The organism is Streptomyces chiangmaiensis (assembly GCF_036281785.1).
Lineage (GTDB): Bacteria > Actinomycetota > Actinomycetes > Streptomycetales > Streptomycetaceae > Streptomyces > Streptomyces chiangmaiensis.
On sequence record NZ_JAYWVC010000003.1, the window covers coordinates 1 to 57,311 of the forward strand.

Annotated in this window: 48 protein-coding genes and 4 pseudogenes (1 of these 52 running past the window's edge); 23 read left to right on the forward strand and 29 right to left on the reverse strand. The window is 71.2% G+C overall.

What is annotated here, in order from left to right:
- Positions 1–245: helix-turn-helix domain-containing protein (locus VXC91_RS01630; RefSeq protein ID WP_329504517.1), on the reverse strand; the 245-nt coding region annotated here is incomplete at its 3' end.
- Between the two features lie 154 nt (positions 246–399).
- Here VXC91_RS01630 and VXC91_RS01635 point away from each other — a divergent pair.
- Entirely contained in the window at positions 400–957 is a 558-nt protein-coding gene (locus tag VXC91_RS01635) for an ATP-binding protein (RefSeq protein ID WP_329504518.1), read from the forward strand.
- A 60-nt stretch (positions 958–1,017) separates the two neighbouring features.
- Complete coding sequence (locus tag VXC91_RS01640) at positions 1,018–2,250, forward strand: MFS transporter (protein ID WP_329504519.1); 1,233 nt, start codon at positions 1,018–1,020, stop codon at positions 2,248–2,250.
- 24 nt (positions 2,251–2,274) lie between these two features.
- On the opposite strand, the pseudogene VXC91_RS01645 reads toward VXC91_RS01640, so the two are convergent.
- From VXC91_RS01645 to VXC91_RS01660, 4 genes and pseudogenes are all read right to left on the reverse strand, one after another.
- Positions 2,275–2,466: pseudogene (locus VXC91_RS01645) on the reverse strand (MFS transporter); the annotation flags it as partial.
- Between the two features lie 11 nt (positions 2,467–2,477).
- Positions 2,478–5,378 carry a glycoside hydrolase family 2 TIM barrel-domain containing protein gene (locus VXC91_RS01650; protein ID WP_329504520.1) on the reverse strand — a complete coding sequence of 967 codons (2,901 nt, stop codon included), beginning with the start codon at positions 5,376–5,378 and terminating at the stop codon, positions 2,478–2,480.
- Positions 5,379–5,410: 32 nt separating this feature from the next.
- Complete coding sequence (locus tag VXC91_RS01655) at positions 5,411–6,670, reverse strand: ROK family transcriptional regulator (protein ID WP_329504521.1); 1,260 nt, start codon at positions 6,668–6,670, stop codon at positions 5,411–5,413.
- Positions 6,671–6,786: 116 nt separating this feature from the next.
- Positions 6,787–8,034, reverse strand: a complete 1,248-nt coding sequence (locus VXC91_RS01660; RefSeq protein ID WP_329504522.1) for an FAD-binding protein — start codon at positions 8,032–8,034, stop codon at positions 6,787–6,789.
- 361 nt (positions 8,035–8,395) lie between these two features.
- On the opposite strand from VXC91_RS01660, the gene VXC91_RS01665 reads away from it, so the two are divergent.
- From VXC91_RS01665 to rsgA (VXC91_RS01675), 3 genes and pseudogenes are all read left to right on the forward strand, one after another.
- Complete coding sequence (locus VXC91_RS01665; RefSeq protein ID WP_329504523.1) at positions 8,396–9,727, forward strand: radical SAM protein; 1,332 nt, start codon at positions 8,396–8,398, stop codon at positions 9,725–9,727.
- 216 nt (positions 9,728–9,943) lie between these two features.
- Positions 9,944–11,440, forward strand: a complete 1,497-nt coding sequence (locus VXC91_RS01670; RefSeq protein WP_329504524.1) for a cellulose-binding domain-containing protein — start codon at positions 9,944–9,946, stop codon at positions 11,438–11,440.
- Between the two features lie 42 nt (positions 11,441–11,482).
- Positions 11,483–11,908 (forward strand): annotated as a pseudogene (rsgA, locus tag VXC91_RS01675) (GTPase RsgA); the annotation flags it as partial.
- A gap of 113 nt (positions 11,909–12,021) precedes the next feature.
- Here the strand turns inward: rsgA (VXC91_RS01675) and VXC91_RS01680 are convergent.
- The 6 genes from VXC91_RS01680 to VXC91_RS01705 all read right to left on the reverse strand — a co-directional run bounded on the left by VXC91_RS01680 (position 12,022) and on the right by VXC91_RS01705 (position 17,090).
- Complete coding sequence (locus tag VXC91_RS01680; protein WP_329504525.1) at positions 12,022–12,744, reverse strand: Crp/Fnr family transcriptional regulator; 723 nt, start codon at positions 12,742–12,744, stop codon at positions 12,022–12,024.
- 191 nt (positions 12,745–12,935) lie between these two features.
- Complete coding sequence (locus VXC91_RS01685) at positions 12,936–13,418, reverse strand: hypothetical protein (RefSeq protein WP_329504526.1); 483 nt, start codon at positions 13,416–13,418, stop codon at positions 12,936–12,938.
- Positions 13,419–13,534: 116 nt separating this feature from the next.
- A complete protein-coding gene (locus VXC91_RS01690) occupies positions 13,535–14,353 on the reverse strand; it encodes a class I SAM-dependent methyltransferase (protein ID WP_329504527.1) in 819 nt (272 codons plus the stop codon).
- A complete protein-coding gene (locus VXC91_RS01695) occupies positions 14,350–15,990 on the reverse strand; it encodes a radical SAM protein (RefSeq protein WP_329504528.1) in 1,641 nt (546 codons plus the stop codon). The genes VXC91_RS01690 and VXC91_RS01695 overlap by 4 nt, the downstream gene beginning before the upstream one ends.
- Positions 15,987–16,454, reverse strand: coding sequence for a MauE/DoxX family redox-associated membrane protein (locus tag VXC91_RS01700; RefSeq protein ID WP_329504529.1), 468 nt, complete (start codon positions 16,452–16,454; stop codon positions 15,987–15,989). Before VXC91_RS01700 ends, VXC91_RS01695 begins: the two co-directional genes overlap by 4 nt.
- A 66-nt stretch (positions 16,455–16,520) precedes the next feature.
- Complete coding sequence (locus tag VXC91_RS01705; RefSeq protein WP_329504531.1) at positions 16,521–17,090, reverse strand: SRPBCC family protein; 570 nt, start codon at positions 17,088–17,090, stop codon at positions 16,521–16,523.
- A 154-nt stretch (positions 17,091–17,244) separates the two neighbouring features.
- On the opposite strand from VXC91_RS01705, the gene VXC91_RS01710 reads away from it, so the two are divergent.
- The gene (locus VXC91_RS01710) at positions 17,245–17,910 is read left to right on the forward strand and encodes a CDP-alcohol phosphatidyltransferase family protein (RefSeq protein WP_329504533.1); all 666 of its coding nucleotides are present in this window, start codon (positions 17,245–17,247) and stop codon (positions 17,908–17,910) included.
- 14 nt (positions 17,911–17,924) lie between these two features.
- Here VXC91_RS01710 and VXC91_RS01715 read toward each other — a convergent pair whose 3' ends face one another.
- Both VXC91_RS01715 and VXC91_RS01720 read right to left on the reverse strand, forming a co-directional pair.
- The gene (locus VXC91_RS01715) at positions 17,925–18,098 is read right to left on the reverse strand and encodes a DUF427 domain-containing protein (protein WP_329504534.1); all 174 of its coding nucleotides are present in this window, start codon (positions 18,096–18,098) and stop codon (positions 17,925–17,927) included.
- A 35-nt stretch (positions 18,099–18,133) separates the two neighbouring features.
- A complete protein-coding gene (locus VXC91_RS01720; protein ID WP_329504535.1) occupies positions 18,134–18,721 on the reverse strand; it encodes a TetR/AcrR family transcriptional regulator in 588 nt (195 codons plus the stop codon).
- Positions 18,722–18,833: 112 nt separating this feature from the next.
- Here VXC91_RS01720 and VXC91_RS01725 point away from each other — a divergent pair, with 112 nt between their 5' ends.
- The 5 genes from VXC91_RS01725 to VXC91_RS01745 all read left to right on the forward strand — a co-directional run bounded on the left by VXC91_RS01725 (position 18,834) and on the right by VXC91_RS01745 (position 23,419).
- The gene (locus VXC91_RS01725) at positions 18,834–19,484 is read left to right on the forward strand and encodes a peroxiredoxin-like family protein (protein WP_329504536.1); all 651 of its coding nucleotides are present in this window, start codon (positions 18,834–18,836) and stop codon (positions 19,482–19,484) included.
- A gap of 206 nt (positions 19,485–19,690) precedes the next feature.
- Positions 19,691–19,867: a hypothetical protein gene (locus VXC91_RS01730; RefSeq protein WP_329504538.1), complete on the forward strand. Its 177-nt coding sequence runs from the start codon at positions 19,691–19,693 to the stop codon at positions 19,865–19,867.
- Positions 19,868–20,234: 367 nt separating this feature from the next.
- A complete protein-coding gene (rsgA, locus tag VXC91_RS01735; protein WP_329504539.1) occupies positions 20,235–21,395 on the forward strand; it encodes a ribosome small subunit-dependent GTPase A in 1,161 nt (386 codons plus the stop codon).
- Positions 21,396–21,434: 39 nt separating this feature from the next.
- Positions 21,435–22,919, forward strand: coding sequence for a bifunctional transcriptional activator/DNA repair enzyme AdaA (locus VXC91_RS01740; protein ID WP_329504541.1), 1,485 nt, complete (start codon positions 21,435–21,437; stop codon positions 22,917–22,919).
- On the forward strand, positions 22,916–23,419 hold the full coding sequence (locus tag VXC91_RS01745) for a methylated-DNA--[protein]-cysteine S-methyltransferase (protein ID WP_329504542.1): 504 nt from the start codon (positions 22,916–22,918) through the stop codon (positions 23,417–23,419). Before VXC91_RS01740 ends, VXC91_RS01745 begins: the two co-directional genes overlap by 4 nt.
- 25 nt (positions 23,420–23,444) lie before the next feature.
- On the opposite strand, the pseudogene VXC91_RS01750 reads toward VXC91_RS01745, so the two are convergent.
- Positions 23,445–23,648 (reverse strand): annotated as a pseudogene (locus tag VXC91_RS01750) (PPOX class F420-dependent oxidoreductase); the annotation flags it as partial.
- Positions 23,649–23,905: 257 nt separating this feature from the next.
- On the opposite strand from VXC91_RS01750, the gene VXC91_RS01755 reads away from it, so the two are divergent.
- Positions 23,906–25,138 (forward strand): SGNH/GDSL hydrolase family protein, encoded by a 1,233-nt coding sequence (locus VXC91_RS01755; protein WP_329504544.1) that lies wholly within the window; start codon positions 23,906–23,908, stop codon positions 25,136–25,138.
- Positions 25,139–25,145: 7 nt separating this feature from the next.
- Here VXC91_RS01755 and VXC91_RS01760 read toward each other — a convergent pair whose 3' ends face one another.
- Positions 25,146–25,283 (reverse strand): hypothetical protein, encoded by a 138-nt coding sequence (locus VXC91_RS01760; RefSeq protein WP_329504545.1) that lies wholly within the window; start codon positions 25,281–25,283, stop codon positions 25,146–25,148.
- 223 nt (positions 25,284–25,506) lie between these two features.
- Entirely contained in the window at positions 25,507–26,487 is a 981-nt protein-coding gene (locus VXC91_RS01765; protein WP_329504546.1) for a helix-turn-helix domain-containing protein, read from the reverse strand.
- A gap of 413 nt (positions 26,488–26,900) precedes the next feature.
- Between VXC91_RS01765 and VXC91_RS01770 the strand changes: the two genes are divergently transcribed.
- A complete protein-coding gene (locus tag VXC91_RS01770) occupies positions 26,901–28,526 on the forward strand; it encodes a PP2C family serine/threonine-protein phosphatase (protein ID WP_329504547.1) in 1,626 nt (541 codons plus the stop codon).
- Positions 28,527–28,580: 54 nt separating this feature from the next.
- Positions 28,581–30,323 carry a pyruvate dehydrogenase gene (locus tag VXC91_RS01775; RefSeq protein ID WP_329504548.1) on the forward strand — a complete coding sequence of 581 codons (1,743 nt, stop codon included), beginning with the start codon at positions 28,581–28,583 and terminating at the stop codon, positions 30,321–30,323.
- 88 nt (positions 30,324–30,411) lie between these two features.
- Here VXC91_RS01775 and VXC91_RS01780 read toward each other — a convergent pair whose 3' ends face one another.
- Positions 30,412–31,236 carry a hypothetical protein gene (locus VXC91_RS01780; protein WP_329504549.1) on the reverse strand — a complete coding sequence of 275 codons (825 nt, stop codon included), beginning with the start codon at positions 31,234–31,236 and terminating at the stop codon, positions 30,412–30,414.
- Between the two features lie 548 nt (positions 31,237–31,784).
- On the opposite strand from VXC91_RS01780, the gene VXC91_RS01785 reads away from it, so the two are divergent.
- Entirely contained in the window at positions 31,785–32,237 is a 453-nt protein-coding gene (locus VXC91_RS01785) for an ATP-binding protein (protein WP_408057312.1), read from the forward strand.
- 56 nt (positions 32,238–32,293) lie between these two features.
- Here VXC91_RS01785 and VXC91_RS01790 read toward each other — a convergent pair whose 3' ends face one another.
- Together VXC91_RS01790 and VXC91_RS01795 are read right to left on the reverse strand one after the other, a co-directional pair.
- Positions 32,294–33,334 (reverse strand): DUF2637 domain-containing protein, encoded by a 1,041-nt coding sequence (locus tag VXC91_RS01790; RefSeq protein ID WP_329504552.1) that lies wholly within the window; start codon positions 33,332–33,334, stop codon positions 32,294–32,296.
- A 314-nt stretch (positions 33,335–33,648) separates the two neighbouring features.
- Complete coding sequence (locus VXC91_RS01795) at positions 33,649–34,491, reverse strand: (2Fe-2S)-binding protein (RefSeq protein ID WP_329504553.1); 843 nt, start codon at positions 34,489–34,491, stop codon at positions 33,649–33,651.
- Between the two features lie 165 nt (positions 34,492–34,656).
- Here VXC91_RS01795 and VXC91_RS01800 point away from each other — a divergent pair, with 165 nt between their 5' ends.
- The gene (locus VXC91_RS01800) at positions 34,657–35,556 is read left to right on the forward strand and encodes a GntR family transcriptional regulator (RefSeq protein WP_408057313.1); all 900 of its coding nucleotides are present in this window, start codon (positions 34,657–34,659) and stop codon (positions 35,554–35,556) included.
- A 116-nt stretch (positions 35,557–35,672) separates the two neighbouring features.
- Here VXC91_RS01800 and VXC91_RS01805 read toward each other — a convergent pair whose 3' ends face one another.
- Together VXC91_RS01805 and VXC91_RS01810 are read right to left on the reverse strand one after the other, a co-directional pair.
- Positions 35,673–36,461: a hypothetical protein gene (locus tag VXC91_RS01805; RefSeq protein ID WP_329504554.1), complete on the reverse strand. Its 789-nt coding sequence runs from the start codon at positions 36,459–36,461 to the stop codon at positions 35,673–35,675.
- Positions 36,462–36,613: 152 nt separating this feature from the next.
- Positions 36,614–38,335, reverse strand: coding sequence for a PucR family transcriptional regulator (locus VXC91_RS01810; protein WP_329504556.1), 1,722 nt, complete (start codon positions 38,333–38,335; stop codon positions 36,614–36,616).
- 330 nt (positions 38,336–38,665) lie between these two features.
- Here VXC91_RS01810 and VXC91_RS01815 point away from each other — a divergent pair, with 330 nt between their 5' ends.
- From VXC91_RS01815 to VXC91_RS01825, 3 genes are read left to right on the forward strand one after another with little or no spacing between them, the layout of a single operon-like run.
- On the forward strand, positions 38,666–39,556 hold the full coding sequence (locus VXC91_RS01815) for an FAD binding domain-containing protein (protein WP_329504557.1): 891 nt from the start codon (positions 38,666–38,668) through the stop codon (positions 39,554–39,556).
- Positions 39,556–40,128 carry a (2Fe-2S)-binding protein gene (locus VXC91_RS01820; RefSeq protein ID WP_329504558.1) on the forward strand — a complete coding sequence of 191 codons (573 nt, stop codon included), beginning with the start codon at positions 39,556–39,558 and terminating at the stop codon, positions 40,126–40,128. The genes VXC91_RS01815 and VXC91_RS01820 overlap by 1 nt, the downstream gene beginning before the upstream one ends.
- A gap of 2 nt (positions 40,129–40,130) precedes the next feature.
- Complete coding sequence (locus VXC91_RS01825; protein ID WP_329504559.1) at positions 40,131–42,509, forward strand: xanthine dehydrogenase family protein molybdopterin-binding subunit; 2,379 nt, start codon at positions 40,131–40,133, stop codon at positions 42,507–42,509.
- A gap of 222 nt (positions 42,510–42,731) precedes the next feature.
- Here VXC91_RS01825 and VXC91_RS01830 read toward each other — a convergent pair whose 3' ends face one another.
- From VXC91_RS01830 to VXC91_RS01850, 5 genes are all read right to left on the reverse strand, one after another.
- Positions 42,732–43,382, reverse strand: coding sequence for a class I SAM-dependent methyltransferase (locus VXC91_RS01830; RefSeq protein WP_329504561.1), 651 nt, complete (start codon positions 43,380–43,382; stop codon positions 42,732–42,734).
- Positions 43,379–43,846, reverse strand: a complete 468-nt coding sequence (locus tag VXC91_RS01835) for an SRPBCC family protein (protein ID WP_329504563.1) — start codon at positions 43,844–43,846, stop codon at positions 43,379–43,381. The genes VXC91_RS01830 and VXC91_RS01835 overlap by 4 nt, the downstream gene beginning before the upstream one ends.
- Before the next feature lie 202 nt (positions 43,847–44,048).
- Positions 44,049–46,271: a catalase/peroxidase HPI gene (gene katG, locus VXC91_RS01840; protein WP_329504564.1), complete on the reverse strand. Its 2,223-nt coding sequence runs from the start codon at positions 46,269–46,271 to the stop codon at positions 44,049–44,051.
- A gap of 33 nt (positions 46,272–46,304) precedes the next feature.
- Positions 46,305–46,742, reverse strand: a complete 438-nt coding sequence (locus VXC91_RS01845; RefSeq protein WP_329504566.1) for a Fur family transcriptional regulator — start codon at positions 46,740–46,742, stop codon at positions 46,305–46,307.
- Between the two features lie 423 nt (positions 46,743–47,165).
- Entirely contained in the window at positions 47,166–48,326 is a 1,161-nt protein-coding gene (locus VXC91_RS01850; protein WP_329504568.1) for a magnesium and cobalt transport protein CorA, read from the reverse strand.
- Between the two features lie 169 nt (positions 48,327–48,495).
- On the opposite strand from VXC91_RS01850, the gene VXC91_RS01855 reads away from it, so the two are divergent.
- Together VXC91_RS01855 and VXC91_RS01860 are read left to right on the forward strand one after the other, a co-directional pair.
- The gene (locus VXC91_RS01855) at positions 48,496–49,050 is read left to right on the forward strand and encodes an AAA family ATPase (RefSeq protein ID WP_329504569.1); all 555 of its coding nucleotides are present in this window, start codon (positions 48,496–48,498) and stop codon (positions 49,048–49,050) included.
- 90 nt (positions 49,051–49,140) lie between these two features.
- On the forward strand, positions 49,141–50,274 hold the full coding sequence (locus VXC91_RS01860; protein WP_329504570.1) for a winged helix DNA-binding domain-containing protein: 1,134 nt from the start codon (positions 49,141–49,143) through the stop codon (positions 50,272–50,274).
- 142 nt (positions 50,275–50,416) lie between these two features.
- Here the strand turns inward: VXC91_RS01860 and VXC91_RS01865 are convergent.
- From VXC91_RS01865 to VXC91_RS01875, 3 genes and pseudogenes are all read right to left on the reverse strand, one after another.
- Positions 50,417–50,620, reverse strand: a pseudogene (locus VXC91_RS01865) (trypsin-like serine protease); the annotation flags it as partial.
- A 243-nt stretch (positions 50,621–50,863) separates the two neighbouring features.
- Positions 50,864–53,674, reverse strand: coding sequence for a helix-turn-helix transcriptional regulator (locus tag VXC91_RS01870; protein WP_329504572.1), 2,811 nt, complete (start codon positions 53,672–53,674; stop codon positions 50,864–50,866).
- A gap of 229 nt (positions 53,675–53,903) precedes the next feature.
- Complete coding sequence (locus VXC91_RS01875) at positions 53,904–54,740, reverse strand: helix-turn-helix transcriptional regulator (RefSeq protein ID WP_329504574.1); 837 nt, start codon at positions 54,738–54,740, stop codon at positions 53,904–53,906.
- A gap of 101 nt (positions 54,741–54,841) precedes the next feature.
- Between VXC91_RS01875 and VXC91_RS01880 the strand changes: the two genes are divergently transcribed.
- Both VXC91_RS01880 and VXC91_RS01885 read left to right on the forward strand, forming a co-directional pair.
- On the forward strand, positions 54,842–56,521 hold the full coding sequence (locus VXC91_RS01880; protein WP_329504576.1) for an AMP-binding protein: 1,680 nt from the start codon (positions 54,842–54,844) through the stop codon (positions 56,519–56,521).
- Positions 56,518–57,311 carry the 5' portion of an AMP-binding protein gene (locus tag VXC91_RS01885; protein ID WP_329504577.1) on the forward strand. 817 nt of this gene lie beyond the right edge of the window, so 794 of the gene's 1,611 nt are visible here — the first part of the coding sequence; the start codon lies at positions 56,518–56,520; its stop codon lies beyond the right edge, outside the window. Before VXC91_RS01880 ends, VXC91_RS01885 begins: the two co-directional genes overlap by 4 nt.

Here is a 57,311-nt window from a genome sequence, read left to right on the forward strand (position 1 = left end):
GGCTTGAGGGCACCGAATGCGTCCAGTACGTGTTCGGCCCGTTCGACGAACACCCGTGGTGGGAAGCGCCGCCCCTGCTCGATCGACGCGATCGTCGACGGCTGGTACTGCACCAGCGGCGCGTACTCCTCCTGGGTGAGTCCCGCGCGTTTGCGGAAGGCCTTGTGGACCTCCCCGAAGCCTTTCAGACTGTCGGACGGCTCGGGCTCGTTCGTGTTCGTGGTGCCGATGGTCCTGTCGGTCATGCCGGGAACTCCCGTGTGCACTGGTGCCAACCCCGCCAAGTCCCTCATGGTCACGCACCGTTACCCAGACTGTCCACGTCGTGAACTCGTACGGTGTGTACCGTACGAGTGCCGTGCCTGGTTAGACGCCCGTGACCTCGGGGAGCGTTGAGCCATGCACGCAGAACCACGGTTCCACGGGCCGGTCACGGTACGTACGTTCACTCAGCTCTTCAGCTGCACGCCGCGAGGCGCCTGGCTCGCACGGCGGCTGGTCGCCCATCGCATGGATGTGTGGGGGTTCCCGTACGACGGGGACGCGGGGGAGAACGTGACGCTGGTCGTCGCCGAACTCGCGGCCAACGCCGTGCGGCACGGACGCGTTCCCGGGCGCGACTTCCGTGTGCGGCTGGTTCTGCGCGACGGCGTCGTACGTGTCGAGGTGGCCGACGGGCGGCCGGAACGGCTGCCCGTGCTGCGGGAGCCGGGCGCCGCGGGCGGCGGATACGGGCTGCTGCTCGTCTCGGCGGTCGCCGAACGATGGGGTGTGGAGCCCCGCCCGGGCTGCGCGTACAAGGTGGTCTGGGCGGAGGTGCGGGTGTGGAGGCCGGCGGGCGCTGGGCTCGAACCGCCGCATCGGCGCGCGGCCGACGGGGCGGGCGATGGTGGCGCGGATGTGTACCGTGGCACGACGCGTGGGCAGACGCGGGGCGTCGACCGTGGTACGTCTTGATCGTTCATCCGCCCCGACGGCTCGGGGCGGCGAGGAGACGCAGGGAGCGGGGGACGGCCGGTGGGGGAGACACGATCGCAGGGGGCGAACCGGGACTTCGGGATCTTCTGGACCGCGCAGACCCTCTCGGTCCTCGGGGACTCCTTCGCCCTGATCGCGCTGCCGCTGCTGGTGCTGGAGGCGACCGGGTCCCTGGCGCGGATGGGGTTGCTGACCGCGGTCGGCGGTGCGGCGTCCGTGCTGGCCGGGGTCTTCGCCGGCGTGGTGGTCGACCGGGTGGACCGCAGGAAGCTGCTGATCGCCTGCGATGTCGTCCGCATGCTCCTGTACGGGCTGGTCCCGCTCCTGTGGCTCGCCGGGCCGCGGGTCTGGCTGCTGTATGCGGTGCTGCCGCTGTGCGAGGCGGTCGGCATGGTGTTCTCGGTCGCCTACGTCACCGTCGTGCGCGGCCTGGTCGGTGCGGACGCGATCACCGCCGCCAACGGCAGGCTGAACGCCACCGCCGCGGCGGCCGGCGTGGCCGGTCCGCTGTGCGCGGGCGTCGTGGCCGCGTGGGCGGGCCCGGCGGCGGCCGTCGCGGTGGACGCGGCGAGCTTCGGGGTGTCGGCGCTGTGCTTGTGCTTCGTGCGGTTCGGGCAGGTCACGCCGCCCGATACGGCGCCGGTCCGCAAGGGGTTGTGGCGGGACCTGCTCGCCGGGGCGTCCTTCCTGCGGCGCCACCCGGTGCTGCGCGCACTGACCGTGCTGCTGGCCCTGTTCAGCTTTCTGGAGCTGGGCCTGAACGACCTGCTCATCTACCACCTCAAGCACGACCTAGGACAGGGCGACGGCGCGGTGGGCACCGTGCTCGCCGTCGGCGCGCTCGGCACGATCACCGGCGCGCTGCTGGTGGCACGGATCCGCCGCAGGCTCGGCTTCGGCCCCACCTGGATCGGCGCGGTCACCGTCTGCGGCTGCGCGCTGGCGGGCATCGGCTGGGCCCGCGAGGTGCCGGCCGTCGCCGTCCTGACGGCGGCCTTCCTCGGCGGTGTCGGTGTCGCGGGAACCTGCTCCATGTCCCTGCGCCAGCAGGTGACCCCCGAGCATCTGCTCGGCCGGGTCACCTCCGCGTTCTGGACGATCCACTACTCGGCGGCCCCGATCGGCGCGGCCGTGGTCACCTGGGCTGCCCAGCATCACGGCACGGCGGCGGTGGGCGCGGTGGCGGGCGCGTGCTGCGTGGGCGTCGCGGCACTGGCCCTGCCCACGCCGGTGCGGGCCCGCCGGCCGGAAACGGTCACCGAGGCCGCCTGAGCCCGGCCTGCCCGGCCGTCAGCCGAGGCCGAGCCCGGCGCCCGAAGGGGACAGGCCGTACTCCTCGCACGGGCCCGGGACCGCCGGGCCGTAGAGCGCCTGGAGCATGCCGATGAGGACGAATCCCACGCAGGACGCGACCGCGGCCGGCCGGCTGAAGACGCTTCCGGGGGCGTGCCCGGGGTTCTCCTGCCGGACGGCCGCGGACGGCCTCACGACCTTGCCGGTCAACTGATCTCCGAGAACACGAAGGAGAACTCCGTGGGCTCGGCCCGCAGGAAGTACTGCGGCAGCGGGCCCGGGCCGCACGACTGCGATCCGATCCCGTGCTGCCCGTGGTCGAGGTTGACCCACACCGTCTCACCGGGCACGAGGTCCGTGAGGTGACGGGCGTCGTCGAGTTGCTCGTTCGTCCAGCGCCGCGCGCTGAACCAGAACTCCGGCTCACCCTCGATCCTGAGGCCGCCCAACTCCGCCCAGCGGACGTCGGCACGGGCGCCGTTCTCCTGCGGGCGGACGTACGGGGTCCCCAGCTCGTCCACTGTGGACTCCCAACGGCCCAGTTCGGACGCCGACCTGGTGTCCGGGTACGCCTCGCCGGGGCCGCCGCCGAACCACCGCACGCGGGCCGCGGCGCCGGACAGTCCGAACCGCACTCCGAGTCGTGGCAGCGGCACCGTCCAGTCGCCTTCGGGACTCACGGACACGGTCACTCGCAGGCGCTCGCCGTCCGACGTCCAGCGGTACACCGTGGCGAGGCCCACCTGCCGGGCCGCGGGCGCCACACGGGTCCGTACGGTCAGCGCGTCCCCGGTCAGCTCCACGGCGTCCAGGCGGTGGCGCATCCGGTGCAGACCGAGCTTGCGCCACAGCAGTCCGTAGCGGAGATCGGGCTGCCATGGCGCGCCGTCGTCGTTGTCCGTGGGCGCCCGCCACACATCCAGGCGCAGGCCGGCCACATCGACCGCTCCGACGGACATGAGCGCACCCGTGCGGGAGTCGAAGGAGGCCGGGCCGAGGGTGATCCGGCCGTCGCCGAGGCGGGGTGCCTCCCTCTGCGCGACGTGAACCGGCGGCGGTGCGGAGACGGGGAACTGACCCCATGCCACCTGGTGTCCCTTCGGGCCCCAGGCGGTGTCGGTCGCCAGCAGCGCCCGTACGGTCCACTGCGTCTCGCCACTTCCCGTGTCGGGCGGCTCGGGCAGCTTCACATCCGCGGACTCGCCCGGCGCGAGCGCGGGCACCGGCAGCATGCCCGACTCGACGGTCTCGCCGTCGACTTGGTAGGCCCATTCGAAGGCGATCGCGGAGAGGTCCGCGAAGTCGTACGCGTTGCACACCCGCACGGTCCCGTACGCGCCTTCCCCGAGGTCCCGGCCTCGCTCGAGCAGGGGGGATCCCCATCCCTCGATCCGGATCGGCTCGATCACCTTCTTGTACTCGATCAGGCCCGGTGAGGGCTTGCGGTCGGGGAAGAGCAGCCCGTCGCAGACGAAGTTCCCGTCGTGCAGCTCCTCACCGAAATCGCCCCCGTACGCGAATCCGTACCGCTCGTCCTTGATGCCGTGGTCGATCCACTCCCAGATGAAACCGCCCTGGAGCCGGTCGTACCTCTCGAAGAGCCGCTGGTAGTCGGCGATGCCGCCGGGGCCGTTGCCCATGGCGTGCCCGTACTCGCACAGGATGAAGGGCAGTTCGCGGCTTTTGAGAGTGCCGCCGTCCAGCCCGCGGCCGATCCTCTCGACCTCCTCGTGGAAGGCGTACATCCGTGAGTACATGTCCGTGTCACGGCAGTTGATGTCGCCCTCGTAGTGCACGAGACGCGAGGCGTCCCGGCCGTGGATCCACTCGGCCATCGCTGTCAGGCCACGGCCGGTCCCGGCCTCGTTGCCCAGGGACCAGATGACGACCGAGGGGTGGTTCTTGTCGCGCTCGACCATGCGGGCGGCCCGGTCGAGGAGTGCCGGGGTCCAGCGGTCGTCGTCGACCGGGTTGTCCCGCCAGGCCTGCTCCACAAAGCCGTGTGTCTCCAGATCGCACTCGTCGATCACCCAGAGTCCGTATGCGTCGCACAGCTCCAGAAAGGCGGGGTGCGGCGGGTAGTGCGAGGTGCGCACGGCGTTGATGTTGTGCCGCTTCATCAGCAGCACGTCCGCGCGCATGGTCTCCGGGTCGAGGGCGCGTCCCTTTTCCGGGTGCCACTCGTGCCGGTTGACGCCCTTGAAGAGCACGGGCGTTCCGTTCACCTTGATCAGGCCGTCCTCGAGGACGACGGTGCGGAACCCGATGCGGAGCGGCACCCGCTCGCCTTCGCTGGCCAGCACCCCGTCGTACAGTCGCGGGGTCTCCGCGGTCCACGGCTCCACGGGGACGGTCACCGACTCGCCGGTCGCGACATCGATGTCGAGGGCCGGCACCGTGACCCGGCCGTCCACGTCCGACTCGACCTTCAGCGTGCCCTCGCCGGAGGTGTGGTCGTAGGAGGCATGCACGAAGAAGTCGAGGACACAGCCCGCGGGGCGGTGCAGCAGCGTGACGTCCCGGAAGATGCCGGGCAGCCACCACTGGTCCTGGTCCTCCAGGTAGGAGGCCGCGGACCACTGGTGCACCCGGACCGCGAGCACGTTGCCGCCCGGCTTGAGCAGATGGCCGACGGCGAACTCGTGCGGCAGCCGGGAGCCCTTGAACTCGCCGAGGTCCGTCCCGTTCAGCCAGACTCGGGCGCAGGACTCGACACCGTCGAAGCGCAGCACGGCCCCGCCGTCAGAGGGCCAGTCGGCCGGCAGGTCGAAGACGCGCAGATGGTCGCCGGTCGGGTTCTCGGTCGGTACCCGCGGCGGGTCGACCGGGAAGGGATAGAGATGGTTGGTGTAGATCGGGGAGCCATGGCCCTGGAGGACCCAGTGACCGGGAACCGCGATCTCCGCCCAGTCCCCCGCGTCGAATCCGGGGTCGGCGAACGAGTCGTCCTCTGCGTCGGCGGTGGCCGACAGGCGGAAGCGCCAATCGCCGTTCAGGGAGAGGGCCATGGCGTCCGAGGTGGCGTACCAGGCGCGCGGTGGCAGGGCACCGGTGCCCGGCGAGACGTCCTCGACATAGTCGACGGCTGTCGTGGTGCGGAAAGACATCGGTCTCCTAGTTCAGCTCGTGGTGCCGGTCGTCATGACGGCGGTGCGGTACTGCTCCTGGCCATGGCGGCGGGTTCGGGCGGCTGGGTGTGTCCTCTGCGGGGCGACCGGAGCGCTCCTTCGAGGGCGAAGGTCGCGGCTCCGAGGCACACCGGGTCGGTGGTGATGGGGGACAGGACGATGTCGGTGGCGGCGAACGGCCGTCTCAGCGCGCGCCGGCCGACAGCCGCGCGTACCTCGCGCAGCAGTGGCTCGCCGAGTGCGGTCGCGACCCAGCTGCTGAGCACGACCACCTCGGGGTTGAGGAGATTGACCAGATCGGAGATCCCCGCGCCGAGATAGCGGGCGGTTTCCCGGAGGACCTCGAACGCGACCGGATCCTGCGCGGCGACCCCGCGGGCGAGCGCGTCGATCGTGGCGGTCTGGTCCTCCGGGTGCAGCAGCGGGCTGCGCGGGCTGAGCTCCCGCAGGTTCAGCATGATGCCGAGAGCCCCGACGTAGGTCTCCACGCAGCCGTGGTTGCCGCAGTGGCACAGGCGCCCGTCCAGCACCAGCGTCGTATGGCCCCACTCACCGGCGCTGTTGCTGACGCCGCGGTGCAGCCCGCCGCCCAGCGCGAGCCCGGCTCCGACACCCGTACCCAGATTGACGACCACGGCGTCCCCGCGACCGCGGGCCGCCCCGAACCACAGCTCGGCGACCGTGCAGGCGCGCAGCGGGTTGTCCAGGTACAGGGGGTGGTCGATGTGCTCGGCGAGCAGATCGAGCAGGGGTACGTCGTGCCAGTCCCAGTTGGCGGCGTATGCGCAGACTCCCCGGTCGCGGTCGACCTGGCCCGGCACACTGACACCCACGCCCAGGACGCGGGCGCCCGCCGCGCCGGCCTGGGAGACCACTGAGCCGACGGCCGCGGTCACCTGGGCGACGACCTGCTCCGGGTGCTTCTCGCCGGGCCCCATCTCCTCGCAAGCGCGGGCCAGCAGGTCGAGTGCCAGATCGAACAGCTCGACGCGGACGTAGGTCTCCGCGATGTCGACACCGATCAGCGTGCCCCCCGAGGCGTTCACGGCGACCAGGCCGCGCGGCCTGCCGCCCGCCGAGTCCTCGAAGCCGACCTCGGTCAGCATGCCGAGGTCGAGCAGTTCGCCGACGAGCGTGGCGACCGTCGCCAGGCTGAGTCCGGTGGCGGCCGCCAGCTCCTGCCTGGAGGTGGGGGACCGGGCGATGATCTGGCGCAGCACCTCATAACGGTTCGCGGTGCGGATGTCGCGTGACGTGGGCTTCGCGGACACGCTCCCTCGGTCCCCCCTCGGGCCATGCCGGGTTCCGGTGCCTCGGCGCGACGCGAGCCTATGTCCGGGCGTGGGTTTCTACAAGGGGTTAGGAAAGGGGGTATACGAAGTGGCCCTCACCGCAGCCCCAGGGACTCCCGGACGAAGGCGTTGCGGAACGTGCCGGCCGGGTCCAGCTCCGCGGCCAGCGCCGCGAAGTCGCCGATCCTTGGATAACGCCCGCGGAGCACCTGGGCGGGCACGGTGAACACTTTGCCCCAGTGCGGGCGGGCCTCGAAGGGCTCGAGCGCCTCCTCCACCCGTCGCACCACGGGCAGAACGGCCGCCGTGTCCTCGACCCAGGTGAAGTGCACCGCGACGGTGTCCCGCCCGTAGGCGGGGCTCAGCCACTGAGCGTCGGCGGCGACCGTGCGGACCTCGCAGGTCTGCAGCACGGGCGCCATCGTCGTACGGATCGCGTCGAGGGCGTGCAGCGCATCCAGGGCGTGCGGGCGCGGCAGCAGGTACTCCGACTGCAGTTCGGCGCCGCTGCTCGGCGTGAAGTCCGCCCGGAAGTGCGGGAGCCGCTCGTGCCAGGGCCCGGCCACGCCGAACTGCTCGGTGCAGTTGACGGCGGGCATGCCCGGCACCGGATGCAGCGCTTCCGTGGCGGGTGCGGCCCACGGGAAGTCCGGCAGTGGCTGGTCGGTCCGCCGCTTCAGCCAGACCTGCCTGAAGCCGGGTGCCCGCCAGTCGGTGAACAGACTGACGCTGTACGCCGTCGCCGCCACGGTCTCGAAGTCCAGCCCCTCCAGGGGGAGCTCGGTGAACACATGCTGCTCGACCTCGTAGTCCGGCTCCAGGTCGAGGGTGAGCGCGGTGACCACGCCGAGTGCGCCGAGCGAGGTCACGGCGCCGTCGAAGCGGCCCTCGCCCCGCCCGATCCGCACCGTCGATCCGTCCGCCGTGACCAGTTCCACCTCGCGCACGGCCGAGGCGAGCGAGCCGTTGGTGACGCCCGAGCCGTGCGTGCCGGTCGCGACCGATCCAGCCACGGAGATGTGCGGCAGTGAGGCCATGTTGTGCAGCGCGAGCCCGTGTGCGTGCACCACGCGGGCGAGCTCGGCGTACCGGACGCCCCCGCCGACGCGTACCGTGCGGGCCGCGGTGTCGACGTCGATGCCGGCCGGCAACGCGGTCAGCGAGAGCAGGACGCCGTCGGCGCCGGGTTCGGCGATCTCGTTGAAGGAGTGCCCGCTGCCGAGTACCCGCACATGCGCGCTGTCAGCGACGAGGGCGCGCAGAGCGTCGATCGAGTTTGGGCGGTGCAGCTCCTCGGCGGCGTACGTGATGTTGCCCGCCCAGTTGGTCACGGTCCCGGTCATGCCGTCGTCCCTCCCCGTGGCGTCGAGAGCCACGAACCCACCGGGAACCTACCTCGCTCCCCTCAGGTGCTGCGAATGTCGTCGCGTCGAGCTGATCCTTCATGTGATCCGGCAGGCATCCGGCTCGTTCTCCGCGATATGGGCAGCCTTGGGTGCGCACGGCGATCGTGTTCCCGGCCGGCCGGTTCGCGCCTCGAGAGCTTCCCGGGCGGATATATGGAACATATAGGTGCGACTCCTGGATTCACGGTCAAATGGTTCAATCCCCCCATCGGGTCACGCCCGGGGACCCGGCACGGCCGGAGGGCGGGCGGGGGCATACCGTGAGGAGTCGAACGCCTGAGCCGGGAGGAGATACGGGATGGGCAGCCGCACCGCACTGGTCGAGGATCTGATGGAGCGATTCCCGCACGTACCGCGGGAAGCCGTCTTCAAAGAGGATCTGCTCCGCGGAGGTGTGGCCTTCGACGCGTCCGCCCTGTCCGACAACGAGGACGGCGAGGTCAAACCGAAGTCCTACTTCATCTTCTCCTTCGACCACGGCACTCTGCCCGAGCTCGGCGAGGCGGCGCTGCGGCGCCCGCCCGAGGAGATCATCCTCACCGGCGGCCCGTACGACCTGCGGCGCACCGTCGTCTCCGTCCGGGTCAATCCGGCCTCCCCGTACCGTGTGGCCGCCGACGAGGAGGGCCTACTCGGCCTCTACCTCGACGGACGGCGGATCGCGGACGTCGGGGTGCCGCCCATGCCCGAGTACTACCGGCACACCCTCTCCAACGGGAAGTCCGTGATGGAGGTGGCCCCGACCATCCAGTGGGGCTATCTGATCTATCTCACCGTCTTCCGTGTGTGCCAGTACTTCGGCGCCAAGGAGGAGTGCCAGTACTGCGACATCAATCACAACTGGCGCCAGCACAAGGCGGCCGGGCGGCCCTACACCGGCGTCAAGGACGTCGAGGAGGTCCTCGAGGCGCTGGAGATCATCGACCGCTACGACACCCAGAAGGCGTCCACCGCCTACACGCTCACCGGCGGTGCGATCACCAAGACGGTCGCCGGCCGCGACGAGGCCGACTTCTACGGGCACTACGCCAAGGCCATCGAGGAGCGCTTCCCGGGCCGCTGGATCGGCAAGGTCGTCGCACAGGCGCTGCCGAAGGCCGATGTGCAGCGGTTCAAGGACTACGGTGTGCAGATCTACCACCCCAACTTCGAGGTGTGGGACCGACGCCTGTTCGAGCTGTACTGCCCCGGCAAAGAGCGGTACGTCGGCCGCGACGAGTGGCACCGGCGCATCCTCGACTCGGTGGACGTCTTCGGCGCCCGCAATGTGATCCCCAACTTCGTGGCGGGTGTCGAGATGGCCGAGCCCTTCGGCTTCACCACGGTCGACGAGGCGATCGCCTCGACCACGGAGGGCCTGCGCTTCTTCATGTCGCACGGCATCACCCCGCGCTTCACCACCTGGTGCCCGGAGCCGACGACCCCGCTCGGCAAAGCCAACCCGCAGGGCGCCCCGCTGGAGTATCACATTCGCCTGCTCGAGGCCTACCGGGCCACGATGGACGACTTCGGGCTCTCCTCGCCGCCCGGCTACGGCCCGCCCGGGCCCGGTCGCGCGGTGTTCTCCGTCAGCTCCTTCATGGACAGCCTTCCGGCGCAGGAAGGGGCCGAGGAGCCGTCCCACGCGTGACGATGCGATCGCGTGCCCCGCACGGTGAGTCGAAAAGGGGTCGCGATCCGTACAACTCAACAGCGCGCACCGACTGCCCGGGGCAATTGAATACGCCGCTTGTCAGTTGTGTGAGAGCCGTGAAAGGCTCTGGGTCTGTCGTGAGGCGACCTCAACTCCCTTGTATGTCAGGCGAGTTGGATTTGCTTGTGGAAGCAGTGGAAGCAGGAGCACGCCATGCCCGACCTGCCGACCCCTCAGGACGCCGCCGAGGCCGCGCTGTTCTCGGAGAGCTGGGACGCGGTGCTGTCGTACGCGGACCTGTGCACGTCAGGCTCGGCCGCGGGCAGGCAACTGGCGACCGAGGCGTTCTCCCGCGGCGCACGGGAGGCTCACGCCACTGAGGCCCGAGCTAGGGGAGCCGGGCGCCGCACCCCGCGGCTGCCCGGGATTCCCCTGCTGCTCACAGCCGTGCGCGCCACCGCCGCGGCATGGGAGGCGGAGGGCGAGGGGCACCTGCTCGACCCCGATCTGCGGCTGTGGCTCAACTCCGAGAAGGCCGCGCGGTACACCGGACCGCCCCTGCGGCGTCCGTTGGCGCTGCGAGGGCTCAGGGACATGCAGGAGGCGGACGCCGCGCTGCTGTGGCTGGCCGAGGCCGAGGCGCTGCCCCTGACCGACGTGGCCCGCCGGCTCGGTCTGGACCCGGCGGCAGCCTCCGTCGAACTTGCGCAGGTACGGGCGCTGTTCCGGGATCGTTGCCTGCGCAATCGTCTCGACACACCCATGGACGCCGACTGCCGCCGCTACGCGCGGCTCCTCGACGCGGTCACCCGCTCGTCGGCCGGCGAGACGCCCGAGGACCTCTCGCGGCACCTCGCCACCTGCGTCGAGTGCGCGGAGGCCGCGGCGTGCTTGCGGCTGCACGGCGGGGGCACGCCCGCCGCGCTGGCGAGCGGGGTGATCGGCTGGGGCGGCCTCGCGTATCTGGAGCGGCGGCGCCGGGCGGCCGAGGCCGGGCTCAGCGGGGGACGCGCGGACGCGGGCACGGACCGCGGCGTCGCCGTCGGCACCGAGACGCGGCCCCGGATCGGCCGCGCCGGGATCCTGGCCGCCGCCGTGATCGTGTCGGCCCTGGCGCTGACGGTCTCGCTCATGCAACTGGGGAACTCCGACGAGCAGACGACCGCGGGCGGCGACGCGGCCGGCAGCCAGAGGGCCGCCGACCCGGTTCCGCCGGTGCCGTCGTTCGGCTCGGTCACGGGCGACGGCGCGGTCGGCGCCTTTCCGACCGCACGGCCGTCCCCCTCGGCCACCGTCGCGAAGAGCTCGGACTCCGACACGGAACCCCAGGGAAAGTCGACGAGCCCGATGGACGCCTCGCCCACCGCCTCCGTTCCGGTCAAGGCCACGCCGGCGCCCTGCCAGGTGAACTACCACGTGGACAGCGAGTGGTCGGACGGCTTCCAGGCCACCGTCACGGTCACCTCGACCAGGGCGCTCGACGACTGGAACATCGGCTGGACGTTCGAGGACGGCCAGCGCATCACCCAGATGTGGGACGGGACCTTCGCGCAGGGCGGGTCCGAGGTCACCGCCATGGCCACCGCCTACAACAGGAAGGTCGCCGCGAACGGCCGGGTCGTGGTCGGTTTCGTCTCCTCGTGGCACGGCAGCAACTCGCAGCCGCGCGATTTCACGGTGAACGGGGTCCGTTGCTCGACGGCGGGCTGACACCGACGTGGCGATGGGCCTCGAGCCGGCCCTCCACCGACGATGCCGGTCACGACCCGGCGGCCGGCCCGCGCGGGAAATTCGGTGGCACCCGGATGCGGGACCCTCTCGTACGGCGCCGAAGGGCTGGCCGCCGGGCGGGTCGTCCGGGTCGACCGCGGCCAGTGCGACGTGGTCACCGCCGACGGCGTGCTGCGCGCCGACACCGCCTTCGTCACCCCGCACGACCCCCTGCGGGTCGTGTGCACCGGCGACTGGGTCGCCGTCGAACCCGCGGGCAGCCCCCGCTACGTACGGACGTATCTGCCGCGCCGTACCGCCTTCGTGCGCTCCACCTCCTCCAAGCGGTCCGAGGGGCAGATCCTCGCGGCCAACGTCGACCACGCCGTCGTCGCCGTCTCGCTCGCCGTGGAACTGGACCTCGGCCGTGTCGAGCGATTCCTCGCACTGGCCTGGGAGAACGGTGCCTACCACGATGGCGATCGGCACGCACCTCGACAACGAGGACGCGGAGAACACCGTCGCCAGCAGCCGTGGTGACTCATCAGCGCTCATGTGCTGTCTCGCGCAGGCTCTCGGTTTTATCCGGCTTCGTCGAGCAGTCGGGTCTGGTTCAGGACGGTGATGCGGCCGCGGGCCAGGCGCAGTAGGCCGCGGTCGGCGAACTCGTGCAGGACCTTGGTCGTGGTTTCACGGGAGGTGCCGGCGAGGGCGGCGAGCTGTTCGTGGGTGAGGGCGATCTGCGGGTGGCGGGTGGTCAGGCCGAGCCTGCCCGTCGGGGTCTGGCTGCGGCTCGCCAGGGTGGTCAGGGTGGTGGCGATGCGCTGGGGTACGGACTTGAAGACGGTGTCGGACAGTCGCTGTTCGAGGTCGGCGAGGCGGCGGCCGAGGATCTCGGTGATGCGGGCGGCGATCCGGGCGTCGGAGAGCAGGAACCTCTGCACATCGGCGCGGCTCATCACGCACACGGTGACGTCGTCGAGGGCCTCGGCGAAGTTGTCGTACATGCGCTGGCCGAGCAGGGCCATCTCGCCGAAGATCGTGCCGGGGCTGATGATCGCGCAGGTCAGGGCACGGCCGTCGGCAGAGACGCGGAAGATGCGGACCCGGCCCTTCTTGAGGATGAACAGCACCTCGGACGGCTGCTGTGGCGAGTGCAGGATCTCCCCGGCGGTGTACGTCTTCATCGGGGCCGCGGCGGCGATGGCACCCATCTCCTGCTCCGAGAGGTCGCGGAAGATGTCGACCTCGGAGATGCACCAGGTGCGTCCCGGATCGTCGGCAGCGTGATCGCGTTCGATCATGCGGTGGGTCTCCTCACGTCGCCCCGGGGCCCAGGGTGGGGGTGCGGCGCCCCAGGCGGGCGCGGCCAGCGCACCTGCACCCTCGGCCAGACAGTAGGGCACGGGACCCTCGGCGGGGCCGCGGCCGCGCAGGACCGGCCCCGGAGGCAGCGCTCCGGGGTCGTCCGGCGCGGCAGGCGGTATCGGGCTCATCATCGAGCCGCGGGGGTCCGCTTGCCCGCCATCTGCGCGATACAGGAGTAGGCCAGGCCCATGAGCAGCCCGAACAGCAAGTGGCCACCGAGACTGGAGCGGGTGACCGGGTTCCACTCGAAGACCGGCATGTGCAGATTGGCGGGCATGATCCACAGGGCGCCGACGACCCACCACACGGCGCCGTAGGCCAGTCCGAGGACGGCGGCGGGCACGAGCTTCTGGGCGAACTCGCCCAGCAGGATGCCGAAGCCGATGCCCGCGAACAGGGCGATCACCAGGTGGACCAGCCAGCCGACCACGGCGTTGGTCGAGCCGAGCAACCCGGCCACCATGGTGATCATCGCGGTGTCCATCATCGGCCGCGACACCGACATCCAGATACCGAACCCGATGCCACCCACCAGCCCGGCAGCCGCGCCCCAGACCGCGTGGACCGGGATGACGGCGGTAGTGGGAGATACCCGAAGGGTGGTTGTCATCGTGAGGCCCTCTCCTGCTGTGGGTGTTCTGCTTCCTCTCGGCTCCGACGCTAGGAGCGGTGCAGGGTGCAGGTATGTGAGGGCGCTTACGTACGGGCCGGTAGGTGGTGCGGCCGTCAGGGGGACTTCTCGGCAATTAGCAGGGCGTAGCCGAGGGCTCCGTCCGCCACGGCGGTGCGGGTCGCGGCCAGCACCGCCGGGGCCGTGTCCAAGTCAATGCCGGCCTCGGTGAACCGGGCCGCGGCGGTCATGCGCAGCAGGTTCAGCCGCGCCTCGATCTGGTCGATCATGCGGGTCATGGCGTGGTCGTGGCGCTCGGTGCGGACGGTGCGCAGTCCGGCGGCGGCGAGGATCTCCGTGTACTCGGCCAGCGGTCGGGCGTCGGCGACACAGGCGATCCGGGCGGCGAGCGTGGTCAGTTCCGGCGGGAGCCGGTCGGGAACGGCCGTCACGTCCGTGATGCCGACCCGCCCACCGGGGACGAGGACGCGGGCGAACTCGGCGGCGGCCCGGGGCTTGTCGGGGAAGGTGCACAGGGCGCACTCGCACACCACGGCGTCGAACAGGCTGTCCGGATAGGGCAGGCGTTCGGCGTCGCCGGTGGCGAAGGCAACCCGCTCGGCAAATCCGGCGGCGGCAGCGGCGCCTTGGGCGAGGGCGGTGTTGGCCCGGGAGTAGTCCACGCCGTCCACCCGCGCGCCGTAGGCGTCGGCAAGGAGCAGGGCGGTTGTGCCCCGGCCGGAGGCCACATCGAGCACGTGGCCGTCTTCGGCCAGGTCCAGGCCGTCGGCCAGGCGCCGGGTGAGGGTCGTGCCGCCGGGATGGTAGGAGTCGCCGAGGAGCAGGGCGACCACGTCGGAGGAGTACGCGGCAGCGCAGCAGGCTTTGAGCTCGTCGCCCGGCGCACTCGGCGGGAGCGCGTTCCGGTCGGTCATCGTGTGCCCTCCGTGGCGGTGGGCTCCGTGCCGGTGCGGGCGGTCTTGGAGCCGTACGGGGTGTCGGTGAGCCGGTCGGCCAGTGGCAGCGCGTTCGGGACGACGTCGGCGATGGGGACGCCGGACATCTGCGCGCGGACCTGCTCGCGGTAGCCGACCGAGTTGTAGGCGCAGAAGGGGATGAGCTGTCCGTCCGGGGTGATCTCCTCGACGCAGCACTTCATCAGCTGCTTGACGTTGAGGGTGTAGGGGTCCTGGAAGTCCTGCACCACGATCATGAACGCCTTGTCGTTCAGGTCCTTCATCGCTTCCGGCAGGTCGATGCCGCAGGTGTCCGCGCAGTCCAACGCCTTGGCCACGGCCCGCAGTTTCTCCTCGGTCGTGGTCGTGCCCATGAACGCCGAGGCGGACCACAGTTTCTCCAGCGCCTCGCGGATGCCGGCGTCCGGCAGGACCCGGTTGGTGATGTAGTCGAGGTAGTCCTCGACCTGAAGCAGGCGCGGGATGGGCACAACCGTGCGGTCGCCCGGTTCGCCGTCCACCAGCAGGTAGGTGACGGACCGGCAGGTCGGGAAGCAGCACGGCACCGGGAAGAAGTCGCCCTTGGCGAACCAGCCCGGCAGTTGCTCGCCGATCAGCCGGATCACGTCGGGGTTGGTAAGGCGGTCGAGCGGATCGAACTCCACGTGCCGGCCGGAGTGCGTGACCGGCTGGAACGCCACCGATCGGACTGCGGGGTGATCGACCCCGAACTCGACGATCGCGCCCAACTCGTGTTCGTTCAGACATCGTTCGACAGCCGCGACCAGGGTGACCGTCAGGCCGGCCTCGGCGCAGTTGTCCAGCGCGCGCTGCTTGAGCGTCCGCAGGTCGCGGCCGCGGATCTCGCGGTGGGTGCGCTCGTCGAAGCCGTCGAACTGCAGGTAGATGTTCACCGACCGGCCCGGGACCTGGTTGCGTTTGCCGAGTTCGGCGACGAAGCGCCGGTCGGTGGCCAGGCGGATGCCGTTGGTGTTGAGGGTGACGTTGCGGATAGGGCGGGCCTGGGCCAGGTCGATGAAGTCGAGGATGTGCTTGTGGATGGTGGGCTCTCCGCCGGAGAACATCACCACCTCCGCCTCCCCCTCCGACGCCACGAACGCGTCGAGCATCCGGACGCACAGCTCGTGGGTGATGGAGTAGCCTCCCCCACTCTCGGCTCCGCTCGAGCGGGGGGACCCCCATCTCTGGTGGCCGGAGTCGGCGAAGCAGATCGGGCAGTCCAGGTTGCAGCCGGTGTTGACCTCGATGATGCCGAGGCAGGCGTGCTGCTTGTGCTCCGGGCACAGCCCGCAGTCGCTCGGGCAGCCGTCGCGGACCTCGGTCTGGAAGGTCAGCGGGATGGTACCGGGCTTGTTGAACCGGGCCGACGCCAGGTACTCCTCGGCGTCGCCGTAGACCAGGGCCTCGAACTCGCCGTGCTCGCGGCAGCGTTTGCGCAGATACACCTTGCCCGCACGGATGTTGACCTGGGCGTCGACGGGCGTCTTGCACAGCGGGCAGATCGACTTGGTGAACTCGATGAACACCTCCTCCCGGTCCTGCTTCGTACCGGGTCCGTCTGCTGCTGCCGGTCGTGCCGTGTTGTCCACCGTCATCGCGTCCTCGCCCTCGCTTCACCGTTGTCGTACGCGCCATCGCTGGTGCTCTCCCGCCGGGCGGGCGGGACGCGAGCGCCACGCAGCAGCACGGCCGTGTACAGCAGGGTCAGCACGTCCTGGACCAGGACGAACCAGCCGAGCCGCTGCGTCAGATACACCCCGAAGCAACCGCAGTTGGCCACCGTCAACCCGCGGACATACGCCTGCGCCGCCAGCGTGCTCCACACCACGGACACGGCCGTGTATACCCACACCGGGAGGATCGCCGTCGAGCGCGGGCGGGTCAGAAGCCACGTGCCGCACACCAGCTCACCCGTGATCAGCCCGGCCGCCAGGACAGCCGCGGCGGCCCCGTCCACCAGCCCGTACGCAGCCAGAATCCGCGGCATGCGGTCCACAGAGACGAGCTGGCCCACAGCCATCGCCGTACAGAGCGCGCCGAGCATGATTCGTAGCACCACATGCGCGACGCTACGGCGGTCTCGCCACCGGGAACTGTAAGCGCGCTCACCGAACCGGGTTCGCGTCTACGGGCGGGCAGCCCGGCGCTCGGCCTCGGCCTTGATCGTCGACAGGGAGGCGGCGACCGTGGCCTCCCAACGGCGCCCCACCACGAGCCCCCAGCGCTCGCCCGGCGCCCACCCGTCGGTACCCATCTCCCCCTCGTAGACCAGCCGCGTGCCCGCCTCGTGCCCACTGAGCCGGAAGGACTCGACGACCGCGGCCACCGGTCCGCGCACCAGCCGGAAATCGACCCGCTCCGGGCGCGTGAACCGCACCGTCTCCACCGTCGTCGCCGTCAGCCGCCCGCCCGCCACCGGAGTGAAGTGCGCGGCGAGGACCATGTCGCTGCCGCGCTCCAGCACCCGTGCCTTCTCCCGCATGGCTCGGGTGGTCCGCCCGAGGTAAGGCTGTGCGATGACATCGAAGACCACCTCACAGGGCGCCGCGACGTCGATCGCCTGCGGCCCCAGCGGAAGGGTCCGCCGACCCACGCCCACGTCGACGGACAGTGCCCCGCTCACCAGGCCCAGGTATCCGGCCGCCATGCCGCCTCCCACTGCCGCGGCGGCCGTCAGCCGCCCGAGCCATGTCATCACCGTGCCCCTCTCACCCGCTGCGCTGTCGCGCGATTCGGGGTACGACGCTACGGGCGACCAGAGCGTCCATCGGTGAGCGCGCTCACGTTCCCGTCCGGTGTCGGCCGCCTACGGTGAGCACCAACCCGCACGCGGAGGAAGGCCATCCGAGGTGTCAGTAGTCGACCTCACGGACAGCCGGGCGGCGACCGACGCCCTGCTGGGGATACTGAAACAGGGCCGCTGGAGACCCCGTGCGCTCGCCGGATTCCTGCGTCTGGCCGCTCGTCGGTCGCTGCGTCAGGCCGCCCGCCGTCCTCGGGCCCTCGGGGAAGCCACCCTCCTGCACGGCCTGCTGCTCGCCGTCGCCCGAGACCGGGATGGCCGGGCCTGGGTGGCAACCAGCTGGACTCTCACCGTCCTCCATCTGGGCCTGCTGGAACAACGCGACCGGCTCTCGCCGGCCGACGCGCTCACCCTGCTGCGCGGCAACCTCCCCGCCACCGCGATCGGGTCGTGCCGCTGGTCGGGCCTGCTGGCACTCACCTCGGACCTGGCCGACGGCCGCCTGGCCCGCCGCCGGGCCACCGTGTCCCCGTTCGGCGACTACGCCGGCTCCCTCGCCGACGCCGCCTTCTGGACCTGGCTCGTGCTGCGGCACGAGCCCAGTTGTACGGGACAGGCCGCGGCGATCGCCAGCTGGGCGGCGCCGGTCGTCACGGTCACCGCCGTAGCCGTCCGACGCGGCACCATGCCCGAGCGGCCCCGCCCCGCACTGCTGCGCCCGGCCGCAGCGATGCAGGCCGTCCTCGCCCTGCGGCACATCCTGCGCCGCTGACCCGACGTCCGGCGTCACGCGTTGTGGTGGTGGTTGTCCTGCGGCGGCTCCGGAGCTCCTTCGACCACCACTCCGTGCCAGAACGCCACGTGGTTCTTGATCCTGCGGGCGAGCGGGCTGGGATGCGGGTAGTACCAACCGGCGTTCGGGTTGGCGTGCCCGTCTACGGACGCCCCCGCCAGCGACACTAGAGCGCCGATCCCGCTCCCGTTGGTGACGCCGCTTACAGTCCGACCGAGTCCAGGGCGGCGGTCACGGACGTCCACAGTTCCCGGGCGTCGGCACCGGCCCGGGAGCGCAGGTTCACGCCGTACGCGAGCAGGGCCAGCACATCGGCCGTGGCACCCGGTTCGGTGCCCGGGGCGAGCTGCCCCCGCGTCTTCGCCGTGTCCAGCGCCGCACGCAGCGCGTCGCGCAGCTCCCGGTGGTGCCGGTCGAGCAGGGCGCGGACCTCGGGGTCGCTGTTCTCGGCTCCCGCGTGCGCGTTGGAGATCATGCACCCCCAGCGGGCGTACTCCCCCGAGCACCGGGCCTGGATCAGCCCGTCGAAGAAGTCGGCAATGGAGGGCAGCCCCCGCTGGTCCTCTGCAAGGCAGCGGAACACCGGCTGCGAACGCTGCTCGACGTAGCGGCGCAGCGCGGTGAGGTAGAGGTCCTGCTTGCCGCCGAAGGTGGCGTACAGGCTGGAGCGGTTGAGCCCGGTTGCGGTCACCACGTCCTGGATCCCGGTCGACGCCACGCCCTGCTGCCAGAAGAGCCGCACCACGGTCTCCAGCGTGGCATCCGGATCGAAGTGCTTGATGTCCGGCATCCCGTCCTCCTCCTCCGGCCGACGCCATCTTGAAACAGGGGTTCCAAGATTACTCTTCGCCCGTCTATCTTGGAACGGTCATTTCAAGATGCGCCTTGGAGGAACGGCACCCATGACCACCCTGAACGCCGAACTGCGCGCCTTCTACGACGCTCGCCAGCAGCAGATCCCTGCCGAGATCCGCGAGATCATGCGCCGGGCCGGCCGGGAACTCGCCGACTCCGGCCAGGCCGACCGCGCCATGACCGTCGGCGATCAGGCACCGGGGTTCCGTCTCCCCTCGGCGACCGGGCAGACCGTGGACCTGGAGGAACTGCTTGCCGACGGCCCGGTCGTCCTCACCTTCTACCGCGGCGCCTGGTGCCCGTACTGCAACATCGCCCTACGCGCCCTCCAGCAACACCACGACGACATCACCGCACGGGGCGCCCGTCTGGTGGCCGTCTCCCCACAGATCCCCGACGAGTCCCTCACCCTCGCTGAGAAGCACGACCTCGCCTCCGACGTCCTCAGCGACATCGGCTCCGACACCGCCCAGCAGTACGGCCTCGCCTTCGACCTCCCCGACGACGTCGCCGCCGTCTATGACAAGCTCGGCTTCGACCTCCAGCGTGTGAACGCCGGCCACCCGCGCACCCTCCCACTGCCTGCCACGTACGTTATCGACCGCGACGGCACCATCCGCTGGGCCTTCGTCGACATCGACTACACGACCCGCGCCGAACCGGCCGACATCCTCGCCGCGCTCGACGCCCTGCGCTGACACGGCCGGCCGGGAGCGGCCGGACCCAGCACCCATCACACCCGAATCGTCAAAATTGCGAGGCGATGCTCCGCAGAGGGGGCACCCCCAGGCGGAGCCCGGCACGGGAGCGGTGCAGCAGCCTGGATCGGCGCCGTCGTGCTGATGGTCGTCTGCTGCGCCGGACCTGCCCTGCTCGCCGCGGGGGCTCTCGGTGCGCTCGGCGCGTGGCTGTCCAACACATGGTGATCGCCGCCGCCGTGACCGTGTTCTTCGCCGCCGGCGCCGCGGTCGCGTACCGCCGCCGTACCGGCCGCGACACCTGCTGTCCGCCTGCCGAGGGCCACGCCGAGCGGATACGCCGGGGCCATCCGGCCGACAAGGAAGATCTGTACCACCACTGACACCCTCGCGAGGCGAGCGGGCCGCGGCCGAATCGCCGTATACCTCGCCGCTCTGCGTGCCGGCCAGAAGCGCGAGCGGAACCTGATGCGGCTCCTCGACCAGCACGGCCTGTGACCCTGCCAAGAAAATCGGTGGCGCCCGAGTGCGCGCGCCTCTAAGGTGAGGTCCGCTTCACACAGTGGCTGTTGGCCGCTGTTGTCGGCCGAGTGAGGAATGGGAGGTGTGACTGATGGCTGTCTCTGTGATGGGCGCTGCCCGCGACCAGAAGTTCATCCACTCCACCTCCGTGGTCTCCGGCTGATCTCTCCTGTCTTCTTCGCGCCTGTGAGTGCGCGCGGCCGGGGCTACCCATGTGAAGGGTTCCCCTTGAATCTCTCTTCTCTTTCGGCTTCTTCCGCTTCGTCGCACCCTCTGGCCCCGTACGGCTGGGACGAGGGCTGGGAAGCGGAGTTCGCCCCACATGCCGAGCAGGGTCTCCTGCCCGGCCGTGTCATCCGCGTCGACCGCGGCCAGTGCGACGTCGTCACCCCCGCCGGCACCGTCCGGGCCGACACCGAGTTCGTCGTTCCCCGCGACCCGATGAAGGTCGTGTGCACGGGGGACTGGGTCGCCGTCGACCCCGACGGTGGAGACCCGCAGTACGTGCGGACACTGCTGCCTCGCCGTACCGCGTTCGTGCGGTCGACGTCGTCCAAGCGGTCCGAGGGTCAGGTGCTGGCCACTAACATCGATCATGTCGTCATCTGCGTGTCACTTGCGGTCGAACTGGACCTCGGGCGGGTCGAACGCTTCCTGGCGCTCGCCATGTCCTGTTCGAGTGGCGAGGCCCTGCTGCATAAGTCGGCACTCTCCTGGGAATCCGGGGCGCAGCCCGTCGTGGCGCTGACCAAGGCCGATCTGGTGCCGGACGCGACGACGCTCGCGCATCTGGTCCAGGACGTGGAGACGTCGGCGCCCGGGGTGCAGGTGCTCCCGGTCAGTTCACAGCGCGGAGAGGGGCTCGACGTCCTCGCCGCGGTCCTCTCCGGTGGCACGTCCGTCCTGCTCGGCCAGTCCGGGGCGGGGAAGTCCACGCTCGCGAACGCGCTGCTCGGAGAGGAAGTCATGGAGGTGCAGACCACACGGGACATGGACGGCAAGGGCCGGCACACCACGACCACCCGCAATCTGCTCGCCCTGCCGGGTGGAGGGGTCCTCATCGACACCCCCGGGCTGCGCGGGGTGGGGCTGTGGGACGCCGAGACCGGTGTGGGCCAGGTGTTCTCCGAGATCGAGGAACTGGCCGCGGAGTGCCGTTTCCACGACTGCGCGCACGACGCGGAGCCGGGGTGCGCGGTGCGGGGCGCCGTGGAGTCCGGGGAGCTGTCCGAGCGGCGGCTCGAGAGCTACCGCAAGCTGCTGCGCGAGAACCAGTGGATCGTCGCCAAGACAGACGCCCGGGTGCGGGCGGAGCTGCGCCGGGAGTGGAAGCGCAAGGGCGCCCAGGGCAAGGCGGCGATGGAGGCGAAGCGGGGGCGGTGGCGGTAGAGCCCCGGGTGCCGTCCCCGTTCCGGGGGCGGCACCGCCATGTCCGATTCCCGCCAGTCCCGGCCCGCCCCCTGGTGGAGACTGGAAGGCGTGATCGACGAGGACACCAGGTACGAGGCGGTGCGCAGCCGGGACGCCCGGTTCGACGGTGAGTTCTTCTTCGCCGTCGAGACGACCGGGATCTACTGCCGGCCCAGCTGCCCCGCCATGACGCCCAAGCGGCAGAACGTGCGGTTCTATCCGACGGCCGCCGCCGCGCAGAGCGCCGGGTTCCGGGCCTGTCGGCGGTGCCGTCCGGACGCGGCGCCCGGCTCCGCCGAGTGGAACGTGCGCGCGGACGTCGTGGGGCGCGCCATGCGCCTGATCAAGGACGGCGTCGTCGACCGTGAGGGCGTCGGCGGACTCGCCCTGCGGCTCGGGTACAGCGTCCGCCAGGTGCAGCGGCAGCTGACCGCCGAGGTCGGCGCCGGACCCGTCGCACTCGCCCGGGCCCAGCGCGCCCACACCGCCCGTGTATTGCTGCAGACCACCACGCTGCCGGTCACGGAGATCGCTTTCGCGGCCGGCTTCGCGAGCGTGCGCCAGTTCAACGACACGATCAAGGCGGTGTACGCCGCCACCCCGAGCGAGCTGCGCGCGGGTGCACGCCGCGGCGAGCCGGCCGCCCGCCGCGCAGCCGCGCCCTCCGCAGGGATCCCGCTGCGACTCGCCCACCGGGGCCCCTACCAGTCCACCGCCGTCTTCGACCAGTTCGCCCGTGAGGCGATCGGGGGCATCGAGGAGGTGGAGGGTCCGCGCGGGCGCCGAACCTACCGCCGCACGCTACGGCTGCCGTACGGCACCGCCGTCGTGGCCGTCGACGAACGCCCCGGTCGTGCGGCGTCGCGGCCGCACACGCACGACCACGTGGTCGGCTGGCTGGATGCCCGGCTCCATCTCACCGACCCTCGCGACCTGCCGAGCGCCGTCCAGCGGCTGCGACGGCTGTTCGACCTCGACGCGGACCCGTACGCCGTCGACGAACGTCTCGCCGCCGACCCCCGGCTCGCCCCGCTGGTCGCCTCGCGTCCGGGCCTGCGCTCGCCGGGTGCGGCCGATCCGGACGAGTTCGCCGTGCGTGCGCTCGTCGGCCGGGCCGGGGCCGAGAGACTGGTCCGCCGGTACGGGAAGGCCCTCGACTCCCCGTACGGCACGCTCACCCATGTCTTCCCCGAACCGGCCGCGCTCGCCGAGGCCGAGCCCCACGGGACGCACGCCGCCCTGGCGACCGCCCTTGCCGACGGCACCCTCCGCCTCGACGCAGGCGCCGACCGCGACGACGCACAGGACGCACTGCTCGCCCTGCCGGGCATGGACCCGCACATCGCCGCCGTCATCCGCACCCGCGCCCTCGGCGACCCCGACGTGGCACCGCCGGGCCAGGACGTCCCCGACGCCTGGCGCCCGTGGCGCTCGTACGCCCTCCAACACCTCCGGACGGCCGGCGAGCCGATTCCGGGCGAACAGGAAGACCACCGATCATGACTCGGCACGACGCCGTCCACTACACCACGCTCGACAGCCCGGTCGGCGAGCTCCTGCTGACCGCCGACGGGACCGGCGCCCTCACCTCCCTTTCCGTCCCCGGCCAGAAGGGCGGCCGCACCCTCCGGCCGGAGTGGCGGCACACGCCTGCCCTCTTCCGGACGGCCGAGCAGCAGCTCGCCGCCTACTTCGCCGGCGAACTCAAGGAGTTCCGGCTGGAGTTGCGTACGGACGGAACCGAGTTCCGTGAGCGGGTGTGGGCAGCGCTCGACTCCGTGCCGTACGGAACGACCACGACGTACGGTGCGATCGCCACCCGCATCGGCGCGGCGCGGGCCGCCGTCCGAGCCATCGGCGGGGCGATCGGCGCCAACCCCCTGCTCATCGTCCGTCCCTGCCACCGCGTGATCGGCGCGGACGGCTCCCTCACCGGCTACGCGGGCGGCCTCGACCGCAAGCTGCGACTGCTCGCCCTGGAGGGCGTGCGCCGACTGCCCTGAGGCGGCTCCTCCAGACCCCGGCTGTACCCCGGCTACGGATCCGCCGCGGCCGGATCCGGATCACCTCCTCGCTGACATGCGAGCCCAGATCGTGCGGCCCGGTGTGGAGTTCGGCATCGCCTCGGATGTCGACGCCGCGCACCCACCACGGGCGCAGGCCGGCGATGTCGTCGACGACCAGGGCCACCTCGGGGTTTTTCTGCAGGTTCCACCACTTCTTGGCCGCGCCCGTCGATGCGCGGGTTCGGCCTCGCTGAATTCGCCCGGCCGGGCACCGCCGTTGTCCGTTCGCAGCGGATCCCGGCCGTCGTCTCCCGGGAGTGCGACCGCCTCAGGGGATCGCCGAAGAGCGGTCCCTGTGCGGGACGGCCGCCGTAGGCCCGAAGGTGTGACGGTGTGTTAGCCCGCCGGTGTGTCCCGGGAAGTCATCGAGGGCTTCCCGGTTCCGTGTCCCCGGGACCGCCGGTGAGGAGAGGGCGCCTCCATATGGTCAACCTGGTCCGTGCGACGGGAACCCTGCGTCGTTGCCTGGCCGTTCTGGCCCTCGCTCTCGTGTCCACCGCGGCCACCCTGCCGGACACGGCCATCCGGGCCGAGACGGCACCGCAGTGGACCGGCACCTGGGAGGCGGCCCCCTCGGGGACCACCCCCGCCCTGCCCGGCGCGTCGATCCGGAACGTCGTGCACATCAGCGTCGGCGGCATCGCCACCCGCGTCCATCTGTCCAACCGCTTCGGCAGAGCGCCGCTGCGACTCGACGCCGTCACCGTCGCGTTGCGGCTGCCCGACGGGCCCACGGGGGCCGAGGCCGTGCCCGGATCCCTGCGCAGCGCCACCTTCGACGGTGCCACCTCGGTGACGGTCCCCGCCGGCCAGGACCGCGTCACCGACCCTGTCCTCCTCCATGTACCGGCGGACGCAGACCTCCTCGTCACCGTGCACACGCCCGCCGACTCGGGCCCGGCGACCTACCACCGCACCGCCCTGCAGACCAACTACGTGGCCAGGCAGGGCAACCGGACCGCCGACACCGGCGGTGCCGCGTACACCGCCACCGTCGCCAGCTGGTACTACGTGACAGAAGTCGACGTCCTGCGTCCGGCCGCCGCCGCCAGTGTGGTGGCGCTCGGAGACTCGCTCACCGACGGCAACGGATCCTCGCCCGACGCCAATCGCCGCTGGCCCGATCTGCTGTCGGAGCGCCTGCGCACCCTGCCCGCGAGCCGCAGGCCCGGCGTCCTGAACGCGGGGATCTCCGGCAACCGCCTCCTCCTCGACGGTGTCGGCCCGAACGCCCTCGCGCGACTGGACGCAGACGTGGTCGGTCGCACCGGAGTCCGCACGGTGGTCGTCCTGGAAGGCGTCAACGACCTCAAGGGCAAGCCTCCGCAGACCGATCCGGGCGCCTTCGTGCGCGCGTACCGCCGGATCGTGACCCGCGCGCACGCCCACGGCATCCGCGTCATCGGCGCCACCCTCACCCCGTTCGGCGGTCATGGGAGCTGGACTCCCGCCCGCGAGAGGCTGCGGCACGAGATCAACGCCTTCATCCGGAGCGGGCTCTTCGACGGGGTCGCGGACTTCGACGCCGCCGTCCGCGACCCCGCCCGCCCCGCACGGATCAGCCCGGCCTACGACCCGGGCGACCACCTTCACTTCAACGACGCGGGTATGACGGCGCTCGCCGCCGCCATCGACCTGACAGCACTTCTGCGCTGACGTCGCGTCAGGCGGGCAGGCCCCAGCGGGGAGCCGTCCCGCTCGGCGCGACCGGTGCGATCGTGAGGTCGGGGCGGTCGCCCTTCGCCGTGATCAGCGCCGACTCGCCGGTGCGCAGCGCGATGCGCACGGTGCCCTCGTCCACCGTCTCGTGGTGCAGCCTCCGTCCCTGGCCGTCCCGCGCTGCCGGTGCGGTCGGCCGCCGAAGCCTGCGCGGGCAGGCCCCCGGCGAGCAGCGCACCGCCGAGGGCGGATCCGGTGGCGAGGACGGTTCGTCTGGTCGGACTGGACACGGTGCCTCCAGGCGGCTCGGCATTCATCGGAGCTATCCCGCGAGGCGACGTATGTATCGCTGTTGGTCAGACGGGTCATTGCCGCGCCACCCAGCCCCGCTCGTACGCGTGCCAGCCCAGCTGCAGCCGCGTCGTCACACCGGTCAGCTCCATCAGCCGCTTCACCCGGCGCTGCACCGTCCTCAGGCCCAGGCCGAGCTGTTTGGCGACGCTCGCGTCCGTCAGCCCCGCGAGGAGCAGGGACAGGACCTCCAGATCGGTGCTGTCGGGGCCGTCGGGCGCCTGTTCCATGACGCCGGACACCCCGAGCCGCAGGGGCAGCGCCTCCCGCCACACCGATTCGAACAAGCCCGACAGCAGCTCCAGTAGCCCGCTCGCATGTACGACGAGAGCCGCCGGTTCCGCGGTGCGCGAGGTGAGCGGCACCATCGCGAGCGACCGGTCGGCGACCAGCAGCTTGGTCGGCACCGTGTCGACGACGCGCACCTGTTCGTCACGGCCGAGCGCGGCGGTCAGCTCGGTGATGCCGTCCGGCCGGTCGAGCACCGCGCGCTCGACCACGACCCGGTAGCGCACTCCGCGGCCCGCGGCCTGCTCCTCCGCGTCGTTCTCCGTTCCCGACACGGCGACGGGATTGCCGGTGACCAGCGCGCAGACCTCCTCGATCGCGCCGAGCTGGAGCTGCAGGAAGCGCTGGCCGACCCCGGCCGCGCCGCTCACCACCTCGACCAGGTCGTGCACCGCGGGCTCGGCGGCCGCCGCGCGGTACTCCTCGGCGAGCAGCGCGGCAGCCAGCTCGGCCTTCTCCAACTCGTGCCGCTGCTGGGCCAGGAGTGCGCCCAGCGCGACCCCCGGCGGCGCGGCGACCCAGCGGCCGGGCCGGGCCGACGACTGGGCCGCGAGCCCGTGCCGCTCCAGCCGGCGCAGGGTGTGCTCGGTGTCGTGCTCGCCGAGCGACAGTCGCCGTGCGAGATCGGGCACATCGGCGGCGCCCACGGACACCAGCGCCCGGTACGCCGACTCGTGCGTCTCGTCCAGACCTATCGCAGCCAGCATCAACCGTCGTCCCTCTTCGAAGACAAGCCCCGCGGTGCGCGCGGTGGCGGAAAACAGTCACGGCGCAAACCCGCCTCGGGACATCATCGCCCTACCCCTGGTCTCTCCGCCAAGGTGACGCCACCGCAGTCACAACTGCCGCCCGCGATGCCGTCCGGGTCCACTCGGTCTGCGCTGACGCGGACGGCGGGCCCAAGGACGTGACGGGGTGCCGGAGGAGTGCCGGGCCCAGTCACGGCGGTGCCGCCGGAGGATTCCCCTGGGGGTGGGATCGTCCGGCGGCCCGCCCTCCGATGGCCGGCTCGTACCCTCGTTCGAGGTGTCGTCCTCCGTGCGGATCGAGGGCCGGTCGCGTGGCCGGAATTTCCGGATGCCCCGTTTTCCTGCGCCCCGTGCGGTGGACAATTGGGGGCATGAACCAGCAGGGGGAGAGGCCCACCGGTCATGAGGACGACTGGTGGGGGCAGCTGTACGACGACTCCACCGGGGACACGGGACCGGCCCCCGCGGCCGACACCCTCGACGACCGCTTCGCCTCGGCCGCGGGAACGGTGGGGGAGGAGAACGGCGGGCACGCGACCGGGGTGAGACTCCCACCCGGGGCTCCGCCGGTCGTGCCGGAGCAGCGCCCGACGGTGCCGGAGCCCGGAGCCTCGGCGCCGGGGAGGGAGACGACCTCCTCGGGAAGGCCCCCCGTGGCCCCGCCCACCGGGCCCACCGTCTCCTCCCCGTTACGGCCGGACGAGCGCCACCCCGGAACTCCGGCCCGCGCCCCGGCGCCGTGGGACCCCCCTTCCACCCGGCCGACGGGCCCTGTGACCTTTTCGTCCGGGCCGAGGCAGCCGGGCTTTTGGGCCCAGTCGCCGAACGCCGGCACAACGGCGGAGCCTGCGGCGGTCCCGGGCTTTCGTACCCCGGCCGACCCGCCCGCCCTCCCGAACCGCATTCCGGCCGATGCGCCACCCTCCCTGGGTCCGCCGTTCGAGGGCGCCCCGTCCGGCGACGCTCCCCAGCTCCCGTCTCCGTCCGGGACCGCCGAAGCCGCATCCCCGCTTGCCGTTCCCCGCACCTCGCCCGCGGTCGATTGCGTCGGTTCCGGGCCGCCCACCTACGCCGCCGAGCCCACAGCCCTCCCGCTCGCCGATCCGGAGGATCTCGACGACCTCGTCGCCGACACGGTGCTGGACGGGGCGCGGTACGGGGCCTGCACACTGCGCGCGGTCTCGGCGCGCGGGGACTCGGCGCGCTACCGTGGCGAGCCGCGCCGGGACTCCCTGCTGACCGCCCGCTTCGGCGCCGGCGACCAGGCGCTCGTCCTCGTCGCCATGGCGACCGGCACGCGCGCCACGCCGGGGGCACACCGGGCCGCCTCCGAGGTGTGCCACTCGATCGGGCGTGCCGTCGGGCGCAGTCACCTCCGCCTGGGCGAGGACATCCGGGCCGCACGCCGTGGCGACCTCAAGTCGGGGCTGCAGCGGCTCACCGACCGCAGCCTCGGCAAGCTCCGGGCCCGCGCCGCCGAGCAGGGCGTCGACCCCGAGGGGTACGCCGCGACCCTTCGCTGTCTGCTGCTGCCGGCCGACCCGGCCTGCCGTACGCGGGTCTTCTTCGGCGTCGGCGCCGGCGGCCTGTTCCGGCTGCGGGACGGCGAGTGGCAGGACATCGAGCCACGTGTCACCGAGGGGGCGGGCGAAGCGGTGGTCGGGTTCGGCTCACTGCCGTCCGAGACTCCCGAGAGCGACCGGCTCACCATGGATCTGGGGATCACGACGCCGCCGAGCCCCTACGAACCGGCTCCCGAACCACCCCGCGACCCCTTCCGCTTCCGTGCGTCGATCGCCCGGCCGGGTGACACGCTGCTGCTGTGCACGGGTGGTCTCGCCGATCCGCTGCGCGGCGAGCCCCAGTTCGCCGAGCTCCTCACAGAGCGCTGGTCGGCCGGGGAACCGCCGGGCCTCGCCGCCTTCCTCACCGACGCCGTGGTCAGGGTCAAGGGCTACGCGGACGACCGTACGGCGGCCGCCGTTTGGGAGGCGTGACGGCCGTGCCTGTGGATTGATGGACCCTAGGCAACCGAAAGGGTGCGTGGTTCCATGGCCAAGCAGAACGTCGCGGACCAGTTCGTCGACATACTCGCCCGTGCAGGTGTCAAACGTCTGTACGGAGTGGTCGGCGACAGCCTCAACCCGATCGTGGACGCCGTCCGCCGCAATGCCGCCCTCGACTGGGTGCATGTGCGCCACGAGGAGACCGCAGCCTTCGCGGCGGGAGCCGAGGCCCAGATAACCGGGAGGTTGACCGCGTGTGCGGGCTCCTGCGGTCCCGGCAACCTCCACCTCATCAACGGCCTCTACGACGCGCACCGCTCCATGGCCCCCGTGCTCGCGCTCGCCTCGCACATACCGTCCAGCGAGATAGGTCTCGGATACTTCCAGGAGACCCACCCGGACCGGCTGTTCCAGGAGTGCTCGCACTACAGCGAGCTGATATCCAACCCGAAGCAGATGCCCCGGCTGCTCCAGACGGCGATCCAGAACGCGATCGGCCGCAGCGGCGTGAGCGTCGTCTCGCTCCCCGGCGACATAGCCGACCAGCCGGCCCCCGACAAGCCCGCCCAGACCGCCCTCGTCACCTCCCGGCCCACCGTCCGCCCGAGTGACACCGAGATAGACGAGCTCGTGGCGATGATCGACAAGGCGGAGCGCGTCACCCTCTTCTGCGGCAGTGGCACAGCGGGCGCCCATGGCGAGGTCATGGAGCTCGCCGGGAAGATCAAATCCCCGGTGGGGCACGCTCTGCGGGGCAAGGAATGGATCCAGTACGACAACCCGTACGACGTCGGCATGAGTGGCCTTCTCGGCTACGGCGCCGCGTACGAGGCCACCCACGAGTGCGATCTGCTGATCCTCCTGGGCACCGACTTCCCCTACAACGCCTTCCTGCCGGACGATGTGACGATCGCCCAGGTCGACATGCGCCCGGAGAACCTGGGCCGTCGTTCCAAACTGGACCTCGCGGTGTGGGGCGATGTGAAGGAGACCCTGCGGTGTCTCACCCCGCGGCTGCGGCCCAAGCAGAACCGGCGCTTCCTCGACAAGATGCTGAAGAAACACGCGGACGCGCTCGAAGGCGTGATCAAGGCGTACACCCGCAAGGTGGACAAGCACGTTCCGATCCACCCCGAGTACGTGGCGTCGGTGCTCGACGAGCTCGCCGACCCGGAGGCGGTCTTCACGGTCGACACGGGGATGTGCAACGTCTGGGCGGCTCGTTACATATCCCCCAACGGCCGCCGGCGGATCATCGGCTCGTTCTCGCACGGTTCGATGGCGAACGCGCTGCCGATGGCGATCGGCGCGCAGTTCACCGACCGGGGCCGTCAGGTCGTGTCGATGTCCGGCGACGGTGGGTTCTCCATGCTGATGGGGGACTTTTTGACCCTGGTGCAGCACGACCTGCCGGTGAAGGTCGTTCTGTTCAACAACTCCTCCCTGGGCATGGTGGAGCTGGAGATGATGGTCGCCGGACTGCCCTCGTACGGCACCACCAACCACAACCCCGATTTCGCCGCCGTGGCGCGCGCCTGCGGTGCGTACGGCATACGGGTCGAGAAACCCAAGCAGCTTCCGGGCGCGCTGAAGGACGCCTTCCGGCACAAGGGTCCCGCCCTGGTCGACATCGTCACCGACCCGAACGCACTGTCGATTCCACCCAGGATCAGCCGGGAGATGGTGACGGGCTTCGCGCTCTCCGCCTCGAAGATCGTGCTGGACGGAGGAGTCGGCCGCATGGTCCAGTTGGCACGCTCGAACCTGCGCAACGTGCCCAGGCCGTAGCCAGCGGACACGTTGCGCGCAGACCGGAACCCCGGCCCGATTCCGGCGGGCCGGGGTTCTCGATCTCCCTGTCACGCGGGCGACTTCGTCACCTGCCTCCGTTGTTTCCGTTGTTTCCGTTGTTTCCGTTGTTGTTGCCTTCGTCACCCTTCCCGTAGCTGTTGCCGCCGCCGCCGCCACCGCCGCCGCCGCTGTGCTCTTCCTTCTCCTCCACGAAGCGCTCCACGTGGCGGCGGATCACTCGGAAGCTGGCCACCACGCCGTGCCTGACCTTCACACCGCCCCTGATGTTGCGGGGGAACAGCCCGTTCGAAGAGCTGTGGGGGCCGACGGTGGCGAGGGGAGCACCGTTGTCGCAGGTGGCGCCGTTGAAGACCTCGACGACGTTCCTGCTCTCGTTGCGGACGTTGACGCTGTTGGCGCCGAGGCCACTGACCACGGTGATGCAGCCGTCGGGCACGCCGGCGAACTCGCGCTCGTTGACGGAGATCCTGCCGTGCCTGAAGCCATCGTCGTCGTGGTCGCGGTCGCAGCGGTCGCCGTGGTCGCCGTGGTCGCCGTTGTCGTCGTCGAAGTTGCCGAAGCCCTCGTCCTGCTCGCACCGGGTGATCTTGCGGAAGCTCTTGCTGCCGCCGCCGCCACCGCCGCCGCCGCCGCCCTCGCTGTAGCCGTTGTTGTTGTTGTCGTTGTTGTTGCCGTTGTTGTTGCCGTAGCCGTTGCCGTTGTTGTTGCCGTTGCCGTTTCCGTTACTGCCGTTGACGCCGTCCGGCGCGGCGGCCGGGGCTGCGGCGGCACGCGGGGCCATCGGGGCCGCCTGCGGCTCGGATGCCGCGGAGGCGTACGTGATACCCGTGGCCACCAGGGCCGCGGCGGCTGCAGCTGCGGCCGTTACAGCGGTGGAACGCGTTGCCATGTCACTTCTCCTGTCTCTGAGACGTCGGCTGCGACGCCGACGAGATTGAACGTACTAACAATCTCGTTATCCGTCATGTCGGACATGCGGACAATATTAGGAACAATACGTTTGGAGTAATCCAGGCGCTGACGGCCTGTCACCCCGGCCTACGTGCCCTGTCTACATGTCGACTCGGGCGGGAGCGACCGCAGGCGCCGTACGGCCGTATCGGCAGCCCGCAGCCGGCCGAAGGGCCCAGCGGCAGCGGTCTCGTGGCCCGCGCTGCGCCCGGTCGCGAACGGGCGTACAGCTGTGTGTTCCTGAGGGGCCGGGCGTGTCGTGCGACGGGCCCGGTCCGTACGGTGTGACCGGGAGCCGAACCGAGGGCGCTCAGGGCGCACTCGCGCCGGGCTCATATGACCCAGTGCGTATTGGTAGTTGATGAATCGACATGACTGCCGTGTGTCCGACGGGGCATGGATCCCGGTGGACATGTTCGAGCAGGGGGATTCGGTATCCACGTACCGGCGGGGGTCATGAAGAGGCGAGCGCGAGGGGGCGGTCCCGTGGTCATCGGGGCCTCCTCGGCGAAGAAGACGGAGGAAGCGGCCGGCACCACGGAGGGCCCGTCGGGGGGTGAACAGCTCAGGCGCCGGCTGGGCCGGGCCGACGTACGGGCGGTGCCCGAGGTGCGCAGGGCGCTGCGGGAGCTGCTGGCGCGCTGGGGAAGGCCGGGACGATCCGAGATAGCCGAACTGCTGACCAGTGAGCTGGTCACCAACGCGCTCATCCACACCGACCGCGACGCAATCCTGACGGCCACCGTGTCCGCGCGCCGACTCCGCGTGGAGGTAAGGGACTTCGTGGGGCGCAGACCCAGGCCGGGACGGCCGGACGACGGCGACGGCACGCACGGCCGGGGGCTGATCCTCGTCCAGTCCCTGTCGGACGCGTGGGGTGTGCAGGCGCACGGTGTGGGCAAAGCGGTGTGGTTCGAACTGGACGGCGAGGCGGCCTGACGCACTGAAGGGGGGCGCGGCGCCGTGCCGCGCCCCCCTTCAGTGATGTGCCCGACTCAGCCGAACTGCTGCTCGAGGTCCTTGAGCTTGCGCTCCAGGGAGTCGAGCCGGGGCAGGGCCATGGTGTCGTCCTCGGCGGTGAGGTCGACCGTGATCGGGTCAGCGGAGGTGCTCCGGACGGGCTGGAGCGGGGGACGGGCACGCGAGGGCAGTTCCCCCGCGGGTATGGCAGGCTCCGATGAGACCGGTGCGGTCGCCCGCTCGACGGTCTGCACCTCGATCTGACGCCCGCCGTTGCCGCCCGTCAGCGCGTGGTGGCTGCGACCGAGCGCCTTGAGCTGTGCGCGCTCGACCCGGTGCTGTTCGCGCTGCCGCGCCTTGTCCTGCTCCTTCTCGCGCCGGTCCTCGCGGACCTCCTCGACGGCCTCGTCCAGGCTGCGCACACTCTCCAGGAGCATCAGCGACCAGGCCTTGTACGTCTCGATCGGCGCCCGCAGCCAGCGGACGATGCGGATCTGCGGCAGCGGACGCGGGACCAGGCCCTGCTCGCGCAGTGCCGCACGGCGGGTCTGCTTCAGCGCGCGGTCGAAAAGCACCGCGGCCGAGAGCGACATGCCCGCGAAGAACTGCGGAGCGCCCGCGTGGTCGACGCCCCGGGGTGCGTGCACCCAGTTGAACCAGGCGGAGGCACCCGCGAACGTCCACACCAGGATCCGGGAACCGAGCGCCGCGTCACCGTGGCTCGCCTCGCGCACCGCGAGCACCGAGCAGAACATGGCGGCGCCGTCCAGGCCGAACGGGACCAGGTACTCCCAGCCGTCGCTCAGGCCGAGGTTCTGCTGGCCGAAGCCGACCAGGCCGTGAAAGGAAAGTGCCGCGGCGACCGCGGCACAGCAGAAGAGAAGCACATAGGAAGTCGTTGCGTAGATGGTCTCCTTGCGCCTGCGGCGCTCCTCGCTGCGCTCCCACGAGTCGTCGGCACTCGTGCTCTCCTTGGACCGCATGCCACGCGCGAGCACCGCAACCGCCACCAGCACGCCCAGGAGCAGTACGGCGCCTGGAAGGAGCCAGTTCAGCGATATGTCGGTCAGTCTCATCAGGGGTCCCTTGCATGGGGATAGGGCGTAACGCCCGCCATGGTGGCCCAACTCCACCGGCCCTCAGGGGGTTTCGTGGCAAGAGGCCGCCAAGGAGGTGCAAGGGGATGCCCGGGACGGTGTTCTGCTCGAACTGCCGCTTGAACGGCGGGAGTTGAGTTCGAATATGACGACCTGGACGGATGGTTCCACGGAAAATTCCCGCAACAAGTGAGGGAGTTGTGAAACAGTCGTGATCCGGGTGGGGTCTCGTCGGTGTGGATCTTACGGCGCGGAGCCCGTGACCGGTTGCCAGGACCCGCCCCGAGGGGGCGTCAACCTGCTGCGGTTGCCGTCAGTTTGGTGACGCGGTCGGCGTCGCAGGTGCGCGGGCAGGTGGCGCAGGTGTCCTCGGGGCGCAGCGTGTAGAACAGGCAGCAGCTCACCCGGTCGCGGGTGGGCAGCGACTCGCCGTTCGGGCCGGTGAGTTCCCGGAACCCGGCCGAGCCCGGGTAGGGCTTCGTCGCGCCCGGCAGCAGCAGCTCCAGTTCGCGCCTCGCGCGTCGCTCCTCGCCGAGCAGTTGGGCCACGTACCAGAGCCCGTCGACGATCTCGTCCGTCACCATGCCCCACAGCGCACGCTCTCGCCGTCGCATGCGCGGCCCGAATCCGGTGAGGACCGGGCCGAGGTGCTCGGCCACTGCCGCCCGGACCTCGGCCCGCAGCGCCTCCTCGTCCGCCACCACCCTGGCGCCCGGCAGGGCGGCCGCAGGATCGTCCGGAAGGCAGGCGAACGCGCCGGTGCGCACCGCCATGTGCCCCAGGGAGCGCTGGTACGTGACGTGCTCCACAGGGAGACGCGGCACACGGCGCCGGAGGAACCAGGGCACGGTGATCAGCAGGCAGACAGGCCAGGCGTACCGGTGCAGTCCGAAGCTCGCCACGACGTCCGGGCGGGCCCGATGCCCGTAGTCGCGCACCACTTGGTCCTCGTCCCAGGCCAGGAATGCGTCCAGCGCGGCTCCGCCCTCCGCGAGCCCCGTGGCCGGGATCCAGCCCTCGCCTTCCGGAGCCGCCTCACCGGGGCCGAGGTCCGTCACGGCCAGCGCCGGGAACACCTCGGTGAGCCGCGTGTATGCCTCCGCTACGACGGACGGGGGAGAGGCGGAGAGGGGCATACGGGCACCGCCGTTTCGGACGCGTTGATAGGTAAGGCTCACCTTAGCCGAGGTGATCGGTGCGTGAACCGGAGCGTAAGGTGCCTAAGGTGCTTTACGAGCGGTGAGCCGTGCCGAAGACCGACCCGTACCCGTCCAGCACCACCAGAACCGGAGGAGGAGCCCGTGGAGCAGGCCCGTTCCCGCTGTGTGGAGGGCTCGGCCGAGACGGGGACCGCGGACGTCCGTGCACGGACCGCCCCGGTGCCTGCGCAACTGCGGCCGGCGGACGAGGTGCGCGAGCGCTGCGAGGACGCCGGAGCGGCGCGGGGTGAGCACATTCACAGTGAGGCGCCGATCCCGAGGCCGCGCAGGGCGGACTGCCCGCGCGGCGACGAGGGGTCGCGAGCCGGTGAGGGACCGCTGCGTGAGGCGCCGTCCGAGACCGGGAGCGGGCGTCCTGTCGTGCAGCGGAACTCTGTGCGCCGGCAGATCCTCGACGCCCTGCGCACCGCGCTGGTGGCCGGGGAGCTGACGCCCGGGCAGGTCTACTCGGCGCCCGCGCTGGGCGAGCGCTTCGGGGTGTCGGCCACCCCCGTGCGCGAGGCGATGCAGCAACTCGCCCTGGAGGGCGCCGTCGAGGTCCTGCCCAACCGCGGCTTCCGCGTCGTCGTGCGCAGTGCCCGTGAACTCGCCGAGCTCGCCGAGATCCGGGCGCTGATCGAGGTTCCGATGATGCTGCGGCTCGCCCGCACGGTACCCGCGGAACGCTGGACCGAACTGCGCCCGCTGGCCGAGGCGACCGTACGGGCCGCGGCATCGGGGTACCGGGCGACGTACGCCGAATCGGACCGGGCCTTCCACAGCGCGGTGCTCACCCTCGGGGGCAACGAGCAGCTGGTGCGGATCGCGGAGGACCTGCACCGCCGTGCCCAGTGGCCGCTCGTCGGCGGCCCCGACCCACGCGGTCGTGCCGACCTCATCGCCGACGCGGCCGAGCACACGGCCCTGCTGGACGCGCTGACGGCACAGGACCTGGCGGTGGTGCAGTCCCTGGTGCGGGAGCACTTCACCGGGACGTTCTGACCGCACGGCGTTCGCGGCGGCCGGGCGTACGGGCGGTCGGCGCCGCCCCCGGCCGGTCGGCGCCGGCCACAAGCACCGGCGCCATCGAGGGGACAGGGGCGGACTCGCTCGATCTCCTAGGCGGCGTCCGGTCCCGCTCCCGGCTTCACCGACACCAGCTGCCGTGCGAGCCAGGTCGGTACACCGCCCAGCAACCGGAACAGCCGGCCCGCCTCGGCCCGCAGCCGGGAGGCCTCCGGCTCGGTCTCCGTGTCCGCGAGCGACGCCAGCGCGGGCGCCGTACCAACCAGGTAGCCCAGCTCCTCACGGATCCGCAGCGATTCGGCGAAGCCGTGCCGGGCCTCCGCCACCTCGCCCTCGCGCAGTGCGAGTCCCGCCAGATGGCGCCAGGTGAAGGAGAGCAGCAGCGCGTCCCCGTACGCGGAGGCGTTCGCATGGGCGCGGCGGTAGGCGGCGAGGGCCGCCTGCGGGGAGTGGGCGAGGTTCTCGGCGATGAGCCCCCGCCGGAAGTCCAGCAGCGCCCGGCCCGGAGCGCCCGGCGCGATCAGCGCGGCGGCCCGGCCGAGCGCGGCGCGCGCCTCGTCCGCCCGGTCCCGGACACCGTGCAGCGTGGCCGCGTACGCCAGTTGACCGCGCTCGCACGCCGCGGCGCCCCGCTCCTCGTCGCTGTGGGCCTGTGCCTCGGCCGTGCGCAGCGCGTCCTCGGCGTCCTCCCAGCCCTGCTCCGTGTACAGGCACCGTTCGACGAGCAGCGTGGCCCGCTGGAGCGAGGCCTCCGCCGTCTGCGCCTGCAGAAGGGCCGCCGCGTCGGCCCAGCAGGCGCGTGAGCGCAGCCGCCACACTGCGGTCTGGAGTGGATCGTCACCTGCGGTCGTTCCCGTACCAGACATGGCGGTATACGCCACGTTGCCCTCCCCGAGCGCGCCGTCGAGCTGTTGAGTGGTGGCGGCATTCCAGCACCAATCGCGGCGCCGGGCCAAGGGGGCGGGTGAAGGATTTCACAAAGTCGTGGGACAGGGCGGCGGTCGGAACCACCGTTCGTGCCGTCTGTGTGACCTCAGCTCATGCGCAACGCCAGGAAGAAGTCGAGCTTGTCCTCGAGGCGCGAGAGGTCACGACTCGTCAACTGCTCGATACGCCCGACCCGGTAGCGCAGCGTGTTGACGTGCAGGTGCAGCCGGGTCGCACAGCGGGTCCAGGAGCCGTCGCACTCCAGGAACGCCTCCAGGGTCGGGATCAGCTCGGCGCGGTGCTTGCGGTCGTAGTCGCGCAGGGGGTCCAGAAGGCGAGCCGTGAAGGCACGGCGCACATCGTCCGGGACGAACGGCAGCAGCAGCACATGCGAGGCCAGCTCCTGGTGGCCGGCGGCACAGACCCGGCCGGGCCGGGCTGCGGCGACCCGGCGGGCGTGCCGTGCCTCCTCCAGGGCGCCGCGCAGCCCCTCGGCCGAGTGCACCGCGGCGCTGACGCCCAGCGTCAGCCGGCCGTCGCCGTCGAGTCCCGCGGACAGAGGGGCCCGTACGGCCTCCAGGAGCGCGTCGGCGAGGATGCCCGGCTCGGTGCCGTCGTGCTCCGACGAGATCGCCGGCAGGGGGACGAGCGCGATGGCCTCGTCGCCCATGTGGGCCACCGCGATCCGGTCGGCGTGCTCCGGAGCGTCCGACTGGGGGTACTCCCGGTCCGAAGAGACCGAGGGAGTGTCGACCAGGATCTCCTCGAGCAGCGACTGGGCGATGAGGCCGCTCTCGGCCTCCCCCTCGTCCCACTCGATCCGGGCCACGACCACCTGCCAGTGCGGGGCCGCTCCGAGACCGGGCAGCAGCACGGGCGCCGCGACCCGCAGCCGGGCCGCGATCTCGGCGGGCGCTGCCCCCGTCTGCACCAGCTCGAGGACCTCCTGGGCGAGCCGCCGCCGCACCGTGCGCGCCGCGTCCCGCCGGTCCCGCTCGACCGCGATCAGCTGGGTGACGCCCTGCAGCAGGTCGAGCCGTTCCTCGGCCCAGTCGCCGGCGTCCGACTCGACGGCGAGCAGCCAGTCGGACAGCACCGTCTCGCGCACGTCCCGTGCCGCCTCGCCCATGCGGTCCGTCTCGGACGCCGGAAAGCGGTGGCCCCAGTTGCGGATCGGGAAGAGCGAGTACGTCGTCGTGCCGACCGTCACCCGGTGCGGTCCACGGCGGCCGGTGCGCACCGCCGTCAGGTGCTCGGCGGCCAGCCGGGTGCGGACGTCCGCCGCGAGCCCCGGCGTCGGGCCCGCGATCGGGCGGCCGGTGGGGGAGAGTACCCAGGCGCGCAGGTCCAGGTCGGAGCCGAGCAGGTCGAGGACGACGTCCGGGCCCCCGCCCGCCGGACCCGAGGTCATCATCCGCCGGTGCCGCTCCACCACGGCCGCCAGGTCCCCGGCCCGCTCGCCGGAGACCTGGCGCACGACGTGCTCGGTGATGGTGGCGAACGCCACCGACTCGTGGACGGCGAACAGCGGCAGCCGGTGCCGGGCGCAGGCCACGGCCAGGTCTTCCGGGATGTCTCCCAGCTCGGCCTCGCCGACGGCGAGCGCGGCGACGCCCGCACCTGCGAGAATACGGACGAAGGGCTCGGAGTCCGCGGCATCGTGCCGCCACGCCAGGCCCGTGAGGACCAGTTCGCCGCCGGAGAGATAGCGGCTCGGGTCCTTGAGATCCGTGGTCATCACCCCACGCACGGCGCGGTCCAGCTCGTCCTCGCCGCCCAGCAGCCGCAGCCCCAGCGCGTCGGTGGTCAGCAGTGCGCGCAGCCGCATGTCTCGTCGCCGCCGTTCTTGTCCGGAAATCCACGTTCGATCGGCCAGGGCGTTGGCCTGGGGTCACGGAAGCCGTGCTCGCGATTCCTTCCGGCAGTGCGTGATGTTTCCAGAGGAAACCGGTGAGGAAACTGATGGCCTCCGTTCATATGAATCTACAAGATGGGCCCCCTGGCCAGCCAACTCCTTCATGGTTTCGGTGACTGACCCCGGCGAAGCGGGGGCGGTGTACTGACCCCGTTGCGGGTTGAGAGCACCTGAACGAGCCGGGCCCGCCGACCGATCTCGGCTCGATCCGTACGACCCACGAAACGAAGAAGAGAGCCGGTCATGGACTTCCTTCGCCCTTCAAGCTGGGAAGAGGCGCTCGCCGCCAAGGCGGAGCACCAAACCGCTGTGCCGATCGCAGGCGGCACCGATGTGATGGTCGAGATCAACTTCGACCACCGCCGGCCCGAGTACCTGATGGACCTCAACCGCATCGGCGAACTGTACGAGTGGGAGGTCGGCGAGGACAGCGTGCGGCTCGGGGCCTCGGTCCCCTACGCCAAGATCATGGAGCACTTGCAGGTGGAACTGCCGGGCCTGGCCCTCGCCTCCCACACGGTCGCCTCCCCGCAGATCCGCAACCGGGGCGGCGTCGGCGGCAACCTCGGCACCGCCTCCCCGGCCGGCGACGCCCATCCCGCCCTCCTCGCGGCGGGTGCCGAGGTCGAGGCCGAGTCGGTGCGCGGCTCCCGCCGCATCCCGATCGACGCGTTCTACACCGGCGTGAAGCGCAACGCTCTGGCGCCCGACGAACTGATCCGCGCCGTCCACATCAAGAAGGCCGACGGCCCGCAGCAGTACTCGAAGGTCGGCACCCGCAACGCGATGGTCATCGCGGTGTGCGCCTTCGGCCTCGCCCTGCACCCAGCGACCCGCACGGTCCGCACCGGCATCGGCTCCGCCGCCCCGACCCCCGTCCGGGCCGAGGCCGCGGAGGAATTCCTGAACGCGGCGCTCGACGAGGGCGGTTTCTGGGAGAACGGCAGGATCATCACTCCGTCGGTCGCCAAGCAGTTCGCCGACCTGTGCTCCGCCGCGTGCAACCCGATCGACGACGTCCGGGGCACCGCGAGCTACCGCCGCCACGGGGTCGGCGTCATGGCGCGCCGCACCCTGACCTGGACCTGGGAGTCCTACCGCGGCACCGCCCGCGCCACGGAGGGAGTCGCGTAATGCGCGTCAACTTCACCGTCAACGGACGTCCGCAGGAAGCGGACGACGTCTGGGAGGGCGAGTCGCTGCTGTACGTCCTCCGCGAGCGCCTGGGGCTGCCGGGCTCCAAGAACGCCTGCGAGCAGGGTGAGTGCGGCTCCTGCACGGTACGCCTGGACGGCGTGCCGGTGTGTTCCTGTCTGGTCGCCGCCGGACAGGTGGAGGGCCGCGAGGTCGTCACGGTCGAGGGACTCGCGGACTACGCCGAGCAGCGGTCCTGCGCCTCGGACGGGAGCGGTACCTCACTGGACGAGGCGAAACACCGGCGGGCCAAGGGGGCCGGCTCACAGACCGGCGAGGGTGCGGAGCTCTCCCCGATCCAGCAGGCGTTCATCGACGCGGGTGCCGTCCAGTGCGGCTTCTGCACCCCGGGTCTGCTCGTGGCGGCCGACGAGATGCTGGAACGCAACCCCGACCCGAGCGACGCGGACATCCGTGAGGCGCTGTCGGGCAATCTGTGCCGCTGCACCGGCTACGAGAAGATCATGGACGCGGTCCGCCTGGCGGCCGCCCGGCAGTCCGAGGGGGTCTGAGCATGCCCAACGGCGTTCCCACCAAGATCACGCAGGGCTCTCGGACCAAGGGCGGCATCGGCGAGTCCACGCTCCGTCCGGACGGCATCCTCAAGGTCACCGGGGAGTTCGCGTACTCCTCCGACATGTGGCACGAGGACATGCTGTGGGGCCAGATCCTGCGCTCCACGGTCGCGCACGCCGAGATCGTCTCGATCGACACGAGCGCGGCTTTCGCCACACCCGGCGTGTACGCCGTCATGACGTACGACGACCTGCCGACCGAGGTGAAGTACTACGGTCTGGAGATCCAGGACACCCCTGTTCTGGCCCACGGCAAGGTCCGCCACCACGGCGAGCCGGTCGCGATCGTCGCCGCAGACCACCCGGAGACCGCGCGGCGCGCCGCCGCCAAGATCAAGGTGGAGTACCACGAGCTGCCGGTCGTCACGGACGAGGCGTCCGCGACGGCCCCTGACGCGCCCCTCGTCCACGAGAACCGCACCGACCACCACAGCGGCCATGTTCCGCACCCCAACATCGTCCACCGCCAGCCGATCGTCCGCGGCGACGTGGCGGAGGCCCGCGGGCGGGCCGACGTGATCGTCGAGGGCGAGTACTCCTTCGGCATGCAGGACCAGGCCTTCCTGGGGCCGGAGTCGGGACTCGCGGTCCCGGCGGAGGACGGCGGCGTCGACCTCTACATCGCCACCCAGTGGCTCCACTCCGACCTGCGTCAGATCGCGCCCGTCCTCGGCCTGCCACCGGAGAAGGTGCGGATGACGCTGTCCGGCGTCGGCGGCGCGTTCGGGGGCCGCGAGGACCTGTCGATGCAGATCCACGCCTGTCTGCTCGCGCTGCGCACCGGCAAGCCGGTCAAGATCGTCTACAACCGTTTCGAGTCGTTCTTCGGGCACGTCCACCGCCACCCCGCGAAGCTGTACTACGAGCACGGCGCCACCCGCGAGGGGAAGCTGACCCACGTCATGTGCCGGATCGTGCTCGACGGCGGCGCCTACGCCTCCGCGTCCCCGGCGGTCGTCGGCAACGCCGCCTCCCTGGGCATCGGCCCGTACGTCGTGGACGACGTCGACATCGAGGCCATCGCCCTCTACACCAACAACCCGCCCTGCGGCGCCATGCGTGGCTTCGGCGCGGTCCAGGCGTGCTTCGCCTACGAGGCGCAGATAGACAAGGTGGCGAAGGAACTCGGCATGGACCCGGTGGAGTTCAGGCAGGTCAACGCCATGGAGCAGGGCAGCGTCATGCCGACCGGACAGCGGGTCGACTCCCCGGCCCCGGTCGCCGAACTCCTGCGTCGCGTCAAGGCGATGCCGATGCCGCCGGAGCGCCAATGGGAGAGCTCCGAGGGCGCGGACGTCCGGCAGCTGCCCGGCGGTCTGTCCAACACCACGCACGGCGAAGGCGTCGTACGCGGTGTCGGCTACGCGGTCGGCATCAAGAACGTCGGATTCTCCGAGGGCTTCGACGACTACTCCACCGCAAAGGTGCGCATGGAGGTGATCGCGGGGGAGCCCGTCGCCACCGTGCACACCGCCATGGCGGAGGTCGGCCAGGGCGGTGTCACCGTCCACGCGCAGATCGCCCGCACCGAGCTGGGCGTCACCCAGGTGACGATCCAGCCGGCCGACACGCAGGTGGGGTCGGCGGGTTCGACGTCCGCCTCCCGCCAGACATATGTCACCGGCGGCGCCGTGAAGCACGCGTGCGAGCTGGTTCGTGAGAAGGTGCTGGAGATGGGCCGCCGCACGTTCGGCTCGACCCATCCGGCCTGGGCCACGGCCGAACTGCTGCTGGAGGGCGGCAAGGTCGTCACCGACGCCGGCGAGGTGCTCGCCGACCTGGTGGACGTCCTCGGTGACGAGGCCGTCGAGGTCGAGCGGGAGTGGCGGCACCGGCCCACCGAGCCCTTCGACCTGCGCACCGGACAGGGCAACGGCCATGTCCAGTACTCCTTCGCCGCGCATCGCGCCGTGGTGGAGGTCGACACCGAACTGGGTCTGGTCAAGGTCATCGAGCTGGCCTGTGCCCAGGACGTCGGCAAGGCGCTCAACCCGCTGTCCGCCGTCGGCCAGATCCAGGGCGGTACCACCCAGGGCCTGGGCATCGCGGTCATGGAGGAGATCGTCGTCGACCCGAAGACCGCGGAGGTGAAGAACCCGTCCTTCACCGACTATCTGATCCCCACCATCCTCGACACGCCGACCATCCCGGTCGACGTGCTCGAACTCGCCGACGACCACGCCCCCTACGGGCTGCGGGGCATCGGCGAGGCGCCCACCCTTTCCTCGACTCCCGCGATCCTGGCGGCCATCCGCAACGCCACCGGCCTGGAGCTGAACAGGACGCCGGTACGGCCCGAACACCTCACGGGCACGTGACCCCACGGGTGCTGAACAGGTGATTTTCACTGGGGGACCCCGTCCCACAGGCCCCCGATGCGGCCTGTCTCTTCTTCACGCCGCTGACGGCGATCGTCCCCCAGGAGGTGGCCTCGGCGGCTCTGGTGGTCATCGGGGCCATGATGCTGCCTCCACACCCCATCCACCACGACACGACGCCGGTCTCCACCGAACGGATCGGGTCGTTGGCCCGAGTGGGCATCAGACGGGTCTGCGGGCGAGGAGATACGCCTGCGGGCTGCCCTCCCGGGGGCCGTCTGCGGCCCGCACGAGCCGGGCGACCTCCTCGAAACCGGCCCGGCCCAGCAGCTCGGAGATCCTCTCCGGCGGGTAGCGGTAGACGTCCAGGGACAGATCGTGGCCGTAGGCGTGGTCGAGGTGCACACACTCGTCGCCGACCTTGAAGGCCATGAGGAGGTGTCCACCGGGGGCGAGGACCCGATGGAACTCCGAGAAGACCGCGGGCAGTTCCTCCGGCGGCGTGTGCACGGTGGAGTACCAGGCGAGGGCTCCCGCCAGCGAGCCGTCCCGGAGGTCGAGGGCGGTCATCGACCCGACGTCGAAGCGGAGACCGGGGTAGGCCTGCCGGGCGACGGCCACCATCTGCGGTGAGAGATCGATCCCGAAGGCGTCGAGTCCCAGCTTCTCCAGATAGGTCGTGATCCGTCCGGGGCCGCATCCGAGATCTCCGACCAGCCCGCCGCCGCCGTCGAGCACCCGCTCGGCGAACACCCCCAACATGGCACGGTCGAAGGGCATGTTCGCGAGCTGGTCCCTGAGCAACCTGTCGTAGTCCTCGGCCACCTCGTCGTACGAGGCCCGGGTCGTCCGATGGTGCGCGGTCTCCGTCATGCTGGAGGACTGTAGACGTCCCCACCGACACCGGGGCCGGGATCCGCCGCGAGCAACCCGTCCACCGCGCGTGCGAACATCCTTCGCCCCGCCCATCCCAGCGGCCGGTCGAAGAGCGCGGGCAGCGGGCGTACGGCCAGGTCCTCCCGCCACACCACGCGGGAGCCCCCCTTGCCGTGGGGGTGAACCTCGATCTCCGCCCAGCCGGTGACGAACCGCCCTTGCTTGACCAGGCGGCACAGTGCCGGTGGCCGCCAGACCGTCACCTGCATCGGGTCGTCCAAGGTGAGTGGACCGAGACCGGTGCGGGCCACGAAGACGGTGCCCTCGGCCGTCGGTGGCGGGGTGAGCACCGAGATCCGGGTCAGCGGCACCACGTTCCCGTGGCGCGGCCAGTCCGTGAGGCGGCGCCAGGCCTGGTCGACGGAGAGCCGGGTGACGCGTTCGACGAGGAAGAGGACCACCGGGGGATCGTAGGCAGGCGTTCGCCATTTCCGGCGTCGGGCACGCACAGACGGACAGAGTGTGAATTCACGGCAGGAGGGGTGACAAAGGGCGCACTCTCGCCGGCACATGCCGCATGGGGTGGACAACGCGCCCACCCCAGAGGCCGCTGAAGGCAGAGACCGGCCCGGCCGGCGTGCGCCGGCCGGGCCGGACGCCGGATCAGACGAGGTCGAACCGGTCCAGGTCCATCACCTTGGTCCAGGCGGCGATGAAGTCCTTCACGAACTTCTCCCGTGCGTCATCGCTCGCGTAGACCTCTGCGAGCGCACGCAGCTCGGAGTTCGACCCGAAGACCAGGTCGGCCCGGGTGCCGGTCCACTTGACCTCGCCCGTGGCCGCGTCGCGGCCCTCGAACGTGGTCTGGTCCTCGGACGTCCCCTTCCACGTCGTGCCCAGGTCGAGCAGGTTGACGAAGAAGTCGTTGGTCAGGACGCCGGGGGTCTCGGTGAACACGCCGAGCGCGGACTGCTGGTGGTTCGCGCCGAGGACGCGCAGACCGCCGACGAGGACCGTCATCTCGGGGGCGCTCAGGGTCAGCAGGTTGGCCCGGTCGAGCAGCAGGTACTCGGCCGGCAGGCGGTTGCCCTTGCCGAGGTAGTTGCGGAACCCGTCGGCGGCCGGCTCGAGCGCCACGAAGGACTCCGTATCGGTGTGCTCCTCGGTCGCGTCGACGCGGCCCGGGGTGAAGGGCACCTCGATGTCGTACCCGGCGTCCTTGGCGGCCTTCTCCACGGCCGCGGAGCCGCCGAGCACGATGAGGTCGGCCAGGGACACCTTCTTGGCGCCGGAGTCGGACTCCTGCCGGATGCCCTCGAGGACGCGCAGGACCGACGCGAGCTGGTCGGGGTCGTTGACCTCCCAGCCGCGCTGCGGCTCCAGGCGGATGCGCGCGCCGTTGGCGCCGCCGCGCTTGTCGCTGCCGCGGAACGTCGAGGCCGACGCCCACGCGGTGGCGACGAGCTGCGAGACGGTCAGGCCCGAGTCGAGGAGCTTGGCCTTGAGGGCCGCGATGTCCTCGGCGTCGACGGCCTCGCCCTGGGCCTCCGGCAGCGGGTCCTGCCACAGCAGGGTCTCCTGCGGAACCTCCGGGCCGAGGTACAGCGACTTCGGGCCCATGTCGCGGTGGGTCAGCTTGTACCAGGCCCGGGCGAACGCGTCGGCGAACTCCTCCGGGTTCTCGTAGAAGCGGCGGGAGATCTGCTCGTAGATCGGGTCGAAACGCAGCGACAGGTCGGTGGTGAGCATCGCCGGGGCGATCTTCTTCGAGGGGTCGTGGGCGGCGGGCACCGTGCCCTCGCCCGCGCCGTCCTTCGGCTTCCACTGCTTGGCGCCGGCGGGGGACTCGGTCAGCTCCCACTCGTAGCCGAAGAGGTTCTCGAAGAAGTTGTTGCTCCACCGGGTCGGCGTGGTGGTCCAGGTCACCTCGAGGCCGGACGTGATGGCGTCCGCGCCCTTGCCGGCGCCGAAGGTGTTCTTCCAGCCCAGGCCCTGCTCCTCCATCGAGGCGGCCTCGGGGGCGGGGCCGACGTGGTCCGCGGGGCCGGCGCCGTGGGTCTTGCCGAAGGAGTGGCCGCCGGCGATCAGGGCGACCGTCTCCTCGTCGTCCATCGCCATCCGGCGGAACGTCTCACGGATGTCGCGCGCCGCGGCGATCGGGTCCGGGTTGCCGTTGGGGCCCTCCGGGTTGACGTAGATGAGGCCCATCTGGACCGCGCCGAGGGGGTTCTCCAGCTCCCGGTCGCCGGTGTAGCGCTCGTCGCCGAGCCAGGTGGTCTCGGGGCCCCAGTAGACGTCCTCCTCCGACTCCCAGACGTCCGCACGGCCGCCGCCGAAGCCGAAGGTCTTGAAGCCCATCGACTCCAGTGCCACGTTGCCGGTGAGGATCATGAGGTCGGCCCAGGACAGGCTCTTGCCGTACTTCTTCTTGACCGGCCACAGCAGACGGCGGGCCTTGTCGAGGTTTCCGTTGTCCGGCCAGCTGTTGAGCGGCGCGAAGCGCTGCTGGCCGGCGCCGGCACCGCCGCGGCCGTCGCTGATCCGGTAGGTGCCAGCGCTGTGCCAGGCCATCCGGATCATGAACGGGCCGTAGTGGCCGAAGTCGGCGGGCCACCAGTCCTGCGAGGTGGTCAGCACCTCGGCGATGTCCCGTTTCACGGCCGCGAGGTCGAGGCTCTTGAACGCCTCGGCGTAGTCGAAGTCCTCGCCGAGCGGGTTGGCCACGGCGGGGTTCTTGGCAAGGATCTTCAGGTTGAGCCGCTCCGGCCACCACTGGCGGTTTCCGCCACCCTGCGTCGGGTGCGGGGCGCGCCCGTGCGCCACCGGGCAGCCACCTGCGCCCTCGGTCTTGGGATCGGTGACGCTTGCCTCATGGTTCTCGGACATGGGAATCCTTCCGGACTCGGTGGTTCACGGTGCTCAGGAACTGCGGGCGGTGGAACAGTCGGGGCACAGGCCCCAGTAGATGACCTCGGCCACGTCGACCGAGAAGCCGTGGTCGTCGGACGCGGTCAGGCAGGGCGCCTCACCGACCGCACAGGCGACGTCGGCGACAGCACCGCACGACCGGCACACGATGTGGTGGTGGTTGTCCCCGACGCGTCCCTCGAACCGGGCCGGGCCGCCGGCCGGTTCGATGCGGCGTATGAGTCCCACCCCGGTGAGTGCGTGGAGGGCCTCGTACACGGCTTGCAGGGAGATGTGCCCCACGCGATCGCGAACCGCGGAGGCGATCGCCTCGACGCCGAGGTGGTCACCCTCGCGGACGGTCTCGAGCAGTGCGACGCGGGCGGCCGTCACCCGCAGGCCGGCACCGCGGAGCTCCTCGGCGGTGGTCGGGGTCTGGGATGCGGTCACGGCGCCGAACCTACCGCTCCAAACACGAGGGATTCAAGAAAACGAATAACCCAAGTTTGCCAGAGTCGCGAGCGGCCTTTGTCCCGCCTTGTCCTGCGTCCGACTTTCGGTGGCCATGCGTGCGTCCGCGGTCGCGTTCCGGAGTGTCCTGGCCCGCCGACGGTCTCCTTGTGCGTCACCGGTGGCCCTCGATACGGTGCGTGGTCCAGAACGGGGTCAGGTCCGTGGTCGTCGCGGCCCGGGCGGCCGTGCCGGCTCCGGCTGACGACCGCACTGGAAAGCCCACGCCCACATCTGTGGCGCCGCCGCACGTGGGCAACAGATCGCCCACGCCCTGTAGATGGCGCCGCGCATCCGCGCCACCTACAGGGCCATGGGCATGTCCGCCGAGGTACGAAGTCGATCGAGCCTGCTTGCTTGTCGCTACAGCCAGTCGCGGTGCTTGAAGATGAAGTACAGGCTCACGCAGACGATCCCCATCAGGCCGATCGCGACGGGGTATCCGAACCCCCAGTGCAGTTCCGGCATGTGCTGGAAGTTCATGCCGTAGATCGTGCCGACCAGTGTCGGCGCGAACAGGATCGCCGCCCAGCTGGAGATCTTCTTGATCTCCTCGTTCTGCTCGAAGCCCGCCTCCGCCAGTGCCCGCATCTCCGCGTTCTGCTGTTGTGTGACGAGCGTGGCGTTCACCGTCAGGATGTCGGCCAGGGCCTGGCGGAAGCCGTCGACGCGCTCGCTGGTGTGCGTGACATGGTCGGCCACGTCCCGCAGATAGCGCTGCAGTTCCTCGTCCGTGCCGTACTTCGCGAAGCCCGCCATCAGGCCGCGCAGCATGCCCACCAGGGGGCGAGTGGCGCGCTGGAACTCCACCATCTCGCGGGAGAGTTCGTAGATACGCCGGGAGACCTCCGGGTCGCCGCGGAAGACCTCGGTCTCGATCTCGTCGATGTCGATCTGCACGCCTTCCACCACGGGGGCGTATCCGTCGACCACCGCGTCCAGGATCGCGTACAGCACGGCCTCCGGGCCCAGCCTCAGCAGCTCCGGTGACTCCTCCATGCGTTTGCGGACGGCCGACAGATCCGGTGCGGCGCCGTGGCGGACGGTGACGACGAAGTCCGGGCCGACGAACACGTGCAGCTCACCGAAGTCGACCTCTTCCGGTGCGTCCAGATAGCGGGCGGCGCGCAGCACGACGAACAGCGTGTCGCCGTAGCGCTCCAGCTTCGGCCGCTGGTGCGCCTCCATCGCGTCCTCCACCGCGAGCGGGTGCAGGTCGAACTCCTCGGCCAGAGAGAACAGTTCGGCCTCGGTGGGACGGGCGAGACCGATCCACGCCATGCCGTCCGGCTCGTCGGGCAGCCCTCGGAAGGTCTCGGCCAGGGTGGCAGGTGACGAGACGCGGACGCCGCCCCGGTACAGGGCCGCCTGCACGATGCTGCCCGTGTCCGCCGCTTCCGCGGACGCCGGGGCGGAGGCGGGAGCCGGGGGACTCGCGGGTGGGGCCGCCGTCTGGGTCAGGGCTCGGCGCCAGACGGACTTCCTGCCGTTCCTCGGGGCCGGACGGGCAGGGCGCTCGGACATCGCGGGTGCCTCCCGTGTCGAACGTACGTCTGTGTGATCACGGAGCAGGATATACGGGGGATACGGCCCATCTCCGTATGGGACCAGACCCCGGGCCGTGTCGGACGATCGGCGAGCGGCCGGAGCCCCACGACGCTGCGGGGGGTTGCCGACTGGCACGCTGTCGCCCATGGATCGTTCAGAAGTACTGCTCATCGGTGGACGGGCCGGGGTCGGCAAGACGACGGTGGGGTGGGAGGTCTCCGCGCTGCTGCGTGCCGCGGCCGTTTCTCATGCGGTCATCGACGGTGACTTCATGGGGCAGGTACACCCGGCGCCGAAGGGGGACCCCGACCGCTCGGGGGTCACCGAGAGCAACTTGACGGCCGTGTGGGGAAACTTCGCTCAACGCGGCTACCGCCGCCTGATCTACACGAACACCCTGTGCGTGCTGCCCGAAGCGACGGGCATGTTCGAGCGGGCCATGGGGGCCGGGGTGCGGATCGTACGGGTAGTGCTCACCGCCTCCGATGCCACCACCCGGGAGCGACTCGTGGGCCGGGAACTCGGCTCGGAGCTGGAGAAGGAACTGCAGGGCAGCGTCCCTAAGGCACGTCTCCTGGACGAGCGGGCTCCCGCGGAGGCGCTGCGCGTGGTGACGGACGGCCGGCTTGTGGTGGACATCGCGCAAGAGGTGGTGACTGCCACCGGCTGGACCGGGCCCCACCCCGCCTGTGGATCGTGATCGCGCGAGGCGTGAGGGCCGGGAGCGTGGCCGGGATCCGGTGAGCATCGCGGACAGTAGCTGTCCGCAAGCGTCGATAGCGTGCAGGGCATGACGAAGACGAGCTCCGCGACACGCAAGGCGCCCCGGACGGCTTCGGCGCCCGTTCTCGGTCTCCGCACCCTCAACCGCGCCACTCTCGACCGTCAGTTCCTGCTGCGCCGCTCGCCGCTGCCCGCGAAGGCCGCCGTCGGGCATCTCCTCGGACTCCAGGCGCAGAACGTCAAGCCCCCGTACTACGCGCTCGCTGCCCGACTGGAAGGCTTCGCCCCCGAGCACCTCTCGCGGCTCGTCGCCGACCGCGAGGTCGTCCGCATCGTCACCATGCGCTCCACCATCCACGCCCACACCGCCGACGACTGCCTCAGCCTGCGTCCGCTGGTCCAGCCGGCCCGCGACCGTGAGCTCGGTCTCTTCCGCAAGGGTCTCGCAGGAGTCGACCTCGACCGGCTCTCCGTCCTCGCCCGGGACCTCGTGGAGGCCGAGCCGCGCACCATGAAGCAGCTGCGCGAGGCCCTGCCGGCCCAGTGGCCGCACGCCGACCCCCAGGCCCTCGCGCTCGCGGCCCGCTGCCGGCTGCCGCTGGTCCAGGTCACCCCGCGCGGGCTGTGGGGCCGTAGCGGCCAGGTCGCGCTCACCACCGCCGAGCACTGGCTCGGACGCCCCGCCGAGCCGGCCCCCACCCCGGACTCCGTCGTACTGCGCTATCTCGCCGCGTTCGGGCCCGCCTCGGTGAAGGACATGCAGACCTGGGCCGGTCTCACGGGCCTGCGCGACGCCTTCGAACGACTCCGCCCCCGGCTCTCCACCTTCCGGGACCCGATCGGCGTGGAGCTCTTCGACCTCCCCGATGCGCCCAGGCCCGATCCGGACACCCCGGCCCCGCCCCGATTCCTGCCCGAGTTCGACAACCTGCTTCTCTCCCACGCCGACCGCACCCGCATCGTGCCCCCGGACCTCAAGGGCCGCAGCTGGTCGGGCAACCAGGCCCACCGCACGCTCCTCGTCGACGGTCTCCTGGCCGGCGTGTGGAAGCTGGAGAAGGACGCGCTCGTCATCGAGCCCTTCGGCAGGCTGACCAGGGCTCAGCGGGAGGACGTGACGCGGGAAGGGGAGCGGATGCTCGCCGTGATGCATCCGGGAACGCCGTACGACATCCGGTTCGGGAGCGTCGTACGGCGGTGAGGGGCTCTTCCGGTCGCCCTGCGGTGACTGCTCCGGTGGGGCCAGGCCCGGTTGGAGAGGGAGCGTTGCGGGCCGCTCGTGGAGGCCCGCAACGCCCCCTGGTATCTACCTGAGTGATCGTCCTCAGGAGTCTTCGGGGCGGCTACGAGCCGACCTGTGCGCTCACCGGGCTCGAGAAGGCGGTCAGCCGGGTGCAGACGCCCGGGGGGCCGGCCTCGGCGCAGCCGTTGCCCCGGGAGGTGATGCCTGCCAGGACGCCCCCGATGAGCAGGGGACCGCTGCTGTCGCCCCGGCAGGTGTCCACGCCGCCCGAGGAGTAGCCGGCGCACACCATGTCGCTCCCGTGGTATGCGGAGGTCGCGGTGGCGGCAACGGCGGTCTTTGTGCCGCGGTTGTTCCCGAACATGGGTCTCCTCATGGCGTTGCCGGTGGGGGTCGCGCGGGTGTGGTGCCCGGGCGAACGGCACGTTCCTTACGCTAGAAGCCGGTGGAGTTCGGCCCAATGAGGGAACCCCCTGGGGGAGTTGGGCAGGGAAAACCCTCGGTCTGTGCGCGTAAACCCGTCAAACCGTCTGCCGGGAGGTGGAGTTCAGCCGGACGGTCGCCCCGCCGCCAGTCGCACGATGTCCACCCGTGACCGGATCCCCAGCTTGCGGTAGACACGCGTGAGCGTCGCCTCCACCGTCTTCACGCTGATGAACAGGCGGGCCGCGATCTCCCGGTTCGTCGCGCCCTCCATGACCAGCGCGGCCACCTGCCGCTCCGTCGCGGCCAGGGAGTCGAGAGCGGCCGCGGCCAGCGGCGGCTGGGCCGGGCTCGTCACCGTCGCCGTCTCCACCTGGCGCAGCCACGGCATCGCACGGCAGCGACGGAAGAGCCGGGCCGCCTCGTCGTAGGCCGCCGGTCCCGTCGGCCGGCCGGGCAGACCGGCGAGCGCGTAGGCCGCCCGCGCCTCCTCCAGCCTGTACCCCAGTTCGGCCAGTCTGTCCTGACACAGTGTCAACTGCCGGGCCGCTGCGTTCGCCTCGCCACGGGCCGCACGCGTCAGCGCCTCCGCCCGGTCCAGTACCGCGAGCACGCTCTCTCGTCCGAGGTGCTGCGCCCGGGCACGGGTGGCGTCGATGACGCCCTGTGCCTCGGCCGGCTCCCCGATGCGCACCAGTGCCTCGGCGAGGTCGCCGTGCCAGCGCCCCCGGGCGGGGTCGGTGACCCCGAGCCCTTCCTCCAGCTCCCGGACCCTGCGCAGGGAGTGGACCGTCCCCGGCGCGTCGCCGGCCACCAGCTGGGCGTGCCCCAGCGCGGCCAGCGCCCGCGACAGATAGATCACGTCGCCGTCCTCCTCGGCGCGCGCCACCGCCTCGCGCGCCAGCGACAGGGCCCGGTCCACCTCACCGCCCGCGGCCTCGGCGAGCGAGGTGAGCATCGCGCTCGCAGCCTCGCCGATCCCGGTGTCCCGCGCCAGCCGGAGGCTCTCGCGCGCGAGGTCAAGCGCTCGTCCGCAGTGCCCCGCCCGCAGTTCGGTCTCGGCGAGACCGCGCAGGAAGTGCACCTCGGCCTCGACCATTCCGCGCCGTCGCGCCTCGCGTAGCAGCGAGCTGACCGTCTTGCGGGCCTCGGCCAGCTGGTCACTCATGATCAGCCAGCGGAACCGTACGGAGCCCGCGCCGTTGTGGTCGCACGCCACCCGTGGGTCCTGCGGCTCCTTCAGCGCCCGCTTGATGGTCAGGGGCGCGTCCGGATGTCCCATCAGGGTCTCGGCCTGAGCCTGGAAGGCCAGTGCCAGCAGTTCGTTGCGCCGGTCGCCCGCCCGGGCCGCCAGGTCCGCGGCGCGCGCGCCCTCCTCCCGCGCCCGCTCGAAGTCACCCTCCACGAGCAGCGCCCGCCAGGCGAGCTGGTAGTGCACGAGGGTCAGCAGCCGCGGGTCGTCCCCCGCATCGGCCAGCGCCTGCGGGAAGACCGCGTCGACCTCGGCCATGGCGTGCCCGGCGGCGTCGATGACGACCATCCACGCCCGCACCCGGTCCGCCGGCTCGGTCGCGTGGGCCAGCACCTCGTCGGCGATGTCCCGGGCGAAGTCGGTCTCCCCGGCGGTCAGCGCGTCCGCGGCCGCCTGCAACCGCCGCTCGTCCGGGCCCGGTACGGCATCGCTCGGAGTGTGCCGGGCCGCGAGCAGCCCGAGTTCCGCCGCCACCGACGGCGCGCCCCGGTCCCGGGCTACGGCCGCGGCCTCGCCCAGACGTGCGGCCACTTCGGGGTCCGTACCCGTCGTCGCCAGCGCGAGATGACGGGCCCGCTCGATCGGATCGGAGGCCGCGGTGGACAGGGCGGCGTGCGCCGCCCGTCGCTCCTGGGCGTCGGCCTGCGCGTACAGCGCGGCCGATATCAGCGGATGCGCGAACCGTACGCCCGGCGCGTCCTGTTCGGTCACCAGCAGCCCGAGGGCGGCGGCCTGCGCGGTGTCCGCCTCCGCGTTCGTCCGGCCCGCCGCGTGCAGCAGGGCCAGTGTGGGACGTGCCCCCGCGCTCGCCACGAGCAGTGTGCGGCGCGCCTCCGCGGACAGGGCCTCGAGCCGGTTGAGCACCAGGGCCCGCAGCGAGGTCGGCACGGGCAGCGGCTCACCGGGGCTCGGCGGTGTCGTGCTCTCGACGAGGGCACGGCCGAGTTCCAGCGCGAACAGCGGATTGCCGCCGCTGGTGCGGTGGATGTCCCGGACGGTGGAGCGGGGCAGGCCGGTGTAGCCGCGGTGGTCGAGGAGTTCGGCGACATGGGCGCGGGAGAGCGGGTTGATCCTGACGGCGAGCGTGTCCGGCGGGGACGCGCTCAGACAGCGGTCGTACTCCTGGCCCTGCGGCTGGGTGTGGGTGCGGACCGCGCACAGCATTTGCACGGGCGTGCCGCCGAGGCGTCGCGCCGCGAAGCCGAGCAGTTCGGCGCTTGCCGGGTCCAGCCACTGGAGGTCGTCGGCGACGATCAGCACAGGGCCGCGGGAGGCGAGGGCCCGGAGGGTGGACAACACCGCGAGCCGCAGCGCGAGTCCGTCCCGTTGCAAGGTGGACTCGCCGCGGCCGGTGAGCGCGGACTCCAGCGCGGTGCGCTGCGGGGCGGGCAACTGGCAGGCGACCTCGTCCACCACGAGACCGAGCAGATCGGCCAGGGCCAGGAAGGGCAGGTGCGATTCGGACTCGGTCGCCGAGCATCGCAACACGGTGCGCACCACTTCGCCGTATTCCGTGGCCAGCGAGCGCAGAACCGTCGACTTTCCAATTCCGGCCGGGCCGTGCACCAGCACACTTCCCCCGGCGGCGAGCTGCTCGCGTGCGCCGGCGAACAGCTCCTCCCGTCCGATGATCAGGTCGGGGCGGGGTCTGGCAGGCTCCTTGAAGTCCCGTCGCACGGTCACCGCTCCCCTCGGGTGTGTCGTGTCCTGGCCAGGCCAATATTAGGCAACCGGCCATTGAATTCGGGACAGATGATCGTGGTGAGGAAATAACAGATGGATGGCACGGGGGAATTCGTCGGGGCGCCGAACGAATGGAGCACCGACCGTCCAGAGGAGTGCAAATAGGGCGGATGGGTGGTAATCCTCCAAGAACCTCCCGTGAGCGGGGGAGGGACGCGGGCCCGGGGGTCTACGGCAGTATCCCCGCGCGCCGCGCCGCGACCACCGCCTCCCACCGGGTGCGCGCGCCCAACTTCCGCATCGCCGACCGCAGATAGGCCTTCACCGTCTCCGGACGCAGTCCCAGCCGCTCCGCGGCCACCGCGTTGGTGGAGCCCACCGCCACACAGGACAGGACGTCCACCTCCCGAGGGGAGATACCCGCGGGCCGAGCGGGGGAGGAGGGGGAGACCGCACCCGCGAGGCGCCCGCAGACCTCGAGGAGTTCGGCCCGCAACGCCGGGTCCTCGACCCGCTGGGCCAGCGCCCGCAGCGTGCCGTGGGCCTCGCGGACCTGCTCCCAGGCCGCTCCAGACGGTCCCGCAGGCTCCCGTACGGCCGTCAGCAGGGCACGAGCCTCGTCCCGTGCGACCAGTGCCTGCTCCACGTCCCGCGCGGCCTCCACGGCGGCGCTCAGCGTTCGGTCGCCGAGGGGCTGCGCCGTTCGCAGGGCGCCGTACAGCACACCGCGCACCCGGCGCCGTACGACGACAGGCACGGCCAGCACGGACTTCAGGCCTTCCGTCGCCACCGCCGCGTCGTACTCGTGGCTGATCTGCCGGGAGGCCGAGTAGTCGGTCACCGCGCACGGCCGGGCAAGCGCCACCACCTTGCCGCCCAGACCGTTGCCGGAGACGACGGCCAGTGCGCTGAGCGCTCTCGTCGCATTGCCGCTGAGTTCGCTGATGCGGATCTGCGGCCGCCCGGACTCCACCAGGCCGCCGAAGGCGACCGGCAGCCCCGTGGCACGCCGCAGACGCACCAGTGCGCCACGCACCTCCACCGCTTCGGCTGCGTCTGCTGCCACGTGCTCGCCCTTTCATCGTGGCGTACCCCCGTTCGGGGGTAGTGAGACCTGTATCACGGATTACACGATGTTCGGTGGCTGTCCGGCAAGGAGGAGGACACATGACGGCGAACACCGACGCGACCGCGGCCTTCCGGGCCGCACGGGACTTTCTGCTGGCGCACCGGGAGGACTACGAGGCGGCATACGGGGGCTTTTGCTGGCCGCGCCCTGCGTACTTCAACTGGGCGCTCGACTGGTTCGACGTCATCGCGGACGGCAACGACCGCACGGCGCTGCACATCGTGGAGGAGGACGGCACCGCCACCCGGCTGTCCTTCGCGGAGATGTCCGAGCGCTCGAACCGGGTCGCCAACCGGCTGCGCGAGTGGGGCGTGCGCGCCGAGGACCGCATCCTCGTCATGCTCGGCAACCAGGGCGAGCTGTGGGAGACGGCGCTGGCCGCGATGAAGCTGCGCGCCGTCGTCATCCCGGCCACTCCCCTGCTCGGCCCCGCCGACCTGCGCGACCGTGTGGAGCGCGGCCGGGTCCGGCATGTCGTCGTACGCGCCGAGGACACCGCCAAGTTCGACGAGGTGCCCGGCGACTACACCAGGATCGCCGCCGGCGGTGCGCCCGAGGGCTGGCTGGCGTACGAGGACGCGTACGCCTCCGGCGCGGACTTCCGGCCGGACGGGCCGACCCGCGCCGACGACCCGCTGATGCTGTACTTCACCTCGGGCACGACCGCCCGGCCCAAGCTGGTCGAGCACACCCATGTCTCGTATCCGATCGGCCACCTGGCGACCATGTACTGGATCGGCCTCAAGCCCGGGGATGTGCACCTCAACATCTCCTCTCCGGGCTGGGCCAAGCACGCCTGGTCGAATCTCTTCGCCCCGTGGAACGCGGAGGCGACCGTCTTCCTGTACAACTACACCCGCTTCGACGCGGTCCGGCTGATGGCCGAGATGGACCGCGTGGGCGTGACCACCTTCTGCGCCCCGCCAACCGTGTGGCGCATGCTCATCCAGGCCGACCTCGGGCAGCTGCGCACCGCGCCGCGTGAGGCGGTCGCCGCCGGCGAGCCGCTCAACCCCGAGGTGATCGAGCAGGTACGGCAGTCCTGGGGCGTGACCGTCCGGGACGGCTTCGGACAGACGGAGACGGCCGTACAGGTCTCCAACAGCCCGGGTCAGCCGCTGAAGACGGGCTCCATGGGCCGTCCCAGCCCGGGCTTCCGCGTCGAACTGCTCGATCCCGTGAGCGGGGCGCCCGGCGTGCCGGAGGGCGAGATCGCCCTGGACCTGTCCGAACGGCCCGTCGGTCTGATGACCGGCTACCACGGCGACGCCGAGCGCACAGCGGAGGCGATGTCCGGCGGCTACTACCGGACCGGGGACATCGGCTCGCGCGACGAAGACGGATACATCACCTATGTCGGGCGTGCCGACGACGTGTTCAAGGCATCCGACTACAAGATCTCCCCCTTCGAGCTGGAGAGCGCACTGCTCGAACACGAGGCGGTGGCCGAGGCGGCCGTGGTGCCCGCGCCGGACGAGGTGCGTCTCGCGGTGCCGAAGGCGTACATCGTGCTCGCCGCCGGCTGGGAGCCCGGTCCGGACACCGCGAAGGTCCTCTTCGAGCACTCCCGCGAGGTGCTCGCCCCCTACAAGCGCATCCGCCGCCTGGAGTTCGGCGAGCTGCCCAAGACCGTCTCCGGCAAGATCCGCCGGATCGAACTGCGTGAGGCCACGGCGGCGGGTTCCGAGCACGAGTACCGCGAGGAGGACTTCCGGTGACGGAACTGTCGTACACGCACGGGACGAGCGGCACCGCCCTGCTGGGGGACACGATCGGGGACAATCTGGACCGGGCCGTGGCCGCCTGGCCGGAGCGTGAGGCGCTCGTCGACATCCCGTCCGGGCGACGCTGGACCTACGCCCGGTTCGCGCAGGACGTGGACCGGCTGGCGTACGCGCTGCTGGGGAGCGGGATCGCCAAGGGTGACCGGGTGGGCATCTGGGCCGTCAACTGTGCGGAGTGGGTGCTGGTCCAGTACGCCACCGCCCGCATCGGCGCGATCATGGTCAACATCAATCCGGCCTATCGCACACACGAGGTCGAGTACGTTCTCAACCAGTCGGGCATCTCGCTGCTGTTCGCCTCCCTCAGCCACAGGACGAGCGACTACCGGGTGATGGTCGAGGAAGTGCGCAGCAGGTGCCCGCAGCTGCGCGAGGCGGTCTACATAGGCGACCCGAGCTGGGACGCGCTGCTCAGCCGCGGGACGCCCGACCTGCAGGAGGAGTTCCGCGCCCGCAGGGGCGAGCTGTCCTGCGACGACCCCATCAACATCCAGTACACCTCGGGGACGACGGGCTTTCCGAAGGGAGCCACTCTCTCCCACCACAACATCCTCAACAACGGGTACTTCGTGGGCGAGTTGATCGCCTACACCGAGCAGGACCGGGTCTGCATCCCCGTGCCCTTCTACCACTGCTTCGGCATGGTGATGGGCAACCTCGCGGCGACCTCGCACGGCGCCTGTATGGTCATCCCGGCGCCGTCCTTCGACCCCAGGGCCACGTT

Excerpts from the sequence above, each read along its gene's own strand:
- VXC91_RS01635 (WP_329504518.1), top strand. The coding sequence starts at position 400 with ATGCACGCAGAACCACGGTTCCACGGGCCGGTCACGGTACGTACGTTC.
- VXC91_RS01650 (WP_329504520.1), bottom strand. The coding sequence starts at position 5,378 with ATGTCTTTCCGCACCACGACAGCCGTCGACTATGTCGAGGACGTCTCG.
- VXC91_RS01660 (WP_329504522.1), bottom strand. The coding sequence starts at position 8,034 with ATGACCGGGACCGTGACCAACTGGGCGGGCAACATCACGTACGCCGCC.
- VXC91_RS01665 (WP_329504523.1), top strand. The coding sequence starts at position 8,396 with ATGGGCAGCCGCACCGCACTGGTCGAGGATCTGATGGAGCGATTCCCG.
- VXC91_RS01670 (WP_329504524.1), top strand. The coding sequence starts at position 9,944 with ATGCCCGACCTGCCGACCCCTCAGGACGCCGCCGAGGCCGCGCTGTTC.
- VXC91_RS01680 (WP_329504525.1), bottom strand. The coding sequence starts at position 12,744 with ATGATCGAACGCGATCACGCTGCCGACGATCCGGGACGCACCTGGTGC.
- VXC91_RS01685 (WP_329504526.1), bottom strand. The coding sequence starts at position 13,418 with ATGACAACCACCCTTCGGGTATCTCCCACTACCGCCGTCATCCCGGTC.
- VXC91_RS01690 (WP_329504527.1), bottom strand. The coding sequence starts at position 14,353 with ATGACCGACCGGAACGCGCTCCCGCCGAGTGCGCCGGGCGACGAGCTC.
- VXC91_RS01695 (WP_329504528.1), bottom strand. The coding sequence starts at position 15,990 with ATGACGGTGGACAACACGGCACGACCGGCAGCAGCAGACGGACCCGGT.
- VXC91_RS01705 (WP_329504531.1), bottom strand. The coding sequence starts at position 17,090 with ATGACATGGCTCGGGCGGCTGACGGCCGCCGCGGCAGTGGGAGGCGGC.
- VXC91_RS01720 (WP_329504535.1), bottom strand. The coding sequence starts at position 18,721 with ATGCCGGACATCAAGCACTTCGATCCGGATGCCACGCTGGAGACCGTG.
- VXC91_RS01725 (WP_329504536.1), top strand. The coding sequence starts at position 18,834 with ATGACCACCCTGAACGCCGAACTGCGCGCCTTCTACGACGCTCGCCAG.
- VXC91_RS01740 (WP_329504541.1), top strand. The coding sequence starts at position 21,435 with ATGTCCGATTCCCGCCAGTCCCGGCCCGCCCCCTGGTGGAGACTGGAA.
- VXC91_RS01745 (WP_329504542.1), top strand. The coding sequence starts at position 22,916 with ATGACTCGGCACGACGCCGTCCACTACACCACGCTCGACAGCCCGGTC.
- VXC91_RS01755 (WP_329504544.1), top strand. The coding sequence starts at position 23,906 with ATGGTCAACCTGGTCCGTGCGACGGGAACCCTGCGTCGTTGCCTGGCC.
- VXC91_RS01765 (WP_329504546.1), bottom strand. The coding sequence starts at position 26,487 with ATGCTGGCTGCGATAGGTCTGGACGAGACGCACGAGTCGGCGTACCGG.
- VXC91_RS01770 (WP_329504547.1), top strand. The coding sequence starts at position 26,901 with ATGAACCAGCAGGGGGAGAGGCCCACCGGTCATGAGGACGACTGGTGG.
- VXC91_RS01775 (WP_329504548.1), top strand. The coding sequence starts at position 28,581 with ATGGCCAAGCAGAACGTCGCGGACCAGTTCGTCGACATACTCGCCCGT.
- VXC91_RS01780 (WP_329504549.1), bottom strand. The coding sequence starts at position 31,236 with ATGGCAACGCGTTCCACCGCTGTAACGGCCGCAGCTGCAGCCGCCGCG.
- VXC91_RS01790 (WP_329504552.1), bottom strand. The coding sequence starts at position 33,334 with ATGAGACTGACCGACATATCGCTGAACTGGCTCCTTCCAGGCGCCGTA.
- VXC91_RS01795 (WP_329504553.1), bottom strand. The coding sequence starts at position 34,491 with ATGCCCCTCTCCGCCTCTCCCCCGTCCGTCGTAGCGGAGGCATACACG.
- VXC91_RS01810 (WP_329504556.1), bottom strand. The coding sequence starts at position 38,335 with ATGCGGCTGCGCGCACTGCTGACCACCGACGCGCTGGGGCTGCGGCTG.
- VXC91_RS01815 (WP_329504557.1), top strand. The coding sequence starts at position 38,666 with ATGGACTTCCTTCGCCCTTCAAGCTGGGAAGAGGCGCTCGCCGCCAAG.
- VXC91_RS01820 (WP_329504558.1), top strand. The coding sequence starts at position 39,556 with ATGCGCGTCAACTTCACCGTCAACGGACGTCCGCAGGAAGCGGACGAC.
- VXC91_RS01825 (WP_329504559.1), top strand. The coding sequence starts at position 40,131 with ATGCCCAACGGCGTTCCCACCAAGATCACGCAGGGCTCTCGGACCAAG.
- VXC91_RS01830 (WP_329504561.1), bottom strand. The coding sequence starts at position 43,382 with ATGACGGAGACCGCGCACCATCGGACGACCCGGGCCTCGTACGACGAG.
- katG (WP_329504564.1), bottom strand. The coding sequence starts at position 46,271 with ATGTCCGAGAACCATGAGGCAAGCGTCACCGATCCCAAGACCGAGGGC.
- VXC91_RS01850 (WP_329504568.1), bottom strand. The coding sequence starts at position 48,326 with ATGTCCGAGCGCCCTGCCCGTCCGGCCCCGAGGAACGGCAGGAAGTCC.
- VXC91_RS01855 (WP_329504569.1), top strand. The coding sequence starts at position 48,496 with ATGGATCGTTCAGAAGTACTGCTCATCGGTGGACGGGCCGGGGTCGGC.
- VXC91_RS01860 (WP_329504570.1), top strand. The coding sequence starts at position 49,141 with ATGACGAAGACGAGCTCCGCGACACGCAAGGCGCCCCGGACGGCTTCG.
- VXC91_RS01880 (WP_329504576.1), top strand. The coding sequence starts at position 54,842 with ATGACGGCGAACACCGACGCGACCGCGGCCTTCCGGGCCGCACGGGAC.